The sequence below is a fragment of the Enterobacter cloacae complex sp. 2022EL-00981 genome, assembly GCF_028737495.1.
Classification (GTDB): Bacteria; Pseudomonadota; Gammaproteobacteria; order Enterobacterales; family Enterobacteriaceae; genus Enterobacter; species Enterobacter cloacae.
Genome location: NZ_JAQZRK010000002.1, coordinates 1 through 55,884, shown reverse-complemented (window position 1 = coordinate 55,884; position 55,884 = coordinate 1). Strand labels below are relative to the sequence as shown.

General features: G+C 55.8%; 56 protein-coding genes and 1 pseudogene (1 of these 57 only partly in view). 27 read left to right on the top strand and 30 right to left on the bottom strand.

Features of this window, described 5'->3' with window-relative positions; genetic code table 11:
* Positions 1–396: the 3' portion of an NAD(P)H-dependent oxidoreductase gene (locus PUZ33_RS02185; RefSeq protein WP_058680383.1), read on the top strand. It extends 201 nt beyond the left edge of the window; 396 of the gene's 597 nt are visible here — the last part of the coding sequence; its start codon lies off the left edge, out of view; the stop codon is at positions 394–396.
* A gap of 51 nt (positions 397–447) precedes the next feature.
* Here PUZ33_RS02185 and PUZ33_RS02180 read toward each other — a convergent pair whose 3' ends face one another.
* Positions 448–1,026, bottom strand: coding sequence for a TetR/AcrR family transcriptional regulator (locus tag PUZ33_RS02180; protein WP_058680384.1), 579 nt, complete (start codon positions 1,024–1,026; stop codon positions 448–450).
* Between the two features lie 102 nt (positions 1,027–1,128).
* Between PUZ33_RS02180 and PUZ33_RS02175 the strand changes: the two genes are divergently transcribed.
* The 6 genes from PUZ33_RS02175 to PUZ33_RS02150 all read left to right on the top strand — a co-directional run bounded on the left by PUZ33_RS02175 (position 1,129) and on the right by PUZ33_RS02150 (position 8,417).
* Entirely contained in the window at positions 1,129–1,596 is a 468-nt protein-coding gene (locus PUZ33_RS02175; RefSeq protein WP_058680385.1) for a nuclear transport factor 2 family protein, read from the top strand.
* A gap of 153 nt (positions 1,597–1,749) precedes the next feature.
* On the top strand, positions 1,750–2,364 hold the full coding sequence (locus PUZ33_RS02170) for a TetR/AcrR family transcriptional regulator (RefSeq protein WP_014831802.1): 615 nt from the start codon (positions 1,750–1,752) through the stop codon (positions 2,362–2,364).
* 74 nt (positions 2,365–2,438) lie between these two features.
* A complete protein-coding gene (locus PUZ33_RS02165) occupies positions 2,439–3,545 on the top strand; it encodes an efflux RND transporter periplasmic adaptor subunit (protein WP_058680386.1) in 1,107 nt (368 codons plus the stop codon).
* Positions 3,542–6,613 (top strand): efflux RND transporter permease subunit, encoded by a 3,072-nt coding sequence (locus tag PUZ33_RS02160; RefSeq protein ID WP_252107573.1) that lies wholly within the window; start codon positions 3,542–3,544, stop codon positions 6,611–6,613. The genes PUZ33_RS02165 and PUZ33_RS02160 overlap by 4 nt, the downstream gene beginning before the upstream one ends.
* A 243-nt stretch (positions 6,614–6,856) precedes the next feature.
* Positions 6,857–7,795 carry an omptin family outer membrane protease gene (locus tag PUZ33_RS02155; RefSeq protein ID WP_013096729.1) on the top strand — a complete coding sequence of 313 codons (939 nt, stop codon included), beginning with the start codon at positions 6,857–6,859 and terminating at the stop codon, positions 7,793–7,795.
* Positions 7,796–7,946: 151 nt separating this feature from the next.
* Entirely contained in the window at positions 7,947–8,417 is a 471-nt protein-coding gene (locus PUZ33_RS02150) for a hypothetical protein (RefSeq protein WP_058680388.1), read from the top strand.
* A 46-nt stretch (positions 8,418–8,463) separates the two neighbouring features.
* Here PUZ33_RS02150 and PUZ33_RS02145 read toward each other — a convergent pair whose 3' ends face one another.
* Together PUZ33_RS02145 and PUZ33_RS02140 are read right to left on the bottom strand one after the other, a co-directional pair.
* The gene (locus PUZ33_RS02145) at positions 8,464–9,387 is read right to left on the bottom strand and encodes a LysR substrate-binding domain-containing protein (protein ID WP_274205295.1); all 924 of its coding nucleotides are present in this window, start codon (positions 9,385–9,387) and stop codon (positions 8,464–8,466) included.
* A 70-nt stretch (positions 9,388–9,457) separates the two neighbouring features.
* The gene (locus PUZ33_RS02140) at positions 9,458–9,958 is read right to left on the bottom strand and encodes a DUF523 domain-containing protein (RefSeq protein ID WP_058680390.1); all 501 of its coding nucleotides are present in this window, start codon (positions 9,956–9,958) and stop codon (positions 9,458–9,460) included.
* Positions 9,959–10,151: 193 nt separating this feature from the next.
* Here PUZ33_RS02140 and PUZ33_RS02135 point away from each other — a divergent pair, with 193 nt between their 5' ends.
* Positions 10,152–10,469, top strand: coding sequence for a hypothetical protein (locus PUZ33_RS02135; protein WP_058680391.1), 318 nt, complete (start codon positions 10,152–10,154; stop codon positions 10,467–10,469).
* 52 nt (positions 10,470–10,521) lie between these two features.
* On the opposite strand, the gene PUZ33_RS02130 is transcribed toward PUZ33_RS02135, so the two are convergent.
* Positions 10,522–11,199 carry a DUF1963 domain-containing protein gene (locus PUZ33_RS02130; protein ID WP_058680392.1) on the bottom strand — a complete coding sequence of 226 codons (678 nt, stop codon included), beginning with the start codon at positions 11,197–11,199 and terminating at the stop codon, positions 10,522–10,524.
* Positions 11,200–11,304: 105 nt separating this feature from the next.
* Here PUZ33_RS02130 and PUZ33_RS02125 point away from each other — a divergent pair, with 105 nt between their 5' ends.
* Positions 11,305–11,715: an ASCH domain-containing protein gene (locus tag PUZ33_RS02125; RefSeq protein ID WP_058680393.1), complete on the top strand. Its 411-nt coding sequence runs from the start codon at positions 11,305–11,307 to the stop codon at positions 11,713–11,715.
* Positions 11,716–11,837: 122 nt separating this feature from the next.
* Here PUZ33_RS02125 and PUZ33_RS02120 read toward each other — a convergent pair whose 3' ends face one another.
* A complete protein-coding gene (locus PUZ33_RS02120; RefSeq protein ID WP_038419338.1) occupies positions 11,838–12,149 on the bottom strand; it encodes a YebG family protein in 312 nt (103 codons plus the stop codon).
* Positions 12,150–12,387: 238 nt separating this feature from the next.
* Between PUZ33_RS02120 and PUZ33_RS02115 the strand changes: the two genes are divergently transcribed.
* On the top strand, positions 12,388–13,218 hold the full coding sequence (locus tag PUZ33_RS02115) for an alpha/beta fold hydrolase (RefSeq protein ID WP_020688164.1): 831 nt from the start codon (positions 12,388–12,390) through the stop codon (positions 13,216–13,218).
* 48 nt (positions 13,219–13,266) lie between these two features.
* On the opposite strand, the gene PUZ33_RS02110 is transcribed toward PUZ33_RS02115, so the two are convergent.
* On the bottom strand, positions 13,267–13,629 hold the full coding sequence (locus PUZ33_RS02110) for a helix-turn-helix domain-containing protein (RefSeq protein WP_023620848.1): 363 nt from the start codon (positions 13,627–13,629) through the stop codon (positions 13,267–13,269).
* 334 nt (positions 13,630–13,963) lie between these two features.
* Between PUZ33_RS02110 and PUZ33_RS02105 the strand changes: the two genes are divergently transcribed.
* Positions 13,964–15,139: an efflux RND transporter periplasmic adaptor subunit gene (locus PUZ33_RS02105; RefSeq protein WP_013096739.1), complete on the top strand. Its 1,176-nt coding sequence runs from the start codon at positions 13,964–13,966 to the stop codon at positions 15,137–15,139.
* Positions 15,140–15,162: 23 nt separating this feature from the next.
* Positions 15,163–18,315 (top strand): multidrug efflux RND transporter permease subunit OqxB, encoded by a 3,153-nt coding sequence (gene oqxB, locus PUZ33_RS02100; protein WP_014831781.1) that lies wholly within the window; start codon positions 15,163–15,165, stop codon positions 18,313–18,315.
* A 58-nt stretch (positions 18,316–18,373) separates the two neighbouring features.
* On the opposite strand, the gene PUZ33_RS02095 is transcribed toward oqxB, so the two are convergent.
* Together PUZ33_RS02095 and PUZ33_RS02090 are read right to left on the bottom strand one after the other, a co-directional pair.
* Positions 18,374–18,853 (bottom strand): RrF2 family transcriptional regulator, encoded by a 480-nt coding sequence (locus PUZ33_RS02095; protein WP_013096741.1) that lies wholly within the window; start codon positions 18,851–18,853, stop codon positions 18,374–18,376.
* A gap of 171 nt (positions 18,854–19,024) precedes the next feature.
* Positions 19,025–19,993, bottom strand: a pseudogene (locus PUZ33_RS02090) (sensor histidine kinase); the annotation flags it as partial.
* Between the two features lie 113 nt (positions 19,994–20,106).
* Here PUZ33_RS02090 and PUZ33_RS02085 point away from each other — a divergent pair.
* Entirely contained in the window at positions 20,107–20,418 is a 312-nt protein-coding gene (locus PUZ33_RS02085) for a hypothetical protein (protein WP_040023203.1), read from the top strand.
* 38 nt (positions 20,419–20,456) lie between these two features.
* On the opposite strand, the gene PUZ33_RS02080 is transcribed toward PUZ33_RS02085, so the two are convergent.
* Positions 20,457–21,038, bottom strand: a complete 582-nt coding sequence (locus PUZ33_RS02080; protein WP_058680394.1) for a CGNR zinc finger domain-containing protein — start codon at positions 21,036–21,038, stop codon at positions 20,457–20,459.
* A 118-nt stretch (positions 21,039–21,156) separates the two neighbouring features.
* Between PUZ33_RS02080 and PUZ33_RS02075 the strand changes: the two genes are divergently transcribed.
* Positions 21,157–22,056 carry an alpha/beta fold hydrolase gene (locus PUZ33_RS02075; RefSeq protein WP_058680395.1) on the top strand — a complete coding sequence of 300 codons (900 nt, stop codon included), beginning with the start codon at positions 21,157–21,159 and terminating at the stop codon, positions 22,054–22,056.
* 25 nt (positions 22,057–22,081) lie between these two features.
* Here PUZ33_RS02075 and PUZ33_RS02070 read toward each other — a convergent pair whose 3' ends face one another.
* A complete protein-coding gene (locus PUZ33_RS02070) occupies positions 22,082–22,966 on the bottom strand; it encodes a LysR family transcriptional regulator (RefSeq protein WP_058680396.1) in 885 nt (294 codons plus the stop codon).
* A gap of 120 nt (positions 22,967–23,086) precedes the next feature.
* On the opposite strand from PUZ33_RS02070, the gene PUZ33_RS02065 reads away from it, so the two are divergent.
* The gene (locus PUZ33_RS02065; RefSeq protein ID WP_058680397.1) at positions 23,087–24,484 is read left to right on the top strand and encodes an amidohydrolase family protein; all 1,398 of its coding nucleotides are present in this window, start codon (positions 23,087–23,089) and stop codon (positions 24,482–24,484) included.
* Between the two features lie 14 nt (positions 24,485–24,498).
* Positions 24,499–24,966 carry a DMT family transporter gene (locus tag PUZ33_RS02060; RefSeq protein WP_205247002.1) on the top strand — a complete coding sequence of 156 codons (468 nt, stop codon included), beginning with the start codon at positions 24,499–24,501 and terminating at the stop codon, positions 24,964–24,966.
* Between the two features lie 179 nt (positions 24,967–25,145).
* Here the strand turns inward: PUZ33_RS02060 and PUZ33_RS02055 are convergent, their stop codons facing one another.
* Positions 25,146–26,039 (bottom strand): LysR family transcriptional regulator, encoded by an 894-nt coding sequence (locus PUZ33_RS02055; protein WP_260471374.1) that lies wholly within the window; start codon positions 26,037–26,039, stop codon positions 25,146–25,148.
* A 93-nt stretch (positions 26,040–26,132) separates the two neighbouring features.
* On the opposite strand from PUZ33_RS02055, the gene PUZ33_RS02050 reads away from it, so the two are divergent.
* The 3 genes from PUZ33_RS02050 (at position 26,133) to PUZ33_RS02040 (ending at position 28,149) form a co-directional block, all read left to right on the top strand.
* A complete protein-coding gene (locus tag PUZ33_RS02050) occupies positions 26,133–27,227 on the top strand; it encodes an oxidoreductase (RefSeq protein WP_058680400.1) in 1,095 nt (364 codons plus the stop codon).
* A 37-nt stretch (positions 27,228–27,264) separates the two neighbouring features.
* Positions 27,265–27,459 carry a hypothetical protein gene (locus PUZ33_RS02045; RefSeq protein WP_058680401.1) on the top strand — a complete coding sequence of 65 codons (195 nt, stop codon included), beginning with the start codon at positions 27,265–27,267 and terminating at the stop codon, positions 27,457–27,459.
* Positions 27,460–27,612: 153 nt separating this feature from the next.
* A complete protein-coding gene (locus tag PUZ33_RS02040; protein ID WP_058680427.1) occupies positions 27,613–28,149 on the top strand; it encodes a GNAT family N-acetyltransferase in 537 nt (178 codons plus the stop codon).
* A gap of 36 nt (positions 28,150–28,185) precedes the next feature.
* Here PUZ33_RS02040 and PUZ33_RS02035 read toward each other — a convergent pair whose 3' ends face one another.
* From PUZ33_RS02035 to paaA, 14 genes are all read right to left on the bottom strand, one after another.
* The gene (locus PUZ33_RS02035) at positions 28,186–28,689 is read right to left on the bottom strand and encodes a GNAT family N-acetyltransferase (protein ID WP_058680402.1); all 504 of its coding nucleotides are present in this window, start codon (positions 28,687–28,689) and stop codon (positions 28,186–28,188) included.
* A 15-nt stretch (positions 28,690–28,704) separates the two neighbouring features.
* Entirely contained in the window at positions 28,705–29,301 is a 597-nt protein-coding gene (gene paaY / locus PUZ33_RS02030) for a phenylacetic acid degradation protein PaaY (RefSeq protein ID WP_029883660.1), read from the bottom strand.
* A gap of 9 nt (positions 29,302–29,310) precedes the next feature.
* Complete coding sequence (gene paaX / locus PUZ33_RS02025) at positions 29,311–30,243, bottom strand: phenylacetic acid degradation operon negative regulatory protein PaaX (protein ID WP_029883661.1); 933 nt, start codon at positions 30,241–30,243, stop codon at positions 29,311–29,313.
* Positions 30,244–30,379: 136 nt separating this feature from the next.
* Complete coding sequence (paaK, locus tag PUZ33_RS02020; protein ID WP_020688186.1) at positions 30,380–31,696, bottom strand: phenylacetate--CoA ligase PaaK; 1,317 nt, start codon at positions 31,694–31,696, stop codon at positions 30,380–30,382.
* Positions 31,697–31,722: 26 nt separating this feature from the next.
* A complete protein-coding gene (gene pcaF / locus PUZ33_RS02015; RefSeq protein WP_058680404.1) occupies positions 31,723–32,928 on the bottom strand; it encodes a 3-oxoadipyl-CoA thiolase in 1,206 nt (401 codons plus the stop codon).
* Complete coding sequence (paaI, locus tag PUZ33_RS02010) at positions 32,928–33,350, bottom strand: hydroxyphenylacetyl-CoA thioesterase PaaI (RefSeq protein WP_013096754.1); 423 nt, start codon at positions 33,348–33,350, stop codon at positions 32,928–32,930. The genes pcaF and paaI overlap by 1 nt, the downstream gene beginning before the upstream one ends.
* Entirely contained in the window at positions 33,340–34,764 is a 1,425-nt protein-coding gene (gene paaH / locus PUZ33_RS02005) for a 3-hydroxyacyl-CoA dehydrogenase PaaH (RefSeq protein ID WP_058680405.1), read from the bottom strand. The genes paaI and paaH overlap by 11 nt, the downstream gene beginning before the upstream one ends.
* A 1-nt stretch (position 34,765) precedes the next feature.
* Positions 34,766–35,554, bottom strand: coding sequence for a 2-(1,2-epoxy-1,2-dihydrophenyl)acetyl-CoA isomerase PaaG (paaG, locus tag PUZ33_RS02000; protein WP_028028069.1), 789 nt, complete (start codon positions 35,552–35,554; stop codon positions 34,766–34,768).
* Positions 35,554–36,321 (bottom strand): 2,3-dehydroadipyl-CoA hydratase PaaF, encoded by a 768-nt coding sequence (gene paaF, locus PUZ33_RS01995; RefSeq protein ID WP_058680406.1) that lies wholly within the window; start codon positions 36,319–36,321, stop codon positions 35,554–35,556. The genes paaG and paaF overlap by 1 nt, the downstream gene beginning before the upstream one ends.
* Positions 36,318–37,388 carry a 1,2-phenylacetyl-CoA epoxidase subunit PaaE gene (gene paaE, locus PUZ33_RS01990; RefSeq protein ID WP_058680407.1) on the bottom strand — a complete coding sequence of 357 codons (1,071 nt, stop codon included), beginning with the start codon at positions 37,386–37,388 and terminating at the stop codon, positions 36,318–36,320. The genes paaF and paaE overlap by 4 nt, the downstream gene beginning before the upstream one ends.
* A 7-nt stretch (positions 37,389–37,395) precedes the next feature.
* The gene (paaD, locus tag PUZ33_RS01985; protein ID WP_013096759.1) at positions 37,396–37,893 is read right to left on the bottom strand and encodes a 1,2-phenylacetyl-CoA epoxidase subunit PaaD; all 498 of its coding nucleotides are present in this window, start codon (positions 37,891–37,893) and stop codon (positions 37,396–37,398) included.
* Positions 37,894–37,904: 11 nt separating this feature from the next.
* Positions 37,905–38,651: a 1,2-phenylacetyl-CoA epoxidase subunit PaaC gene (gene paaC, locus PUZ33_RS01980; protein ID WP_058680408.1), complete on the bottom strand. Its 747-nt coding sequence runs from the start codon at positions 38,649–38,651 to the stop codon at positions 37,905–37,907.
* An 8-nt stretch (positions 38,652–38,659) separates the two neighbouring features.
* Positions 38,660–38,947, bottom strand: a complete 288-nt coding sequence (gene paaB / locus PUZ33_RS01975) for a 1,2-phenylacetyl-CoA epoxidase subunit PaaB (RefSeq protein WP_003857353.1) — start codon at positions 38,945–38,947, stop codon at positions 38,660–38,662.
* A 12-nt stretch (positions 38,948–38,959) separates the two neighbouring features.
* The gene (paaA, locus tag PUZ33_RS01970) at positions 38,960–39,889 is read right to left on the bottom strand and encodes a 1,2-phenylacetyl-CoA epoxidase subunit PaaA (protein WP_058680409.1); all 930 of its coding nucleotides are present in this window, start codon (positions 39,887–39,889) and stop codon (positions 38,960–38,962) included.
* Positions 39,890–40,173: 284 nt separating this feature from the next.
* Between paaA and paaZ the strand changes: the two genes are divergently transcribed.
* The 6 genes from paaZ to PUZ33_RS01940 all read left to right on the top strand — a co-directional run bounded on the left by paaZ (position 40,174) and on the right by PUZ33_RS01940 (position 47,338).
* Complete coding sequence (paaZ, locus tag PUZ33_RS01965) at positions 40,174–42,213, top strand: phenylacetic acid degradation bifunctional protein PaaZ (RefSeq protein WP_274205294.1); 2,040 nt, start codon at positions 40,174–40,176, stop codon at positions 42,211–42,213.
* Positions 42,214–42,424: 211 nt separating this feature from the next.
* The gene (locus PUZ33_RS01960) at positions 42,425–42,907 is read left to right on the top strand and encodes an Hcp family type VI secretion system effector (protein WP_058680411.1); all 483 of its coding nucleotides are present in this window, start codon (positions 42,425–42,427) and stop codon (positions 42,905–42,907) included.
* 113 nt (positions 42,908–43,020) lie between these two features.
* Positions 43,021–43,314 carry a polymorphic toxin type 44 domain-containing protein gene (locus PUZ33_RS01955; RefSeq protein ID WP_228485937.1) on the top strand — a complete coding sequence of 98 codons (294 nt, stop codon included), beginning with the start codon at positions 43,021–43,023 and terminating at the stop codon, positions 43,312–43,314.
* Complete coding sequence (locus tag PUZ33_RS01950; RefSeq protein ID WP_058680412.1) at positions 43,292–43,684, top strand: hypothetical protein; 393 nt, start codon at positions 43,292–43,294, stop codon at positions 43,682–43,684. The genes PUZ33_RS01955 and PUZ33_RS01950 overlap by 23 nt, the downstream gene beginning before the upstream one ends.
* A gap of 159 nt (positions 43,685–43,843) precedes the next feature.
* Positions 43,844–46,120: a primary-amine oxidase gene (gene tynA / locus PUZ33_RS01945; protein ID WP_058680413.1), complete on the top strand. Its 2,277-nt coding sequence runs from the start codon at positions 43,844–43,846 to the stop codon at positions 46,118–46,120.
* Positions 46,121–46,237: 117 nt separating this feature from the next.
* Positions 46,238–47,338, top strand: a complete 1,101-nt coding sequence (locus PUZ33_RS01940) for a GGDEF domain-containing protein (RefSeq protein ID WP_058680414.1) — start codon at positions 46,238–46,240, stop codon at positions 47,336–47,338.
* 94 nt (positions 47,339–47,432) lie between these two features.
* Here the strand turns inward: PUZ33_RS01940 and PUZ33_RS01935 are convergent, their stop codons facing one another.
* On the bottom strand, positions 47,433–48,932 hold the full coding sequence (locus tag PUZ33_RS01935; RefSeq protein WP_045295927.1) for an aldehyde dehydrogenase family protein: 1,500 nt from the start codon (positions 48,930–48,932) through the stop codon (positions 47,433–47,435).
* A gap of 241 nt (positions 48,933–49,173) precedes the next feature.
* Between PUZ33_RS01935 and feaR the strand changes: the two genes are divergently transcribed.
* Positions 49,174–50,082 (top strand): transcriptional regulator FeaR, encoded by a 909-nt coding sequence (gene feaR, locus PUZ33_RS01930; RefSeq protein WP_058680415.1) that lies wholly within the window; start codon positions 49,174–49,176, stop codon positions 50,080–50,082.
* Here feaR and PUZ33_RS01925 read toward each other — a convergent pair whose 3' ends face one another.
* From PUZ33_RS01925 to PUZ33_RS01915, 3 genes are read right to left on the bottom strand one after another with little or no spacing between them, the layout of a single operon-like run.
* Positions 50,083–50,400: a YdbL family protein gene (locus PUZ33_RS01925; protein WP_028028066.1), complete on the bottom strand. Its 318-nt coding sequence runs from the start codon at positions 50,398–50,400 to the stop codon at positions 50,083–50,085.
* 7 nt (positions 50,401–50,407) lie between these two features.
* Complete coding sequence (locus PUZ33_RS01920) at positions 50,408–50,599, bottom strand: YnbE family lipoprotein (RefSeq protein WP_020688201.1); 192 nt, start codon at positions 50,597–50,599, stop codon at positions 50,408–50,410.
* Complete coding sequence (locus PUZ33_RS01915; RefSeq protein ID WP_058680416.1) at positions 50,596–53,235, bottom strand: YdbH family protein; 2,640 nt, start codon at positions 53,233–53,235, stop codon at positions 50,596–50,598. The genes PUZ33_RS01920 and PUZ33_RS01915 overlap by 4 nt, the downstream gene beginning before the upstream one ends.
* Positions 53,236–53,445: 210 nt before the next feature.
* Here PUZ33_RS01915 and PUZ33_RS01910 point away from each other — a divergent pair, with 210 nt between their 5' ends.
* Positions 53,446–54,435 (top strand): 2-hydroxyacid dehydrogenase, encoded by a 990-nt coding sequence (locus PUZ33_RS01910; RefSeq protein WP_013096773.1) that lies wholly within the window; start codon positions 53,446–53,448, stop codon positions 54,433–54,435.
* Positions 54,436–54,474: 39 nt separating this feature from the next.
* Here the strand turns inward: PUZ33_RS01910 and PUZ33_RS01905 are convergent, their stop codons facing one another.
* Entirely contained in the window at positions 54,475–55,683 is a 1,209-nt protein-coding gene (locus PUZ33_RS01905; protein ID WP_058680417.1) for an MFS transporter, read from the bottom strand.
* Between the last annotated feature and the right edge of the window lie 201 nt (positions 55,684–55,884).

The window sequence follows — 55,884 nt, the reverse complement described above, 5'->3', positions numbered from 1 at the left end:
AGTGCGCTGCCGGACGAGGTGCTGCGCGAGCAGCAGCGTGTCGAGCGCGCGGATATGCTGGTATTTGTCTTCCCGATATACTGGTGGTCCGTTCCCGCCCTTCTGAAAGGCTGGTTTGATCGGGTGCTGACCGTGAACTGGGCCTATAAAGTGGCTGAAGATGGTCGCATCGTGGGTAATTTACGTGATGTGCCCGTGCGCCTGGTCGCAACGGCGGGCAGCGATCTGGCCGGGTTCGATAAGCACGGTTATTCCGGAGCTATTCAGACCCAGATTGTTGAAGGGGTGTTTGGCTTCTGTGGCCTTAAAAACGTGACGCTCGATATCCTCTATCAGGCCGATTCAGCCACTCCTCAGCAGGTGGACGATTTCCTGCAAAGCCTCACTAAGATCTGAATCGTACGGCGCAGCCATTCCCGAGGTTTGGCTGCGCACGCAAAGCCGTAATTAGCGCGGTATCAGCGCTTCAAGTCCCCTTCGCAACTGACTGACCACCTCTTTGGTATCCATGCCCATTTGCGCATGTATGATGGCACCGTCTATCAGCATTAAAATTTGCGTGTTAATAGCCTCATCGGCAATACCGGTGAGGGTGGCAATTTTTTCCCGGGTTTCAGATTTATGGTTGCGGCAAATGGCTTTTATTTCACTTTCATTGTCTTCTGATTTTGCTTCTGCGCTGGCATTAATAAACGCACAGCCATGAAACAACGGGGAAATAAACCACCCGTTAAGCGTTGCAGCTAATGCGTCCGATGCAGCCCGCCCCTCTTCGAGATATTGTCGAAGCGTGGTTTCAAACCAGGTAATCCACAGCTCGTGCCGATAGTGCAGATAGGCAAGAATAAGCAAACTCTTACTCGGGAAATGGCGATAAAACGTCACTTTAGTCACTTTTGCCTGTTTGATAAGCGTATCAACGCCCGTGGCTCTGAACCCGGTGGAATAAAAGAGCTCATGCGCGGTAAGTAATATTTTATCCCTGACGCTGACTTTTTGATCGTTATTCGTGGTGAGCGTATTCACGTTTATCAGGCCTCAAACTGTGTGTTGACAGACGATTTTTACAGGCATAGATTAACGCAAGTAGACAGACCTGTCTACATACTATCAACCGAGGTAGCCGAGATGAATACACGCCCCCCTTTACCGCCATTCACCCGTGAAAGTGCCATTGAAAAAGTCAGGCTGGCAGAAGATGGCTGGAACAGCCGCGACCCGGCAAAAATCGCCCTGGCCTATTCGCTGGACACGCAGTGGCGCAACCGTGCGGAGTTCGCCACGAACCGCGCGGAGGCGCAGGCGTTCCTTGAGCGGAAATGGAAGAAAGAGCTGGATTATCGCCTGATAAAAGAGCTTTGGGCATTTACCGACAACCGCATCGCCGTGCGCTATGCCTATGAATGGCATGATGATTCAGGCACCTGGTTCCGCTCTTACGGCAATGAAAACTGGGAGTTCGAGCCGGACGGCCTCATGAAGCGGCGTTTTGCCTGTATCAACGATATGCCCATCAAGGAATCTGAACGGCTCTTTCACTGGCCGCTGGGCAGACGCCCGGACGATCACCCGTCCCTGAGCGATCTGGGGTTATAGGATTTTTCATCTCTCCGGGCTTGTGCAATAACTCCGGGTAAAGAGTGATACACTCAGGCTCACAGCACTGAAAGATGCATGATTAAAAAGAGTGACCAAATAATATAATGGTCACTCGTTGTCAACTGATGCCCGTCGCGCTAAGCTGAAATAATGACGAAAAATATGAACACCCCATCAACGCGTGGTCCCCTTGACCACTCTGTCCGCGAGCAAATCGTAGAAGCGGCTTTTGAGCACTTCGGCCATTACGGCTATGAAAAAACCACCGTGGCAGAACTGGCTAAATCCATCGGTTTTTCAAAAGCCTATATCTATAAATTTTTCGATTCCAAACAGGCAATTGGCGAGGTTATCTGCGCTAACCGCCTGGCACTGATCATGACGGCGGTGGAAACAGCCATCGCCGACGCGCCGTCGGCCAGTGAAAAAATGCGCCGTCTTTTCCGGGCGTTAACCGAGGCTGGCAGCGAACTCTTTTTCCACGATCGTAAACTTTATGATATCGCCGCCGTTGCCGCGCGGGATAAGTGGCCGTCTACCGAGCGGTATACCGAGAGCCTGATGAAACTGATTGAGAGCATCATTGTTGAAGGGCGCCAAAGCGGGGAGTTCGAAAGAAAAACGCCCCTGGATGAAGTGACCTACGCCATATACATGGTGATGTGCCCTTTCATCAACCCCGTGCAGTTGCAATATAACCTCGAAACCGCCCCGACCGCAGCACTCCTCCTCCCTTCCCTGATTTTACGAAGCCTGGCTCCCTGATCAGTGACCATTGACTTTATTGGTCACTGGTCTGAGAATGCGGAAACCGTCCTTTGATACGATAAGGTTTCCCCATGCTCAGGCTTCATTCCGCCCGTTTTGCCGTTTGTCTCCTCCCTTTCGCCCTGGTGGCGTGCGGTGATAACCCCGCCACCGACGATCCGCGCACCCAGCCACCGCTTGTCAGATCCGCCTCCGTTGAACCGGCGAACGATGCATCCCGTGCGTTTACGGGTGTGGTCGTTGCCAGAACGCAAAGCGATCTCGGTTTCCGTGTTCAGGGCAAAATCCTTGAACGCCTTGTTGATACGGGGCAGACCGTTAAGCAGGGCCAGCCGTTAATGCGTCTGGATCCGGTTGACCTGAAGTTACAGGCACAAGCACAGCAGCAGGCGGTGGATGCCGCCCAGGCCAGGACGAAAAAAGCCACCAGCGATGAGGCGCGCTATCGCGGCCTGGTGGCAACAGGTGCTGTCTCTGCCTCGGAGTATGACCAGATAAAAGCCGCGGCGGATGCCGCCAGAGCTGAACTCAGTGCCGCACGCGCTCAGGCCACCGTCGCGCAAAATGCGACCGGCTATGCCGTGCTGCTGGCCGATTCCGACGGCGTGGTCATGGAGACGCTTGCAGAACCCGGCCAGGTGGTCAGTGCAGGTCAGGCGGTGATCAGACTGGCCCGCTCAGGACAACGCGAGGCGCTCGTCCAGTTGCCAGAGACATTGCGCCCTGCCGTCGGTAGTGAAGCGCTGGCAACGCGCTATGGCAGCGAGGCACAGCCTGTTACCGCGACACTGCGCCTGCTCTCTGATGCAGCCGATACCACCACCCGCACTTATGAAGCACGCTATGTGCTGGAAGGCTCGCTGGCTAACGCGCCGCTGGGTGCGACCGTCACCCTGCATATCGAACAAAATGCTGAACGTCAGGTAATGCAGGTTCCGCTGGCATCTCTGTACGATGCAGGCAAAGGGCCCGGCGTGTGGCGGATCTCCGCGCAGCCCGCAAAAGTAATGTGGCAGCCCGTCAACGTGCTGAGCGTGAGCGACGATGCCGCGCAGGTGACGGGCGGCGTCAAGCCGGGCGAGAAAATTGTGGCGTTGGGTGCCCATCTTCTGCATGACGGTGAAGCTGTCCGTCTGGCTGAACAACGCGGTACGGCTCTGGTGGGGAGTCAGCCATGAGCGACGGACGCTTCAACCTGTCAGCGCTTGCCGTGCGCGAGCGTGCCATCACGCTGTTTCTGATTATTCTGGTGACGCTTGCCGGTATTTACGCCTTCTTTGGACTGGGACGGGCTGAAGATCCGCCCTTCACGGTAAAGCAAATGACGGTGATTACCGTCTGGCCCGGCGCAACCGCACAGGAAATGCAGGATCAGGTTGCTGAACCGCTGGAAAAACGGCTGCAGGAACTCAGGTGGTATGACCGTACCGAAACCTATACCCGCCCGGGCATGGCGTTTATCACCCTCTCCTTACAGGACATGACGCCCCCCTCCGAGGTGCAGGAAGAGTTCTATCAGGCGCGCAAAAAGCTTGGCGATGAGAGCAAAAATCTCCCGGCAGGTGTGATGGGCCCGATGATCAATGACGAGTTTGCGGATGTCACCTTTGCCCTCTTTGCGCTAAAGGCAAAGGGTGAACCGCAGCGTCTGCTGGTGCGTGATGCTGAAAGCCTGCGCCAGCAACTCCTGCATGTGCCTGGCGTCAAAAAAGTGAACATCATCGGCGAACAGGCCGAGCGGATTTATATCGCCCTCTCTCATGACCGTCTGGCAACGATGGGGCTGGCACCGCAGGATATTTTCAACGCGCTGAACAGTCAGAACGTTCTCACGCCAGCAGGCTCCATAGAAACACAGGGTGCACAGATCTTTATTCGCCTTGATGGTGCTTTTGATACGTTGCAGAAGATCCGCGATACGCCGCTGGTCGCTCAGGGTAAAACGCTCAGGCTGTCTGATGTGGCAACGGTTGAACGCGGTTATGAAGATCCTCCCACGCTGCAGATCCGTAACCAGCGTGAACCGGCGCTGCTGTTAGGTATTGTGATGCGGGAGGGCTGGAACGGTCTGGCGCTGGGGAAAGCGCTGGATGCCGAAACGGCTAAGATCAACGAGAACCTGCCGCTGGGAATGACCCTGACCAAAGTCACCGATCAGTCCGTGAATATCCGCTCGTCGGTGGATGAATTTATGATCAAATTCTTCGTCGCCCTGCTTGTGGTGATGGTGGTGTGCTTTGTCAGCATGGGCTGGCGCGTGGGTGTGGTCGTCGCGGCGGCGGTTCCCCTGACGCTGGCGGTCGTCTTCGTGGTGATGGAGGCGGCGGGGATAAACTTTGACCGCGTAACGCTAGGCTCGCTGATCCTTGCTCTGGGTTTACTGGTTGATGATGCCATTATCGCCATTGAGATGATGGTGGTGAAAATGGAGGAAGGCTACGACCGAATCAAAGCCTCCGCTTACGCCTGGAGCCATACCGCCGCCCCCATGCTGGCCGGTACCCTCGTGACGGCGATTGGCTTTATGCCAAACGGGTTCGCCCAGTCGACCGCCGGGGAATACACCAGCAATATGTTCTGGATTGTCGGCATCGCCCTTATTGCCTCCTGGCTGGTTGCGGTGGTGTTCACGCCCTATCTTGGCGTTAAGATCCTGCCAGATATCGCCAAAGTCGAAGGGGGCCATGCCGCCATCTATAACACCCCGCGCTATAACCGCTTTCGCCAACTGCTGACCCGGGTGATTGCCAGAAAGTGGATCGTGGCCGGTTCCGTGGTCTTCATTTTTACCCTGGCCGTAGTGGGTATGGGACTGGTAAAAAAACAGTTTTTCCCTACGTCCGACCGTCCGGAAGTGCTGGTGGAAGTGCAGATGCCTTATGGCACCTCAATTGAGCAGACCAGCGCCGCAACGGCGAAAATCGAAGCGTGGTTAAAACAGCAGCCGGAAGCCAGCATCGTGACCGCCTACGTCGGGCAGGGTTCACCACGTTTTTACCTGGCCATGGCACCTGAATTACCCGATCCCTCTTTTGCGAAAATCGTGGTGATGACGGACAGCCAGACGTCACGCGAGGCGCTCAAGTTCCGGCTCCGGGAAGCGGTCGCCGGTGGACTTGCGCCGGAAGCGCGCGTGCGTGTCACACAACTGGTGTTTGGCCCCTACTCCCCCTTCCCGGTTGCCTGGCGTGTGATGGGGCCCGATGTCGATACGCTTCGCGACATCGCCGACAAGGTTAAAGGCGTTCTGCAGGCCAGCCCGATGATGAGAACCGTCAACACCGACTGGGGTTCACGGGTGCCCACACTCCATTTCACCCTCGATCAGAACCGTCTGCAGGCTACCGGCTTGACCTCAAATAGCGTGGCCCAGCAGCTCCAGTTCCTGTTATCGGGTGTACCAATTACTGCCGTGCGTGAAGATATTCGCGCTGTACAAGTTACAGGACGCGCTGCGGGCGATATTCGTCTTGATCCGGCGAAGATCGACGGGTTTACCCTGGTTGGCAGTGCGGGACAGCGGGTGCCGCTGTCGCAAATCGGTCAGATTGAGGTCAAAATGGAAGACCCGCTCCTGCGTCGTCGCGACCGCACGCCCACCATTACCGTGCGCGGAGATATCGCCGACAATCTTCAGCCACCGGATATGTCGGTGGCGATCATGAAACAGCTAAAACCGATCATTGATACGCTCCCGCCCGGATACCGCATTGAGATGGCAGGCTCAATTGAGGAATCAGGTAAAGCCACACAGGCCATGGTGCCGTTGTTCCCGATAATGATTGCCCTGACGTTACTGATCATCATTGTGCAGGTGCGATCTCTCTCCGCGATGGTGATGGTCTTTCTGACTGCCCCGCTGGGTCTGGTCGGCGTGGTTCCCACGCTGCTGCTGTTCAATCAACCTTTTGGGATCAATGCGCTCGTCGGGTTGATTGCGCTTTCGGGCATTCTTATGCGAAATACATTGATCCTTATCGGGCAGATTACGCATAACCAGAAGGAAGGTCTCGCCCCGTTCGATGCGGTGGTCGAAGCGACCGTCCAGCGGGCACGGCCGGTGTTACTGACAGCCCTGGCCGCCGTGCTGGCATTCATACCGCTGACCCATTCCGTATTCTGGGGGACGCTGGCTTATACGCTGATTGGCGGGACGCTCGGGGGAACGATTATCACCCTTGTCTTCCTGCCGGCGATGTATGCGATCTGGTTCAGGATCCGTCCTGCGAGTAGCGTTTCAAATTAACGGGGAGAATGCGTTAAGTTTATTACATCCGGGAGTGCATTTTTAATTACCGACAGCTATTTTGCACCAACTGAATGTTTATTCATCCCACCTTTCGCCGCCTCACTGAGGCGGCCCAAAGTTAAATATCGCTCCCTGGGTCAAATAATAAAAAAATACCAAAACTGGCAGTTGATTCTTATTTGTATGACTTTTAAGATTTGTCTGCAAGGCATTGATTAAATTTGATTTAGGGAAATTAAAATGACAAAAAATATTGTTGCCGGAATGATGATGGCCGCGTTTTCAGGGGCAGTATATGCAGGATCCGCACAAGCCATACCGGATTTTTCACCGGAAAGTTTATCGGTTTCAGCCTCTGCCGGGATGCTGAGCGGAAAATCCCATGAAATGGTGTACGACGAAGTCACAGGAAGAAAAATCAGCCAGCTCGACTGGAAAATCAAAAATGTCGCCATTCTGAAAGGCGATATTTCCTGGGATGCTTATTCATTTTTGACACTGAACGCCCGCGGCTGGACGTCTCTGGCATCAGGCTCGGGTCATATGGATGACTACGACTGGATGAATGCAAAACAATCCTCCTGGACAGACCATTCATCCCATCCTGCGACCAACGTCAATTACGCCAATGAATACGATCTCAACGTTAAAGGCTGGATCTTCCAGGGCGATAACTATAAAGCTGGCGTAACCGCAGGTTATCAGGAAACGCGCTTCAGCTGGACGGCGACCGGTGGCTCTTATAATTATGATAACGGCACCAATACGGGCAACTTCCCGGCAGGTGAACGCGGTATTGGTTATAGCCAGCGCTTCTCCATGCCGTACATTGGTCTGGCGGGTCAGTACCGTTTCAATGATTTTGAATTCAATGCCCTGTTTAAATTCAGTGACTGGGTGCGCGCGCACGACAACGACGAGCACTATATGCGCGATCTGACCTTCCGTGAGAAGACCTCGGATTCCCGCTATTACGGTGCGTCGGTTGACGCAGGTTATTACGTCACGCCGAACGCCAAAGTGTTCGCAGAATTTACCTATAGCAGTTACGAAGAAGGTAAAGGCGGTACTCAGATTATTGATACCAATACTGGCGAATCGGGCTCTATTGGCGGAGACGCTGCCGGTATTTCAAACCGCAACTATACCATTACTGCGGGTCTGCAATACCGCTTCTGATCCCGTTGTGGTTAATCAAGATCGGGCCCCTGACGGGGCCTTTTTGTGATGTTGAGTTAAACTCACATTGATTCTCACTATTTGTCGTTTTTCAAACGCGACGTCCCTGAAATATCATCCTTCAAAATTGATAAATGTTCAGGGAGCAAACATGACGCTTGACGTTATATTTCATTTAATGAAGCTGGTCTCACTAGATGAATATTCATCCGGCGCCAATTTATCGGCACTGCTGGAATCGCTGTCAGCAGAAAAAGAGAACGATGTTACCCTTGCGGCCTTTGTGCATCGCCTTCACATTCTGTGTGCCGCTCACAGCGACCCCATGCAAGCTGAGGCGCTGCTCGCCGCTAATCTGCCAAAAGAAGGGGAACCCCTTCCCGTGCTGGATTTTTCAGGATGGCCGCTGGTGCGTTACGCCCTTTCAGGTGAATTACAAACACCCGAGTCCGAGGCGTACTTTCAGAACGTCACGTCGGCTGCCACGATATTGCGTGCAGCGATAGTAGATTCAGAGCGCGCAAACAATACGCCTGCGATCGCTATTCTCGATAAACTTCTCAACCTGAACGGTGCATTGCCGGAAAGGTATAAAAAAATGGCAAATATTCCATACGCCTGAAGTCTATAGAGCAGGATACGCCCGCGGCATATCCTGCTTTTGATAACTACAGCCGATGCTCGTCGTATTCCAGACAGATGATATCAAGAGAAGGAATGACCGGGGCATGCAGGTCAAGCCAGTCCAGCAGACATTCAATACTCTTTTTCCTGAGTGAATTTTTCGGCCAGACAATGTAATAACCGTCTCCGGTGGCGATGGCTTCTTTGAAAGGCAGCGCAAGCAGGCCGCTATTCAGCGCGTCAAGCGAAAGCAGCAGGTCGGCAATCGCGACGCCATGGCCGTTCATGGCGGCACTACTCCCCTGTTCAAGGGTGTCGAAAACCGCTCCGCGACTCATATCAAGCCCGGGGAATAACCCCGTCCTTCTCAGCCACCGCCGCCAGTCGCGTCTGTCCGGGGAAGGATGGATCAGATCGCACTGCGAAAGTTGCTCTCGGGCAGATTCCAGTAAAGCGGGGTTACAGACCGGAATAAACCATTCACTGAAAAGCAATCGGCTCTCCGTTGACTCGCCAAAATGCCCGTTGCCCAGCAGGATCGCGCAATCATAGGGCTCTCGCGTGAAATCAACGGTATCGATGTCCATCCAGACGCTGGCGATTTCAACGTCGGGTTTTTCATGATGTTCACGAAACGATCGCAGGACGTTAAGCAACCATCTCATGGTGAGCGTACTCGGTGCCTTCAGCCGCAACAGGTGGTTTTCACTCCTGAAAGCCCGACAGGCCCACTCGATGCTCCTGAACCCTTCGTGAAGCTGCCCGGCCAGAACACGCCCCGCCTCACTGATCTCCACTCTCGGCCCCTGCCGTTTGAACAGCTCACAGTCGAACCACATTTCCAGGGTGCGGACATGTCTGCTGACCGCGCCCGGCGTAATATTGAGCACTTCAGCGGCTTTACTGAAGGAGTTTACTCGCGCAGCGACTTCAAAGGCGCGCAGGGCATAGAGTGGTGGTAACGACATCGTTTCCCTTAACAAGGCGGCGGTTAAACCCGTAATACACCGGGCTTACGTTAAATGACGATCGGGTCGGTTAATTGACCCTTTCACTTTCTTCTATCCAGCGTATCAGCGCCGGAAGCTGCGTTTCTGAGAATACCGCGATCCCATGTTCAGCGAGTAATGCTGCCGCGACACCCATCCCCGTGTTGCGCACGCCGGTAAAAGAACCATCATAGATATGCTGGCTCCCGCAGGTTGGGCTGCCATCCGTGAGCAGCGCCGCGCGGCAACCATGCTCCTGTGCGGTACGTAGCGCCAGCCAGGCGGCAAGCTGATAGTGCTCTGTGACATCCTGGCCCGTATTCTCAATGATTCTGGCCTGCCCGCGCATGACATCCCGACCGTCGGCCGACAAAATCTCTGCTGGTGGTCGGGGCACCGGCAACCCGGCAGCCAGTTCAGGGCAGTGGATCACTAACCGCTGCTCCGCTTGCCAGCGGCAGAGTTGCGCCATCGCCTTCGCTTTTTCGCTGCCGTTGTAACGCACCCTGAACCCCATCAGGCACGCACTGACCAGAATTTTATTTATCATCGCTTCCCTGTCGTGTAGATGATGAAAGTGAGGAAGTGTAACACGCTGCGGGTACTGGCGTGGATGGTGAGGGTTGGCTGTGTGTGAGAAATATAGTTGAGGAAAATAAGCACCTGTTTAATCGTCTGGCTGTTCAGTATTATTATTCAGCATCGTAAATTGTCTGAATTCGATACGTTGATGAGGGATTAGGATGGAAAAGAATTTCACACCTGAACAAATTGAAATGATAAACCGTGTTGTTTTTGCGCAAATCAACGTAATGAATGAGAAAATTGCTCAAATCATTGAAGATACAGAATCTACGGCACACCATCAGTTGAAGGATAACGGCATCGACATGACAGATTTTTATCCCGCTAATAAGCATTTCCTTATGATGTCGCTTATACAACATCTGATAGATAAAGTGCACGGTGGCGATATGGCGCTAGCCCAAAAGATGCTGATTATGGAAGCTAAGAGGCTGAACATCAGCGTAAATGTTGAGGCGGATAAGTCGAGAGATTGAGTCGCAGAAATGGCCGGGCATGGGTCATTCATAGCATTGTAATGACGTATGCTCAGTAAAACTGACACGAAAACGTCCAAAGTCCCTCCGGTGATTTATGAAAATAGCCGATACCATTATCCGCCCACATCCAGTTGACCTTTTCCTCTGATCCCACCTGAAAGACAAAGTCTTCTATCCCCACGCCATGTTGTATCTCCATCGGATATCCTCCGACCTTGGTTCCCCTGTAGCGTTTGAAATCATCATGGAAGCGGTCACTTGCCTCCTGATCATCGTTTACGTCAGAAAGGTCAATAATATCCCAGGCATCCTCCCATCCCGGCGCATCATCATTGACGCCCAACCATCGAACCGGAAATGCGCGATAAGGCGTGTCTGTTGCAGGCAATAACTCAAGCCCTTCAAGGGTGGCATATTCGCGTATGAGCCAACCTTCACCATGAGGTTTATCAAATGGATGGCTTTCAATATTGTGAAAGAGCACCAGGAGTGCGACGTCCTTCAGTTGCTCAGGGATAACGGGAAGTTCATCTATACGAATCTGAAGAAGCGGAAACATCGGCTGCTCCTTCCAGAGTGGTAATCCTTCACCGGGAAGAGCGACACCGTTTAAAAACCAGGATGTAAGGGGGTCTGCCGGGGGACGAAAACCGCCCACTTGTGCCACCGATGCAGGACGTAATTTGGATCTGAGCTCGTCTAAAACTAACGCACTCCTGGATTTCATATTTGCCGCCTTACGTATGGAGAGACTCTGTACAGTCTGAAATAAAGACGTTTTTATTATATCGTAATCATTATTCATCAGACCTGCATATAAAAAGGGCTTGTCATGTTTGTGGTTGAGAAATTAAAAGTGAAGTACCCAGGCGCTGGTGCCTGGCAAATGGGCGACAGCCCGGAACTGGCCAGCGAGCTTGCAGACCTGATTAAAAAAGGGATCAAAACCGCTTCCTGCGGATCTTTTGCCTCTTATCAGCAGGAAGACCCGGCCCCGAAGATTGGGAGCTATAACATTATTCTTGATGGTCAGAATGTTCCGGTCTGTGTGACCCGGCTGGTTTCAATGCGACTGGTGCGTTTTTGTGATGTGACTGAGGCGTTTGCCCGCAAAGAGGGTGAAGGCGATTTAAGCCTTGAATACTGGCAGAAAGAGCATCAGCGATTTTTCACCCGAGAAGGTTATTTTTCTGAAGATATGGAGTTGATTGCAGAAGAATTTGAAGTGGTTGAGGTGCTGTGAAAGGAGAGAAAATTAATCGCCCGAGCCAGGACGTAGCAGTGAGGGTGTGAAAGGCGCCACCGGCGCCCTGGTGTAAGACGTATTGCAGTACCTCGACTGTTTTTCCACCGTAAATGTCCCTGTCAGGCAGCTTTCACGGCTCGGATTTTTTTACTGCCAGCCTCATCAGATTCTGTTTTGTCGGTTACAGCGTTGAGATCGGGCAGTTTGCTGGTACGCAGAATATGCTGCACGGCCTCTTTCTGCTCGGCGAGATACAGCCCCAGATCTTCAGCCTGCGTTTCGTCCATCTGCAGTCCGCTTTGCAGCAGCCAGTCGGTGAACGCGTCTGCCATGTCGAGCAGTTTGTCGTGCGCGTCAGCCTCTTTCTTACTGGCAAATGTCATTTTCTCTTCACCTTTTCTTACAACAACATATTTTGTTTCAACCGCCATGATGCGCCCCTTTAACTGTATTTATATACAGTATAACCCTTCACGGTGTAGGTTGCAGCTAAAATTTATTTTCTGTCCGTCCCCCTTACCGCTGCCCCACTCTGCCCGCCTGTGGGTGAGCCTTAACCCAGACGGCCAGCGTATGAACTACACTTCTTAATTCGCGGCGGAGTCGGGCCGTATACCGCATTTCATTTCTGCCTTTCATGCAATCTGTCTATCTGAGTGGAGAATAATCATGGGTTATGTAACAACTCGCGATGGCGTCAATATCTACTACAAGGACTGGGGTCCAAAAGACGGGAAAGTGATCTTTTTCCATCACGGCTGGCCGCTAAGCAGTGATGACTGGGACGCCCAGATGCTGTTCTTCGTCAATAAAGGATTTCGCGTTGTGGCCCATGACCGTCGCGGTCATGGTCGTTCAGATCAGGTGTGGGACGGCCATGATATGGATCACTACGCTGACGATGTGGCCGCCGTTGTAGAACATCTTGGCGTACAGGGTGCGATGCATGTCGGGCATTCAACCGGCGGCGGTGAGGTGGTGCGTTATATCGCCCGGCACGGTGAAGACAAAGTTTCCAAAGCCGTACTGATCAGTGCTGTACCGCCCCTGATGGTTAAGACGGAGAGTAATCCTCAGGGTACGCCAAAGTCAGTGTTTGATGATTTTCAGGCCCAGCTGGCGGCGAATCGTCCTCAGTTTTATTATGACGTGCCCGCGGGACCGTTCTATGGATTTAATCGCCCGGGGGCGAAGCCTTCCGAAGCGGTCATCTATAACTGGTACCGTCAGGGGATGATGGGAAGCGCCAAGGCGCATTACGATGGGATTGTGGCCTTCTCGCAGACTGACTTCACGGAAGACCTCAAAGGGATATCCATCCCTGTTCTGGTCATCCATGGGGATGACGATCAGGTGGTGCCGTATGCAGATTCCGGCGCGATGTCAGTCAAGCTGGTCCAGAACGGAACCCTGCATACCTATAAAGGCGCGCCTCACGGTATCCCAACGACACATGCCGATCAGGTCAATGCCGATCTTCTCGCCTTTATAAACAGTTAACCCCGCACATTACCCCCTCAGGCGGGAGCAAAACGGTTCCCGCCCAGGCTAGGGGGATGTTCGGCATAGATGCTGCGTTTTCGGGCTGACAATGCTGCGACGCCATGCCCCCGGCGCCTGACCATACTGACGCTTAAAGCTGCGATTGAAAGACTGCTGGGAGTCAAAGCCCAACGCAATCGCCACGTTCAGGATCGGCTCATCGCTATGGGTTAACCGCTCCATCGATTTTTGAAGTTTCTGTGCACGGATATACTCGGCAATAGGATAACCCGTGTGTTCTTTGAAGATCCGCTGAAGATGCCATTTTGAATAGCCTGCACGCTTTGATACGGTCTCAATGTCCAGACGACTATCCAGGTTGTTATCGATCCAGTCGAGCAGATCATGAATAAATGCGCCAGTGTCCATCTTCTCCCCCACACGCCACGTAGTAAAAAGCACCTTTGTTTGTTGCATTTAAAGATGGCCCGTTTTGATGTTAAATGCAAGTTTTATTGTTGCATTTAAATCCCTGCCGAAAACGCGCCTTTTTCCCCGGCCACAAATAGCACATAAAGTGCAACAATTATTCTTGCACTAAATTTAGCGCCTACCTACAATCGCCGCGATAGTGTATTCACAATTGTTACAGTTTTGTGGCGATGAACGGCACAAATGGCCTTAAGCCAGCCCGGACAAAGGAAGTGGCGCGGCGTCCCCCGTTGCGTCTTGCCCGGCGGCTACAACTACCGGAATAAAAATAATGAGCCTGCAAAAAACCTGGGGTAATTTTCATCTGAACGCGTTGGGCGCGGTGTTACTCTCCGCCCTGCTCGTCGGGTGCGACGAGGGTGTCGCGCAAAATGCCGCGCCACAAGCGCCCACCGTCAGCGCCGCTGATGTGGTCGTCAAATCCATTAGCCAGTGGGATAGCTTTAATGGCCGGATCGAAGCGGTGGAAAGCGTACAGCTCCGCCCTCGCGTCTCCGGCTACATTGATAAAGTGAATTACACCGACGGTCAGGAGGTCAAAAAAGGCCAGGTATTGTTCACGATCGATGACAGAACCTATCGCGCCACGCTGGAACAGGCGCAGGCAGCGCTGGCAAGAGCCAAAACGCAGGCCAGTCTGGCGCAAAGCGAGGCAAACCGTACCGATAAACTGGTCAATACCCATCTGGTCTCACGTGAAGAGTGGGAGCAGCGCCGCGCTGCTGCCGTCCAGGCCCAGGCCGACATTCGCGCCGCACAGGCGGCGGTGGATGCCGCGCAGCTGAACCTGGATTTCACTAAAGTGACCGCCCCTATCGACGGGCGCGCCAGCCGCGCGTTGATCACCAGCGGGAACCTCGTTACCGCCGGTGACAGCGCCAGCGTGCTCACCACGCTGGTCTCGCAGAAGACGGTTTACGTCTACTTTGACGTGGATGAGTCAACCTACCTTCACTATCAAAAACTCGCCCTCAGCGGGCAAGGTGCCGCCAGCACTCACCAGGCGCTACCGGTTGAGATTGGGCTGGTGGGCGAGGATGGCTATCCCCATCAGGGCAAAGTCGATTTTCTTGATAATCAGTTAACGCCAAGTACCGGCACCATTCGCATGCGCGCGCTGCTGGATAACACACAGCGTCAGTTCACGCCGGGACTGTTTGCCCGCGTCCGCCTGCCGGGCAGCGCGGAGTTCCAGGCCACGCTTATCGACGACAAAGCGGTGCTGACCGATCAGGATCGTAAGTATGTCTATGTCGTTGATAAAGAGAGTAAAGCGCAGCGTCGTGATATTACGCCAGGGCGTCTGGCCGACGGTTTACGTATCGTCCAGCAGGGGCTGAAGCCAGGCGATAAAGTCATCGTCGACGGTTTACAAAAAGTGTTTATGCCGGGCATGCCGGTTAACGCGAAAACCGTTGCCATGACCACCCGCGCCGCCCTTAACTGATCCCTTATCTGAGAATCCGACCCATGGACTTTTCCCGCTTTTTTATCGACAGGCCAATCTTTGCCGCGGTGCTGTCGATACTGATTTTTATCACAGGCTTAATCGCCATCCCGCTGTTGCCGGTGAGCGAATACCCTGACGTTGTGCCGCCAAGCGTGCAGGTGCGTGCGGAGTATCCCGGCGCCAACCCGAAGGTGATTGCAGAGACCGTGGCGACGCCGCTGGAAGAAGCAATCAACGGCGTTGAAAACATGATGTACATGAAGTCCGTCGCGGGCTCCGACGGCGTTCTGGTGACCACCGTCACGTTCCGCCCAGGAACCGACCCGGATCAGGCCCAGGTTCAGGTACAAAACCGCGTGTCACAGGCCGAAGCGCGCCTGCCGGAAGACGTGCGCCGTCTGGGTATCACCACCCAGAAACAGTCCCCGACGCTGACGCTGGTGGTGCATCTGTTTTCGCCCGGCGGTAAGTACGATTCACTCTATATGCGTAACTACGCCACGCTGAAAGTGAAGGATGAACTGGCGCGTCTGCCCGGCGTCGGCCAAATCCAGATTTTTGGCTCGGGCGAATACGCGATGCGCGTCTGGCTGGATCCAAATAAGGTGGCGGCACGCGGCCTGACCGCCTCGGACGTGGTAACGGCAATGCAGGAGCAAAACGTGCAGGTGTCCGCCGGACAGTTGGGCGCCGAGCCGCTGCCGAAAGAGAGCGATTTCCTGATCTCCATTAACGCGCAGGGTCGTCTGCATACCGAAGAAGAGTTTGGCAATATTATCCTGAAAACGGCGCAGGACGGCTCGCTGGTGCGCCTGCGCGATGTGGCGCGTATTGAAATGGGCTCCGGCAGCTATGCGCTGCGTTCCCAGCTCAACAATAAAGACGCGGTCGGGATTGGTATCTTCCAGTCGCCGGGGGCCAACGCCATCGATCTGTCGAACGCGGTGCGCGCTAAAATGGCAGAACTGTCTACCCGTTTCCCGGAAGACATGAAATGGGCGGCGCCTTACGATCCGACGGTGTTCGTGCGTGACTCCATTCGCGCGGTCGTGCAGACACTGCTGGAAGCGGTGGTGCTGGTTGTACTGGTGGTCATTCTGTTCCTGCAAACCTGGCGTGCGTCGATCATTCCGCTGATCGCGGTGCCGGTCTCGGTGGTGGGCACGTTCAGCATTCTTTACCTGCTGGGCTTTTCGCTTAACACCCTGAGTTTGTTCGGGCTGGTGCTGGCGATCGGTATCGTCGTGGACGATGCCATTGTGGTGGTGGAAAACGTCGAGCGAAACATCGAAGAGGGGCTTGCGCCGCTGGCGGCAGCGCATCAGGCGATGCGTGAAGTCTCCGGGCCGATTATCGCGATTGCGCTGGTGCTGTGCGCGGTGTTCGTGCCGATGGCGTTTCTTTCTGGGGTTACGGGTCAGTTCTACAAGCAGTTTGCGGTGACGATTGCGATATCAACGGTGATCTCCGCCATTAACTCGCTGACGCTTTCGCCCGCGCTGGCCGCCCTGCTCCTGAAGCCGCACGGCGCGCCGAAGGACCTCCCTACCCGGCTTATCGATCGCCTGTTCGGCTGGATTTTCCGTCCGTTTAACCGCTTCTTCCACCGTAGCTCGAACGGTTATCAGGGGCTGGTGGGCAAAACGCTCGGACGACGCGGTGCGGTGTTTGTGGTCTATGTGCTGCTGCTCTGTGCTGCAGGCGTAATGTTTAAAGCCGTACCCGGCGGGTTTATTCCCACTCAGGATAAGCTGTACCTGATTGGCGGCGTGAAAATGCCGGAAGGCTCATCGCTGGCACGTACCGATGCAGTGATCCGCAAAATGAGCGAAATCGGTATGAACACCGAGGGCGTGGATTATGCGGTCGCCTTCCCGGGGCTGAATGCGCTGCAGTTCACCAATACGCCGAATACCGGGACGGTCTTCTTTGGCCTGAAACCGTTTGACCAGCGTAAACACACGGCGGCGGAAATTAACGCCGAGATCAACGCCAAAATCGCGCAAATCCAGCAGGGCTTTGGCTTCTCCATTCTGCCGCCGCCTATTCTGGGGCTGGGTCAGGGGTCGGGTTACTCGCTGTACATCCAGGATCGGGCCGGTCTGGGCTACGGTGCGTTGCAAAACGCGGTGAACACCATGTCGGGTGCAATTATGCAGACGCCGGGAATGCACTTCCCTATCTCCACCTACCAGGCGAACGTTCCGCAGCTGGATGTGCAGGTCGACAGGGATAAGGCCAAAGCCCAGGGCGTGTCGCTGACCGATCTGTTCGGGACGCTGCAAACCTATCTGGGATCGTCCTATGTGAATGACTTTAACCAGTTCGGCCGCACCTGGCGCGTCATGGCGCAGGCCGACGGGCCGTACCGCGACAGCGTGGAAGATATTGCGAATCTGCGCACCCGTAATAACCAGGGTGAGATGGTGCCGATTGGCAGTATGGTCAATATCAGTACCACTTACGGGCCCGATCCGGTGATTCGCTACAACGGCTATCCGGCGGCGGACCTGATTGGCGATGCCGATCCGCGCGTCCTCTCCTCTACCGAGGCGATGACGCAACTGGAGGGGATGTCTAAGCAGATCCTGCCGAACGGGATGAATATCGAGTGGACGGATCTGAGCTTCCAGCAGGCCACTCAGGGGAACACGGCGTTAATCGTCTTCCCGGTCGCGGTTCTGCTGGCGTTCCTGGTCCTGGCGGCACTGTACGAAAGCTGGACGCTGCCGCTGGCGGTGATCCTTATCGTGCCGATGACGATGCTCTCTGCCCTGTTTGGCGTCTGGCTGACCGGCGGTGATAACAACGTGTTTGTGCAGGTGGGTCTGGTGGTATTGATGGGGCTGGCGTGTAAAAACGCGATTCTTATCGTGGAGTTTGCCCGCGAGCTGGAAATCCAGGGCAAAGGTATAATGGAAGCGGCGCTCGAAGCGTGCCGCCTGCGTTTACGCCCGATTGTGATGACCTCCATCGCCTTTATCGCCGGGACCATCCCGCTCATCCTCGGCCACGGTGCGGGTGCAGAAGTGCGCGGCGTCACCGGGATCACGGTATTCTCCGGTATGCTGGGCGTAACGCTGTTTGGCCTGTTCCTGACGCCGGTGTTTTACGTGACGCTGCGTAAATTTGTCACGCGCGGCAAAGTGGAAAGAGAGGTCTTGCCCGCGTAATACGCTGCAGATAACAAAAAACCGCCTTCACGATGAAGGCGGTTTTTTTATGCAGCCATTAATGCGCTTTCTTGTACTGGGCAATCAGTTCGGGCACCGGATCGCACCCGCTGGTATCCGCTTTCTTGAGCTCTTCCAGCGCGCTTGCCACGGTATGACCGGCTAAGACCGCGAGTGACGCCTGCTCGGCCTCTTCAGCGATGGATTTAAAGTACCAGCACGTATTCGCGCTCACCACGCAGCGCGCCGGTACGTCGGGGCGCGACGCCCACAGCTTTTTATCTTCTATGACAGAAAGGTAGATATCACGCAGGGTGATCTGTTCCGGCGGGCGGCCAAGGTGAATCGAGCCGTTGCGACCAAGCGTGGAGACGATAATACCGTCACGCGTGAGGGGAACCATCAGTTTGCGGATGAAGCTCGGATTCGCTTCCAGGCCATAGGCCAGAATCGCACTCGTCGAACGTTCACCCAATTGCTCCGCCATCGCTACGCTGAGAACCATCTGCAAAGCTGTCGGGAAGCGGTAATCTAACATTTACGTATCCTGGGTTGCGGTGAATCTTATTCTTTTTGGCACCGCAGAGGTGAATAATCAATAAGCAACAATATAACAAATACCGTAATTATTTTGAAGCTATCTACTTTGACCCGCCCCGTAAAAAAGAGTTTCCATCGCGCACGAAATGGGATCACCCTCCCGTTTTCTTCAGGCAAACGCCGGGTTGGGGAAATCCACCGTCACCCTGAGCCCACCGTCAGCAGAGGTACTCAGGCTCACGCTGCTGTTGTGCTGCTGCGCCACCGCTTTAACGATGGCCAGACCCAGCCCGCTCCCGTTCTGCACCTGATTCGGATCGCGGAAAAACCGGTCAAACACCCGTTCCCTCAACGCAACCGGAATACCCGGCCCGGCATCGGAGACGCTGAATTGAGTGCACGTCTCCGCCGAAAAGAGATCGACCGCCACCCGCCCGCCTTGCGGGCTGTATTTGATGGCATTTTCAATCACATTATCGATAAGCGACATCAGACGTTCTCTGACACCGCTCACCCAGCTTTCTTCCTGAGCGTAGAATTCAAGCTCAATATTGCGTTCCGCGGCGAGCGGTGCCAGCACCGCCATGCGCTCCTGGATGAGCGTCGTAAGCGGCACCGGCTCCATCGCCGTATCCACGCTTGCTTCGCTGTGCATCATCAGCAAAAGCTGATTAACCAGACGCGCCGCCCGGCTATTGCTGCGAATAATCCCTGCAAGCAGCGCCTGTTGGTTATCACTGCTGACGTAGGCCTGCAACGCCTCCACATTGATTCGCATCGCCGCCAGCGGCGTGCGCAGCTCGTGAGCGGCATCGGCAATAAATACCCGCTCCCTTTCCGTGCTTTCTCGCACCCTGGCAAGGAACTGATTAATCGCATTCACCATCTGGCTAAGCTCCCGGTGCGTTGGCACAGCCTTTAACGGAGAGAGATCTTCTGGCGCGCGCGAGGCAATTTCATTCACGACGTTGTTCCACGGGCGCATAGCGATGCGGATGGACAGCCATGCGGGAAACAGCAGAAAAGGAATACACACCAGCAGCGGCATGATGTAGTAGCCACGCGAGTTGAGGTAGATAAAGAAATTCCACCCCGCTGCAGGCGTCACCAGCGTCACCTCCACGTCGGAATTCGCGGATATTTGTTTGGATGGACCGCCAAATCCGCCCCGTGATATATGACGGGGCGGAGCCTGCCAGGGATAAGGAACTATGGTATGGTTCTCTTTTTGCCACTAAAGAGAAAAAGCTAATGATTGTAAGAACCTGGCACGGATGTGTCCCGCTTAAACATGCAGAAGGATTTGCCAAACACCTTGAAAAAACCGGTGTGGAGCACTCAAGGAGCATACCGGGAAACAAAGGCGCATTCGTGCGCAGGGAAAGTCAGGGTAACTGGGAGCATTTCTTTCTGGCTACCTACTGGCAGGACCTGGATGCAGTGAAGGCATTTGCCGGAGAAAACTATCACGTGGCAGTCACCTACCCGGACGACGATGCGTTCGAGTTGCTTTCTGATCCTTACGTTTTCCAACATGTCGTGGATGACGTTTCACCGCTTTAGCCTCCTTTGCGGCATCATAAGCGCTGTTATCTACCTCACTAAGGTTTCTTTCTGGAACGGAATGCAGCGACTTTCATACGGTTGCCGCAGGTTGCCATGCTGCACCAGCGTCGGCGATGCGATTTACTCAGATCGTGGAACAGCAAAATGCAGTCATGAGCCTCACACTGACGAACGTATTCAAACTTATCGCTGCTAACCAGATTGACCAGGGCATCGGCAATCGGCCAGAGCAGGCCTGATGGGCTTCCAGTGCTTTTATAAACCGCAACCCGGTATTGTTGCATGTTGCCATCCCATACAAGCTTGCTGATTGGGCGACCAACTTCCAGTACCCGGTTGATTACAGCCAGATCGACCGGAACGCTGTTCATGGCTGCGTTCACAACATTCCTTGCAGTATCGCGAAATTCACGAGCCTCAATAAGCAGTCCATCAGGGATCTGCTGATCCTTAATGTCAGGCAATAACCCGACTCTTATCAGCCAGCCAGCAACACTTTGATCATCGATAAAACAGTCATGACGTTTTCCATCCACGACATACTCAGTGTTGATGAAATCGAGGGCCAGGTTATCACCCAGTAACGGGGCAGCAGAATTTGTGTTTTCAGAACTCATGATTATATGTAACCCCTAAATTTTATTTGTCAGGTTACCAAAATATCATGTAACCTTCAAATTCAAATTATAACGGTTACACGAGGTTTTCATGACTACTTCTCAATCAATCTCCAACATGGCACTTGCCGACTCTGCGTATGATGGCACTGTCGCCAGTCCGGTTTATTACCGCCATGAACAGGTGGATAACGTCAAAATTTTCTACCGCGAGGCGGGACATCCAGAGGCGCCGACGATCTTGCTGCTTCACGGTTTTGCAGCCTCATCATTCATGTTCCGCGACCTGATACCTGCCCTTGCCGGGAGCTACCACGTCATTGCGCCCGATCTGCCAGCGTTCGGTTTTACTGAAGCACCAGCAAGAGGTGAGTATTCCTATTCTTTCAATCAGCTGGCGAAAACCATTGAGCAGTTCACCGAACATCTCAAGCTCAGCACTTATGCGCTTATGGTGCACGACTACGGTGCCCCGGTAGGCTGGCGTCTCGCTGTCTCGCATCCGGAGCGTGTGACCGCAATTATTTCCCAGAACGGTAACGCTTATGAGGAAGGTCTGGGGGAAGGCTGGGCGCCTATTCAACGATACTGGCACGAACCCACAGAGCAGAATCGGCTTGCCCTGCATGACTTCCCGACACCAGATTCAATTAAATGGCAATACCTTGAAGGCGTTGCCGACACGAGTTCAGTTTCACCCGATGGGTACACCCTGGAAGGGCTACACATCTCGCGGCCGGGCAATGCGGATATTCAACTCGATTTGGTGCTGGATTACGCCTCAAATGTGGCCATGTATCCTGTGTTCCAGGAATACTTCCGTGAGTATCAGCCACCTCTGCTGGCGGTTTGGGGTAAGAACGATCCGTTTTTCCTTCCAGCAGGCGCGCTGGCATGGAAACGCGACCTTCCTGATGCGGACATTCGCTTCTATGACACTGGCCACTTCGCGCTGGAAACCCATGGCAGGGAAATCGTTCCTGTTATCCGTGAGTTTCTGAAAAAAAATATTGTGTAAAGAGGACGTTCACCACACGACTCTCTCAGATGAGTTCATCTATCCAGTCAGCAAAGGCGCGTACGGCGGGAGAAAGAAAGCGCTGGTGAGGATACAGTAACGTGACCGGGACTGGCGGTGGCTGCCAGTCGGCCATGATCTCCACCAGCGTGCCCTGCGCAAGGTGCTCAGCTATAACATTCTCAGCAAGCTGCGCCAGCCCGTAACCCTCAAGGCACATTTTGATATAGAGCCCCGTTTCGTTAACGGCCGTCTGGCCGTTAACAGAGACATACCGCAACGCAGAACCCTGCTGGAAACGCAGTTCGTCTGCACGCCGGGTTTGACCCGAAAAATAGTGGATCGCCCGATGCCGGGATAACTCGTCTGGTGACTGTGGCACACCATACTCCCTGAGATAGTCCGGAGAGGCACAGGTGATCCAACGAAACCTGCCCAGCGGACGCGCAACCAGCGTGGAATTGGTCAACTCCCCTGTCCTGATCACGCAATCGACACCCTCCTGAACGAGGTCAACCTGCCGGTCGCTTACGCCAGTCATCAGATAGATATCCGGGTAACGCCGATAAAAGTCTTGCAGATTGGGCATGACGATGAAGTGGGCAATCCCGGCAGGCATATCTACCCGCAACCGGCCCTGTGGCCGTCTCACGGAATCCGTCAGGCTGGATTCCGCATGCTCGATCAACGACAGTATGTCCCGGCACTGCGCAAGATACTGCACCCCTTCAGGGGTGAGACTCACCCGTCTGGTCGTGCGGTTAAGCAGGCGCACCTGCAGATACTTTTCAAGGTTTTTAATGGTGCTGGTTACCGTGGATGAAGGCAATGAAAGCGTTTCTGCCGCGCGCACAAAGCTCCCGGCTTCCGCCACCCGCGTAAAAATCTGCATTGCCTGAAGACGATCCATACCCTTTTCCTCTCACCCGATTATTCGCAGATTATGAATAATAAAAACAGTTTGAGCATCTTTTTCGCGTTAATAGAGTGACGTACTTTTTTCCTGTTTATCAGGAAAGAGATATCGAATATGACCGATTACATGAGAAATATTGTTAGTAATGCAACGTTCACACCGCCAGCAACACTGATCCGTGGTGCAACAATCCTCAGCATGGACGAGACCGTGGGGAATATTGAACACGGGGACATTCTTATTACAGATTCAACCATTACCGCTGTAGGGAAGAACCTGGACGCACGGGGCGCCCGTATCATAGATGCCACAAACATGATTGCGATACCGGGGATGGTGGATTCTCACCGTCACGCGTGGGAAGGACAGCTGCGTCGCATCAACCCTAATGCCACTTGTCTGGACGACTACAGCAACGCCACACACTTCTCTTTTGCCAGATATTATCGCCCTTCAGATATCTACACAGGTAACCTGTTGACAGCCCTGGGCGCGATTGACGCGGGCATCACGACAATTATTGATAACTCGCATAACAGCCGCACCGCTGCGCATTCCGACGCCGCCGTTGAGGCGCTGCTTGATTCAGGTATTCGTGCCATCCATGCCTCCGGTGCGCCAGTATCAGGCGACTGGGACAGAGCCCACTGGCCGGGTAACTGGCAGCGCCTGCAGGAGAAGTATTTTAAGAACAACCCTGACAGCCTCGTTTCTCTGGGTGTGATGGCCCAACTGGAGCCCGCCTTGTGGGCCGAAGCCCGCAGGCTGGGACTGCCTATCGTCACGGAATTCTTTGGTGCAGAGATGGCCTCACAGCTTGCATCGCTGCATCAACAGGGCCTGCTTGGCCCGGACAATATTTTTAATCACTGCACGGCGCTGCCTGACGAGGGATGGAAGATCCTGCGTGAAGCCGGTGTGCGGGTGAACGTCTGCCCACGCTCTGATGCGCACTATGGTATCGAAGACGGGATGTTTGCCATCCAGTCAGCCCTGCGCCATGGTATCAACCCTGGCCTTAGCGTTGATAACGAAACGTCCTACAGTACGGACATGTTTATGGAAATGCGTGTGGCCTTTTACCTGCAACGGGTGATAGGGATGCATCAGCAGCAGTGCTGCGATACCCCTCATTCGCTGACAACGCTCCCGGCAGCGCAACTCCTTAAAGCGGCGACGGTCGATGGTGCAGCCTGCGCAGGGTTGCAGGACAAAATTGGCAGCCTGACGCCTGGCAAACAGGCCGACCTGATCCTGATTAACACCAGCGACATCAATCTCTACCCATCCGGGAATGCCTTTGGCACGGTGGTACATGCGACAGAGCGCAGCAATATCGATACCGTCATGATCGGTGGGCGTATCGTCAAGCAGAACGGCAAAGTCCTGGGCGTAGACAGCGCGCGCCTGCGTGCAGTGGTTGATGAATCGCGAGAGCACCTGTTTGCCGCCGCCGGATATGAGCCTGACATGTTTGCCGAAATCTTTCTGCCGCTGGTGCAGGCACACTGACAGGGATGAAACAGATGATCTATTACCTCATCGCGTTTGCCGCCGGTCTTGGGATCACCCTGCAAACGACGCTGAATAGCCAGCTCGCACGAGGACTCGGCGGTGATCCGGTGACGGCCGCGCTGTTTTCTTTTGCTGCCGGTGCATTCAGTCTTGGAATTTACTCGCTGCTGCGCGGGGGATTATTCACCACACTTGCGGCCATTCCGTCTCAACCACGGTGGAGTCTGACGGGCGGCCTGATTGGGGCATGTGCCCTCTTCAGCTACGTATTGCTTGCACCGAAGATCGGCTTTTCAGCCCTGCTCGGGCTGGCGATTGTCGGGCAATTACTCTCATCGCAGGTGATTGACCATTTTGGTCTGCTGGGCGCAATGAGGCGGCCAGTCTCGATACTGAAGCTAAGCGGAATGCTGGTTATGCTGATCGGGCTGGCCATTATGCTGTTCGGGGATCGGCTTTCGGAGCGGTTTATGCACTGAAAAGGTGTATTGAATTGTTTTACGGAAGTCTGCGATGGTGTGATATCCGTGAAATAACAGTTTTCACTCTGCTTATTCGAGACCATTTCAGAGAATCTACGCTGTCGGTGGGTGTCCGCTTGAGCGAGGAGCGGACATCACAAATCCTTCGCCTGCTGCAAAAAGGAAAAACTTTTTGTTCATAACATCAGGTTTTTCAGGGATGACTTTAAAGCATCAAGGAAGACAGTAACACGGCATGGCAGGTAGCGCTTTGTCGGAAACAGCGCCCATATTGCCAGCATGTGGCATTCCGCATCACTAAGTGTTATTTCGACGAGTTCTCCGGTTGCCAGTTCAGAGTGAATATCTGCTTTTGTTAGTTGTGCCAGGCCCGCTCCTGCCTTACACATACTTCGGACACCTTCTACATTGTTACAAATGAACCGTGGCTCAAATAAATGACTGAGTAGGTTCCCATCTTTCATAAATGTCCACTGAGACACCATTGCCGTTCTCAAACACTGATGATTGGTCAGTTCTGCCAGAGTGGTGGGAATCCCGTGCTGGGACAGATAAGCAGGTGAGGCACAGAGGACCCGGGGGTTGCTGCTGAGTCTGTGGGCAATCAGGTTCGAATCCCTGAGCGGGGCAACCCTGATGGCCACATCGTATCCCTGACCCACGATATCCACCACGTCATCGCTGAGGTTGAGGTCGATTTTCATCTTCGGATTCCGTTCCATGAGTTCAGGCAGCAGGGGAAGTATGTAACGGCGACCGATGCCGGAGGGTGCCGTGATCCTCAAGAGACCTGTTGCCCCGCCAGCTTCCTCGCTGAACATAATCCGCGCGCCCTGCTCTGCTTCCATCATGGTTCTGGCATAGGGAAGAAACTCTTCGCCCTCACTTGTCAGCGACACCGCGCGTGTCGTGCGTTGAAACAGACGCGCACCTAAATCCTTTTCCAACTGGGCGAGATGTCGCGACACGCTCATCGCGCTCATGCCAAGTCTGCGTGCGGCCTGAGAAAGATTGCAGGTTTCTGCAAGAACGGTGAACAGTTCGACGTCCCGAAGATTCATTATATCCATTTCCGTTATACAGTGATGCATTTCTTACCAGTATAACGTTCAGGATAACGGCATTATAATTATTTTTATTATAATTGTTACCGAGGAGTCGCCATGCGCCACGCATCATTATTCGAAGCCACATTTATTAACCGCACTCTGTTCCGCAATCGCATCATGGTTGCTCCTATGACGCGTATCTCTGCGTCTGAAACCGGCGTACCAGGTGAAAAGATGCAGGATTATTACTCCCGCTTTGCCCGGGGAGGTTTCGGCGCCATCATCACCGAGGGGATCTACATTGATCAGGCGTGGTCACAGACCTATGCGTTTCAGCCAGGCATCGTGAATGAAGAACAGATCTGCGGCTGGAAAAATATTGTCGAAAAAGCGCATCAGAGTGGTGCTCGGGTCATAGCCCAGCTCATTCATGCCGGCGCATTGTCTCAGAAAAATATCTACCGTCTGGGCTCTGCCGGTCCTTCCGCCGTACAACCTAAAGGGCAGCAACTTGAGTTCTACTATGGTTCCGGAGAATACCGCACTCCCCGGGCACTCAGTGAAGAGCAGATCCGCGACATCATCTCCAGTTTTGCCGACAGCGCGGAGCGTGCCGTCAGTGATGCAAAATTTGACGGGGTTGAGATCCATGCTGCGAACGGATATCTGCTTGACCAGTTCCTGACAGACTATACCAACCAGCGAACTGATGGATGGGGTGGTTCCCTGGAAAACCGGCTGGCCATTACGCTGGAAGTTATCCGTGCCGTACGCGGCAAAATTGGCGCAGAAAAGACGCTGGGCGTCAGGATTTCGCAGGGAAAAGTAAACGATTTTCATCATAAATGGAAAGAAGGTGAGCCCGGTGCCAGGAAAATCTTCGGTCTGCTCGCCGATGCCGGCGTGGACTATATCCATGTGACCGAATACAAATCCTGGCTACCTGCATTCGAGAACAGCGACAAGAGCCTTGTTGAGCTTGCCCGTGAAGCCGCTCCGGAGACCATAATAATTGCTAACGGTGGGCTGGATGACGGTGAAACGGCAGAAAAGCTTCTGGGTATGGGGGCAGACTTTGTTTCCATTGGCAAGGCTGCGCTTGCCAATCCTGACTGGCCACGAAAAGTCGGCAGCGGTCTGCCACTCCACGAACTGCCTGGCGAAATTCTTTCGCCGGTTGCGGACATTAAGGAAAAAGAGCGTTTTTAATTGTTATTACCAGCTGTGCTGAAACCAGGGAGTTAACATGACTGACAAGTCGAAAAAAACCATCAGGATCTTATTTCCACAGTGGCAGGGTGGCAACCAGGAGCTCTACGGGTTTGGTGCCCGGTTGCTGCACTGGCTCTCTCCGGAGTCATGCTCCTCTCTGCATACTATCAGCGTGCCGGAATTTAACCCGGACACGCATGAGCCTGAAGAGGGTCTGCTTTATCGCTGACAGTTACTCAGCCAGCATGATGAAGCCTGGGCAGTGCTGGAAAAAGAAGAACCGGATCATATCGTGGTGTTCGACGGTGACTGCCTTGTAGACCAAGCTCCGTTTGCCTGGATGAACACCAAATACCTGATCTCGCTCATCAGGAGGACAACGATGAAAGTTGAAACGAAACGTTTATATCTTCGCCCTGTAAGAGAGTCAGATGTCGTTGCACTTTTCAAAATTTATGGCGATCCAGCGACTAATACCTTTAACCCTGCTGGTCCCTACCCGGACATTGACTACGCGCAATCGGTCCTGAATCGCTGGATCGGTCACTGGAATAACCATGGTTTTGGAAACTGGGCTATCTCACTTCACAATAATATAGATAGCATCATCGGTTTTGGCGGGCTGGGAATTCGTGACTTTGCAGATAGCCGTCTTAATAATCTGGGTTATCGATTTTGCACTGATGCATGGGGAAAAGGTTTCGCGACAGAATTTGCAACCTCTGCGATCAAATACGGTTTTGAAGTAATCGACTTAACGGAAATATCAGCGGTCGTGAGAAGGAACCATCACGCATCGCAAAACGTTCTTGAAAAAGCGGGATTAAAATATATCAAAGAGATTCTGGATGTTGAGAATGCCCCGCCGAGTCTACTCTATTCGCTGACCAAAAATGAGTGGCTACGAAAAACAGAGTAGCCCCCAAAAGTCTTTCAATCATCTGCATGCAGTATGTTAAAGGTTGAGTTCATACACCACACAAGGCACATCATAATGCTCTTCTATCGCCTTGAACGTCATACCTAACCGTTGCATCACACGCTGCGAGGGGACATTGTCCGGATCGGCAACCGCAACCAGATAAGTGGCACCCACCCGTTCTGCCGCGAATGCAATAATCGCTTTAGCGGCTTCTGTTGCGTAACCTTTGCCATTGTGTTCCGGAATAAGTCGCCAGCCAATCTCCAGCGGGGCGCCCTCCACGTTAGCCAGATGCTGGAGACATGCTGCGCCAACGACCTCGCCAGACGCCTTCTCTTTAATCGCCCACCACGAAAAGCCGTATTTTGCCCAACGGGCCTGAACGCGTCGGATCCCTTCCCGGGTCTCTTCCGGCGTTTTAGCGATCCCCTGGTTGATATACCGCATCACGCCGGGATCGCCATCCATCACCCGCAAGCCTTCATAATGATCGTCATGATAGGGTTCAAGCTTTAAACGCGCTGTTTCTAAGTCCAACTTAATTCCCCCCGCTCACACCGCCGATTTCGGCCGTAAATTCTCATCAAACGTCAGTCGTTTGCGTCCCGGCTCTTCTTCGCGCAGCGGCTCCACCTGATGCATCGTCAGCTTACAGCGCTCCACCAGCACCTGATACTCGCGCGTGCCCTGCTGCTTCCAGGCCAGTTCCTGTTCGCTCAGCTCACGAATCGCTTTCGCCGGACTGCCGATAATCAAATGGTTAGCGGGCATCTCGGCTTTCGCCTTCACGAACGCCGCCGCGCCGACGATGCTGTTTTCGCCAATCACCGCGCCATCCATCACCACCGCGTTCATCCCTACCAGGGCGTTGCGGCGGATAATACAGCCATGCAGAATGGCGCTGTGGCCGATATGGCCGTCCTCTTCCACCACCGTATCCTGCTCCGGGAAGCCATGCATTACGCAGTTATCCTGAATGTTCGCACCATCTTTCACCACGATACGGCCAAAATCACCGCGCAGGCTGGCATTGGGGCCGACATACACACCTTTGCCCAGGATCACATCGCCAATGAGCACCGCTGTCGGGTGGACATAGCTCTCGTCTGGCACCACCGGCGTCAGACCGTCAATTTGATACACAGGCATCCTCACTCCTTATGCGGTCGCAAGACCACCAAAGCGTTGATAATAAAGCGTGCCGGGCACGGGCAGTTCACCCACCGAGGTTTCGCCTTTCTCGCTGACAAACGCCAGCGCTCCCGGTGCCACACGCTGATAGATGTTGATGCAAAGCTGTCGTGCGCTTTGTCCCGCCCAGTGTGCAGGCAGTAACTCCTCTGGTAGCAGCGGGTCTTTCAGCACCACGCGACGATAAAAGTGGATCAGTAACAGCTGGATGTGGAAGCAACGCTCTGGCGTAAGCTCTTCCGGCGTCGCCTCTTTCAGCAGCGGCAGCAGCGGACGGAACGACTGAATAAACGTCTCGTACATCGCGTTCTGTTCGGTCAGCTGCCAGCACTCCTCAACGCGGGAACGCAGCGCCGCGCGGGAAAGTGCCAGCGGTGAATGGGCTTCGAAGAAGATGACATTTTCCGCCACGCCCGCGTCATGAAGCAGCGACTGCACATCCGCCAGATGCTGCGAGGGCGAAGCCATCAGGCTGGGCGCCAGCGTGCCAAACCCTTGCCAGATAAGCTGTTTTTTCACATCGGCAAGCGTTGTTTTATCGAGGCCTTCGGAGAGCAGCAGCAGCCATTTACCATCCCAGGCGGGCAACTCCGCGCGGTAGATCTTATTCTCCGCCCGGCGGGTTAAACGCAGCCCTTTGTCGCTCAGGCGGTAATAGCTGCGACGCCCGATGCGGGAGACATCCAGCCAGCCCTCTTTATTGAGCCGAAACAGCGCGGTTCGCACGAAGCGCTCGCCAAAGCCCATCCCTTCGAGCAACGCGGCCAGGCTGCCAAGCCAGATCTCGCCGCCGCGATGGGAAAGCGCGTCACCGTATAATGAAGAGATTAGCGACGTCCCGCTGATGGGAACCGAACTGACCGCATGCTGAATAAAGGCGTCGAGTTTCATGTGATTCATTCTGTTGGTGTTTTTGTCCTGGATGAATCATAGCATACGAATCCTGGATAGACCCTCACCCTAACCCTCTCCCACAGGGAGAGGGAACTCAATACACCCTCTCCCTGTGGGAGAGGGAACGTAGAATGAGGATAATTCAACCGTTGGCCGCCACTTTACGCAGGTCAAACACCCGGCAGGCTTTCCCCTCCGAGCGCGGGATGCTGCCGCAGTTGACGATCATGACGTCCGTGGAAATCCCGACCATCGATTTAATGCGATGACGCAGCTGATGGCAGACCTGACAGCGCTGTTCGTGGGTCAGCGAAAGACTGCTCTCTTTCAGCTCCACTTTTACAGAAAGTGAATCAAGATGCCCCCGACGGTTCACCTCCAGCTGGTAATGCGGAGAGAGATGCTCAAACTTCACAATCTCCTCTTCCAGCTGCGACGGGAAGACGTTCACTCCGCGGATAATGAGCATGTCATCGCTGCGACCGCTGATCCTGTCCATGCGGCGCATGGTGCGGGCGGTACCCGGCAGCAGACGGGTCAGGTCACGGGTGCGATAGCGGATCACCGGCAGCGCCTCTTTGGTCAGCGTGGTGAACAGCAGTTCGCCCTGCTCGCCGTCATTAAGCGGGGTGCCGTCGTTCGGGTTGACGATCTCCGGGTAGAAGTGATCTTCCCAGATGGTCGGGCCGTCGGCGGTTTCGATACACTCCATCGCCACGCCCGGCCCCATCACTTCCGAAAGGCCGTAGATATCCAGCGCCGTAATGCCTAACCGTTTTTCGATCTCATGACGCATCGCCTGGGTCCACGGCTCGGCACCGAACACGCCCACGCGCAGGGAGCAGGCGCTGGCATCGCCGCCCATCTGGCGCTCCAGCTCTTCAATCAGGTTGAGGCAGTAGGAAGGCGTCACCATGATCATATCCGGCTTAAAATCGCGGATCAGCTGCGCCTGCTTCTCGGTCTGGCCGCCGGACATTGGAATCACCGTGGCCCCTAAACGCTCGGCACCGTAGTGAGCGCCCAGCCCGCCGGTAAACAGACCATAACCATAGGCCACATGGATTTTGTCCTTCGCGCTGCCCCCGGCGGCACGCAGGGAGCGGGCCACCAGATTGGCCCAGTTGTCAATGTCGCCCTGGGTATAGCCCACGACGGTCGGTTTCCCGGTTGTGCCGGAGGAGGCGTGAATACGCACCACCTGCTCCATCGGTACGGCGAAGGTATCGAACGGATAGTTATCGCGCAGATCCTGCTTGGTGGTGCACGGGAACTTGCGAATATCGGCCAGTTCGCGGAAATCGTCAGGGTGAACGCCCGCGGCATCAAACTTACGTTTGTACATCGGCACGTTGTTATAGGCGTGGTTCAGCGTCCATTTCAGACGTTGGGTCTGCAACGCCTGTAATTCGTCAATGGACGCGGTTTCGATCGGATCAAGCTTTGTTGTATTTATCATCGCAGGGTACTCACATTATTGTTCGCTCAAACACGCTCAAGGATCATGGCAATGCCCTGACCCACACCGATGCACATCGTACACAGCGCGTAGCGCCCGTGGCGTCGATGCAATTCATTGCTCGCGGCCAGCACCAGCCTGGCACCGCTCATTCCCAGCGGATGGCCTAACGCAATGGCCCCTCCGTTCGGATTGACGTGTGCGGCATCGTCCGGCAAACCCAGCTGACGCAGCACGCCCAGCGCCTGCGAGGCGAAGGCTTCGTTCAGCTCAATCACATCCATCTCGTTAATACTGAGCCCCGCTCGCTCCAGCACTTTACGGGTGGCGGGCACCGGCCCTAGCCCCATCAGACGTGGCTCCACGCCTGCGGTGGCCATGGCCACAATTCGCGTGCGCGGCTCAAGCCCCTGTGCGAGCGCCATCTGCTCGCTGGCGATAATCAGTGCAGCGGCGCCATCGTTCACCCCAGAGGCGTTACCTGCGGTAACGACGCCATTTTTGCGAAACGGCGCTTTCAGGGCGGCAAGTTGCGCCAGCGTGGTGTCGGCGCGCGGGTGCTCATCAACAGAGACCTCCGTGACGGTCCCTTTTTTCCCCGGCACCAGCACCGGCACGATCTCCTGCGCCAGAACGCCATTTTGCTGCGCCCGGGCGGTACGCTGCTGGCTGCGCAGCGCGAACGCATCCTGATCGGCACGGCTGATATTTAACAATTCAGCTACATTCTCTGCCGTTTCCGGCATGCTGTCAGTTCCGAACGTCTGATGCATGAGCGGATTCACAAATCGCCAGCCAAGGGTGGTATCGAAGATCTCCGCCTGGCGCTGAAACGCCGCAGTGGCTTTCGCCATCACAAACGGCGCGCGGGACATTGACTCCACGCCACCGGCAATCAGCAGATCGCCATCACCGGATTTTATGGCGCGTGCAGCAAAGCCAACCGCATCCAGCCCCGAGCCGCACAGGCGGTTGATCGTCGTGCCAGAGACGGTCTGCGGCAGCCCGGCCAGCAGCGACGCCATACGCGCCACGTTGCGGTTGTCTTCCCCCGCCTGGTTGGCGCAGCCGAAGATCACATCATCAATCCGCTCCGGGTCGAGCTGCGAATAGCGCTCCAGCAAGGCACGCAGCGGTATGGCGCCCAGATCGTCCGCGCGTACCGCGGATAACGCCCCGCCGTACCGCCCCACCGGGGTTCGCACCCCATCACAAATAAATGCGTCACGCATCAGGCTTCTCCTGTCACATTGCCGCCGATGCGGTGGGATTTTCCGCGAAAGAGAGCGACGGTTTTCTGTTGTTGGTTCTGAATTTCGATGTCATATACGCCGGTCAGTTTGCCCTGATGCTTAACCCGCGCGGTGGCGGTCAGCTTGTCTCCGACAAAGCCCGGTCGAAGGAAATCGATTGTGCAGCCAGAGGCCACCGCCGCCAGCCCCTGGCTGTTGCAGGCGTAGGCAAACGCGGTGTCGGCCAGCGAGAAGAGCTGTCCGCCGTGGCAGGTTTTATGGCCGTTAAGCATCTGCGGGGTGATGGTCATGGTCACCACTGCGTAACCTTCGTCCATGTCGATAATGTCCATCCCCATTGCCTGCGCGCAGGCATCCTGTTCGTACATGGTGCGGGCGTTATGCCAGGCGTTATGACTCATAGCTACTCTCCAGAAGCGCACGCTGGCGCAGCAGTGAACAGGGGCGATAACGTTCTTCGCCGTAATGACGCTGCAGGTTTTCCAGCAGCGTTAACAGACGTTGCCAGCCCAGCCGCTCGCCCCAGGCAATCGGCCCGGACGGGTAGTTCACGCCCAGACGCATGGCGGTATCGATATCTTTTTCGCTGGCGACCCCTTTTTGCAGCGCATCCAGCGCTTCGTTGGCAATCATCGCCACCGTGCGCCAGACCAGCAGGCCAGGGTAATCGGCAATCTGCACCACTCGCTTACCCTGCTGTTGCAGGTAGCGGATGACTTTTTGCGTCGCGGTATGCGGGTTGCTGGCCGCCGACGCAATCACCGCCACGTCGCGCTCAATGCGATCAACCACCACCACCGGGCAGTTGAGGCGCAGCGCCAGCGCCTGAGCGGTTTCGCCCTGCGTTTCAATCAGCAACACATCATCGATTTCCGTGACACCGTCACGTTTTCGTTCAACCCGCATTGGGCTAAAGCTGTCGTTGACCGCGTCGAGCCATGGCACCGGTGGCGATTTGCCGCGCCAGTCGTAAACGCCCTTCCCGCTTTTTTTGCCCAGTCGCCCCGCCAGCACCAGCTCCTGCTGCACCAGCGAAGGGAGAAAACGCCGCTCCTGCCAGAATGCGTTAAACACCGAACAGGTCACGGCGAAGTTAACGTCCTGCCCAATCAGATCGGTCAGTTCCAGCGGCCCCATCGGGAAACCGCCGCCTTCGCGCAGGGCAGCATCAATGACTTCAGGAGCTGCAACCTGTTCCTCCAGCGCGCGCCAGGCTTCGGAATAGAACGGGCGCGCCACGCGGTTCACGATGAAGCCCGGCGTTGACTGGCAGCGCACCGGCTGTTTCCCCCAGTTCAGCGCCAGCTCATACAGCGCGTCGGCCACTTCCGGCGAGGTCGCCAGCCCGCTGACCACCTCCACCAGCTTCATCACCGGGGCCGGGTTAAAGAAATGCAGGCCTGCCACTCGCTCTGGATGACGGATATCCGCCGCAATCGCCGTGATCGAGATAGAAGATGTGTTGCTGGTAAGCAGGGTCTGCGGCGGGCAGATCTCCGCCAGTTCGGCAAACAGCGCTTTTTTCACCTCAAGGCGCTCGGAGGCGGCTTCTATCACCAGGTCCGCCGCGGTTAGCGCACTGATATCCGTGACCGGAGTCAGCCGGGCGAGGATCTGCCCACAGGCCTCCTCAGTGAGTTTGCCCCGCGTCACCCGGGTGGCCAGGCGCTGGCGAATGCCGTCAATGGCGCGGGAAATGGCGTCTGAGGCAATGTCGTACATCATCACCTGATGCCCATGGCTTGCCGCGACTTCGGCTATTCCGGCGCCCATTGTCCCGCTTCCAATAACGGCGACAGTACGAATGTTCAGCATCTTACTTCCCCGTAAAATTCGGCGCGCGCTTCGCCAGAAAGGCGCTCACGCCCTCACGGTAATCGTCGCTGCGTCCGGCCAGCCGTTGATAATCGCGCTCCAGGTCAAGCTGTGCGTCCAGGGTGTTGGTTTCCGCGGCATTGATCGCCTGCTTGATCAGCCCCAGCCCAAAGGTGGGCTGCGAGGCAAAGTGCAGCGCCAGCTGCTGCGCCGTGCTGGAGAGCTGGTCGTCATCCACCACCTGCCAGATCATTCCCCAGGCGTGCGCCTGTTCGGCGCTCAGTTTGTCGCCAAGCAGCGCCAGCCCCATGGCGCGGGCACGTCCGGCCACGCGCGGCAGGAACCAGGTTCCGCCGCAGTCCGGGACTAACCCCAGCTTGCTGAAGGCCATTACAAAGGTGGCGGAGCGCGCGGCAATCACCATGTCGCACCCCAGCGCCAGCGTGGCCCCTGCTCCTGCCGCCACGCCGTTGACCGCGCAAATCACCGGTTTTGGCAGCGCAGCCAGACGACGCACCAGCGGGTTATAAAAGGTCTCGACGGACATCCCCAGATCCGGCGCAGGACCGTTCGGGTCGACGTTACGGTCGTTCAGATCCTGCCCGGCACAGAAGCCGCGCCCTGCACCGGTGATCAGCAGACAGCGGATCGTCTCATCGCGCTCGGCCTGCTTCAGGCATTCTGCAAGCTGCTGGTGCATCACATCGTTAAAGCTGTTCAGACGCTCCGGACGGTTCAGCATCAGGGTCATTACGCCTTGCTCTACATGACTGAGAATAAATTCCACAATTAGCGTCCTTTAAAGTCGGGAGTACGTTTCTGTAAGAAGGCGTCGATGCCTTCTCGCCTGTCTTCCGTGGCCGAGAGCAGCGTGAACAGTTGACGCTCCTGGGCCAGACCCGCCTGCAGCGGCACCTCCTGCGACTGGCGCAGCGCCTGTTTAGCCGCCTGTAGCGCCAGCGGCGAGTGGCGCGCCATCAGTGCCGCCTGTTTCAGGGCGTATTCCAGCGTCAGCGAGGCCGGGAAAACGTCGCTGACCAGACCGGCACGCTGGGCCTGCTGCGCCGTAATGCTTTCCCCGGTCAGTACCATTCTGCTGGCGAGCGATTTGCCCACGCAGCGGATCAGGCGCTGCGTGCCGCCCGCACCGGGCATGATCCCAAGCGTGATTTCCGGCAGACCGAAGCGGGCGTTGTCACCGGCAATCACCACGTCGCACAACAGGGCCAGCTCGCAGCCAGCCCCGAGTGCAAAACCGTTCACGGCGGCAATCAGCGGTTTATTGAAGGCGTCTATCCGCTTCCACAGATGAGGACGACTATCGTTCAGGGTGGCGGGCAGATCTTTTTCTGCCATTTCGTTGAGATCGGCCCCGGCCGCAAAGCAGCGCTCGCTGCCGTAAATCACGCAGGCAGAGAGGGTGTTGTCGCAGGCTGCGGCCTCCAGTTGTTCAGCAAGCTGTGTCAACAGCGCATTGTTAAGGGCGTTGCGTGCCGCCGGACGGTTGAGCGTCAACTGCAGCACACGGCCATGACGGGTAACGAGGAGTTCGCTCATGCCATCCCCTTTGCGTCGAAGTCGACCACCACGTCGGCGGTTAGCGGCAGCGCCTGACAGCTCAGCACATACCCGGCAGCCAGTTCGTCCGGCTCGAGGCTGTAGTTGGTCGCCATGTCCACCTGGCCGCGCAGCACTTTGCATTTACAGGTGGCGCAGACGCCCCCCTTGCAGGCATACGGCAGATCCGCCCCCTGACGCAGGGCGGCATCCAGAATGCTGTCGTCATCCGCTGTCAGGACGATCTCGCGGTCACGTCCGTCCTGACGCACGATCACCTTCTGGCCTTCCGCCTGCACGCTCACCGCGCGTTTAACGGCCGTGCCCGGCGTATTGAACCGCTCAAGGTGAAGGGATTTTTCGGCCATCCCCAGCGCTTTTAAGGTCGCTTCAGCCTCGTCCATCATCGCGGCCGGGCCGCAGATAAAGGCCTCGTCGTACTGGCGGAAGTTGATCAGCGTTTTTGCCAGCGCATGCAGCTTTTCACCGTCGATACGGCCGTAAAGCAGGTCGCTGTCCAGCCGCTCCTGGCTGAAGATGGCAACCAGCTGCAACCGCTGCGGGTATTTATCCTTCAGGTCTGCCAGCGCCTGACGGAACATCATGCTCTGGCTGCTGCGGTTGCCGTAGATCAGGGTGAAGTGGCTGTTCGGTTCGGCGGCCAGCGTGGCGGATAAAATCGCCAGCATCGGGGTGATGCCGGAGCCCGCGGCAATCGCCAGATAGTGACCTTCCCGTTCAGGCTGCGGCTGATAGCCAAAATGCCCCTGGGGAACCATCACCTCCAGCGTCATGCCCGGTTTGATCTCATCCCGGGCGTAACGGGAGAAACGCCCGCCTTCAATAGCTTTAACCGCGACGCTGATCTCCCCCGGCGCGCTACTCCGGCAGATGGAGTAACAGCGGCGCAGTTCGTCTGCACCCAGTCTGGTTTTCAGGGTCAGGTGTTGGCCGGGACGAAAGCGGTAAGCCTCCTGCAACGCCTGCGGAACCGCGAAGGTGATGGTCACCGCATCGCGGGTTTCGGGTTCTACTTTTGCCACTGTTAATGAATGAAACGTTGTCATGACAACCTCAAATACATTTGAAATAGTCGAAGGGTTCGCGGCAGGTATTACAGCGATACAGCGCCTTACAGGCCGTAGAACCAAACTCACTGATAAGCGAGGTGTCGGTGCTGGCGCAGCGCGGGCAGCTCACCTCAGCGGGAACGTGGGCATGACAGCTGTGCCCCACGGGTGGGCTGATGCCATACGCGCGCAGACGTTCACGCGCATCGGCGGTCATCCAGTCGGTCGTCCAGGCGGGTTCCAGCTGCAGCACAATGTGCACCGGCGTATAACCGTGCGCCGTCAGGGTGTCGCGGATGGCGCCAAGCAGGTGTTCCGTCGCCGGGCAGCCTGAATAGGTTGGCGTAAAGCCAATCACCCAGCCTTCGCCCTGCGCGGTGACGCTGCGCACCATGCCTAAATCGGTGATGGTGAGCACCGGTACTTCCGGGTCCGGGATCTGGCTTAACAGGGACCAGATGTGCGGAACCTGTGGGGGGGCGATGTCGACAAGACGTTGCATGGCGTTCTCCTTTACCACTGCTGACCGGGATACGCGCGCTGGAGATACTGCATCTCTGCCAGCATCGGGCCCAGATGCTCGGTATGCAGCCCGCGTTTTCCGCCGGTGCGATAGGCCGTCTCATCGGGTACGCGCAGGGTGGCTTCCTGCAGTCCGGCAAACACTTCGTTTTCCCACGGCTGGCGCAGGGTGCGCGGATCAACCGCAACGCCGGACTCAATCAGCTCAAGTTCAACGTCATCCGCCTCGAACAACTCGGCCGTAAAGCGCCACAGGTTGTCGATGGCCTGCTGCATTTTTTGCGACGAGATTTCGGTGCCGTCTCCCAGGCGCACCAGCCAGCCGCGGCTAAAGCGCAGGTGATAACGCGCCTCTTTAATCGCCTTGGCGGCGATAGCGGCAAGCTGACTGTCGCTGCTGTGGATCAGCCGTTCGTAGAGGGCAACATTCCACGCGTCCATCAGGTACTGGCGGGCGATCGTGTCGGCGAAGTTGCCGTTCGGCTGTTCTGCCAACAGTAAATTATGAAACTGACGCTCATCGCGGCCGAAGGCCAGGGTGTCTTCATCGCCCTGACCTTCCCGCTCTGCCGCGCAGGCGAGGAAGTTGCGCGCCTGCCCCAGCAGATCGAGACCGATGTTGGCGAGCGCAAGGTCGATTTCCAGCTCCGGCGCGTGTCCGCACCAGGCTCCGAGGCGCTGCGAGAGCACCAGACCGTTGTCGCCCAGACGCAGGGCGTATGCAGATACTGTTTTCATCCCTGACCTCACATATGCTCGATGCCATCAGGGATGGTGTAAAACGTCGGGTGGCGATAGACCTTGCTTTCCGCCGGGTCGAAGAACTCGCCGCTCTCTTCCGGCTGAGAGGCAACGATCTCGCTCGCCTTCACCACCCAGATCGAGCAGCCTTCGCTGCGGCGAGTATAGGCGTCCCGCGCGTTTTCCAGCGCCATGCGATCGTCAGCGGCATGCAGACTGCCAACATGGCGGTGGGATAACCCTTGTTTGCTGCGTACGAACACTTCGTACAGCGGCCAGTAGACATTGCTCATCGTGATTTCCTCTTATGCGGCCTGACGGGCGCGTTGTTTTTCTGCATGCGCCAGTGCGGCTTCACGCACCCACGCCCCCTCTTCCCAGGCTTTGCGCTTGGCGGCCAGGCGTTCGTGGTTGCAAATCCCGCGTCCGTTGATCACCTCGTCAAACTCCTGCCAGTCAATCTCACCGAAGCGGTAGTGGCCGGTTTCCTCGTCAAAGCGCAGGTCGGGATCGGGTACCGTCATCCCCAGCATCTCCACCTGCGGGATGGTGTTGTCGACGAAGCGCTGACGCAGTTCGTCATTGCCAAAGCGTTTAATTTTCCAGGCGAGACTGCGGGCGCTGTTCGGCGAGTTGTCGTCGTTTGGTCCGAACATCATCAGGGCGGGCCACCAGAAACGGTTGATGGCATCCTGCAGCATCTGCCGCTGGGCGTCGCTCCCCTGCGCCAGCGCCATGCAGGCTTCAAACCCCTGACGCTGGTGGAAGCTCTCTTCTTTACAGATTTTCACCATCGCGCGGGCGTACGGCCCGTAAGAGGTCCGGCACAGCGCCACCTGATTGACGATAGCGGCACCGTCCACCAGCCAGCCGATTACACCGATATCGGCCCAACTCAGCGTCGGATAGTTAAAGATGGAGGAGTATTTCATCTTGCCGTCGAGCATTTTCTGGTAGATGTCTTCCCGCGCGCAGCCCAGCGTTTCAGCCGCGCTGTAGAGATAGAGCCCGTGTCCGGCTTCGTCCTGCACTTTCGCCAGCAGGATCGCTTTGCGGCGTAGCGTCGGGGCGCGGGTGATCCAGTTCCCTTCCGGCAGCATGCCGACAATTTCAGAGTGGGCGTGCTGACCAATCTGGCGGATCAACGTCTTGCGATAGGCTTCCGGCATCCAGTCCTGAGGCTCAATCGCCTTCTCCTGCGCTATTCGCTGCTCAAAGCGTTGTTCTTGCGTCACGTCATCACCTTTATGATTCGTTAGTTTGCAACTTAAAGCGTAATTGTGAATCACTTTGTTTTTTAAAAGTTACACAAAGGTTAAATATACCCCCAAGAAATGTTTCCTGATTTTGTGATGTCGCTCGCAGGGCTTTTGCGCAAAGGCCGCCACATCAGGGCTACAACCACCGCACACCTTCCCTTGAGATCACATTGTTAACAATTCATTAAAACTCAGCTTGATTTTTATGATTCATGATCAAACTATTGATAGTGAAATAACGAAACATGTGGAGATAAGAGATGCAGCAATTAGCCAGTTTCTTGTCCGGTGTCTGGCAGTCTGGCCGGGGCCGCGAACGTACTATTCATCACGCCATCAGCGGTGAAGCGCTCTGGAGCGTGACCAGCGAAGGGCTGGACATGGCGGCGGCACGTCGCTATGCCATTACGCATGGCGGTGAAGCGCTCCACGCCATGACCTTTATCGAACGCGCGGCGATGCTGAAAGCGGTGGCGAAGCACCTGCTCAGCCTGAAAGAGACGTTTTATGCTCTCTCAGCCCAGACCGGCGCGACAAAGGCCGACAGCTGGGTAGATATTGAAGGCGGGATTGGCACGCTGTTCACCTATGCCAGTCTGGGGAGCCGTGAATTACCGGATGACACGTTGTGGCCCGAGGATGAACTGATCCCACTGTCGAAAGAAGGCGGCTTTGCGGCACGCCATGTGCTGACATCGAAATCGGGCGTGGCGGTACATATTAACGCCTTCAACTTCCCCTGCTGGGGCATGCTGGAGAAACTCGCCCCCACATGGCTTGCCGGGATGCCGGCGATCATCAAACCCGCTACCGCCACCGCGCAGGTGACGCAGGCGATGGTGAAAGCGATCGTGGAGAGCGGTCTGGTGCCGGACTGCGCCATCAGCCTGATCTGCGGCGGCGCGGGCGATCTGCTGGACCATCTCGACAGCCAGGATGTGGTGACGTTTACCGGCTCCGCCGGCACCGGCCAGACCCTGCGTGTTCACCCGAATATTGTGGCAAACGCGATCCCGTTCACCATGGAAGCCGACTCCCTGAACTGCTGCGTGCTGGGAGAAGACGTGACGCCGGAACAGCCCGAGTTCGCCCTGTTCATTCGCGAGGTTGTACGTGAGATGACCGCCAAGGCCGGACAGAAATGTACCGCCATCCGCCGCATTATCGTGCCGCAACACCAGATTGACGCGGTAAGTCAGGCGCTGATCGCCCGGCTGGAAAAGGTGGTGGTGGGCGACCCGGCGCAGGAAGGCGTGAAAATGGGTTCCTTGGTCAATAGCGAACAGCGTGCGGACGTGCAGGAGAAGGTGGATCAGCTTGTGGCCGCAGGCTGCCAGGTTCGCCTGGGCGGAAAAGCCGACCTGCAGGCCGCCGGAGCGTTTTACCCGCCAACCCTGCTCTTTTGCCCGCAGCCGGATGAGACCCCGGCGGTGCACGCCACCGAAGCGTTCGGGCCGGTGGCGACTCTCATGCCATATCGCCACGCAGACCATGCGATGCAGCTTGCCCGCGCGGGCGGCGGTAGCCTGGCCGGGACGCTGGTCACGGCGGATCCCGCGCTCGCCCGCCAGTTTATTTCTGGCGCAGCGCGGGCACACGGTCGCATTCAGATCCTCAACGAAGAGTCAGCAAAAGAGTCTACCGGCCACGGTTCTCCGCTTCCGCAGCTTGTGCACGGCGGTCCCGGACGTGCAGGCGGCGGCGAGGAGCTGGGTGGCCTGCGTGCGGTCAAACACTATATGCAGCGCACCGCCATACAGGGCAGCCCGACCATGCTGGCCGCCATCGGCAAACAGTGGGTACGCGGCGCGACGGTGCAGGAAGATCGCGTCCATCCGTTCCGCAAATATTTCGAGGAATTGCAGCCGGGCGACAGCCTGCTGACGCCGCGCCGAACCCTGACGGAAGCCGATATCGTTAACTTTGCCTGCCTGAGCGGGGATCATTTCTATGCTCACATGGACAAAATTGGCGCAGCGGAGTCGATCTTTGGCGAGCGGGTGGTACACGGTTACTTCCTGATTTCCGCTGCCGCCGGGCTGTTTGTTGATGCAGGTGTGGGGCCAGTAATTGCCAACTACGGCATGGAAAACCTGCGCTTTATCGAGCCGGTGAAACCGGGCGATACCATTCAGGTGCGGCTGACCTGCAAACGTAAAACCCTGAAGAAACAGCGTACGGCGGATGAAAAACCCACCGGCGTGGTCGAATGGGCGGTTGAGATTTTCAATCAGCACCAGCAGGCAGTGGCGCTGTACTCCATTCTGACGCTAGTGGCTCGCCAGCAGGGTGATTTTTAAGGCTGTCACCCGTGCGGGTTTAATCAGTTAATCACACTAAAAAAGAGGGGAAAACACGGACTGGATGGCTTTGGGTAACACATCATCCAGTCCGCATAGCCTGGCTAATTTACATCCAGAAACATTAAGAAAATTGACCACATATTTAGCATGGTTATTATCCCTTGCGGGAATTTTCCCCCAACTAAATTACATGGATGATGAGTAGACTATGGCAATTCCTGTATATCTTTTCTTAACTGACGACGGCGGTGCAAAAATCACCGGCTCGGTAGATGTTCATGATCGTGAAGGGAGCATAGAAGTTACTGGCTTTACGCATGACCTCCGGCTGCCAACAGATGCTTTAACGGGAAAAATCACTGGTAAACGTAACCATGCCCCCATCGTTTTTCAAAAGGAGATTGATTCCTCTTCCCCTTATCTGATGAAAGCTGTTGCGACTGGGCAAACACTAAAAACGGCGGAATTCAAATGGTATCGCATAAACGATGCCGGACAGGAAGTGGAATATTACAATATGCATCTCGATAATATTCGCGTCGTTTCCGTTACGCCCTTAATGCATGACACGAAGGATCAAACGAAAGAAAAACACAATCATCTTGAAGTTGTGGAGCTGCGCTACGACAAGATTACCTGGACGTATTGCGACGGTAATTTGCGTTTCGCAGATAGCTGGGCAGAGCGTTAATTATGCGTACTCCTTTATATTCCACGCCGTACGATATCTCTTCTTTTTCACCACCAGGGGTTGATGTTGTAAGCCATATGGTAATAGCCCGATTTCATGGCGGGGCCTCATTGATGACTTACGTATGGTTTTATCAAATGGTGAGAAACCATGGTCCATGGGATTTTAAGCAAGGCCGTGCCCAGTATGCCAACTTTGGAAATTTCCATTTCGGTGCCGTGGGCGCGGCAGCGGGCATCCCTGATGGTGTGTTACTTCGGGGTGCAGGTGCTGCGCAGATCCTTGCTGGAACAAGCGATCCGGTAGAATTTGCCAAATACCAGGATGCCTTTGCATATGGTGATGACCCGGTTGACCAATTATGGATAAGAGCAGGAATAGATTATGCGCGACGGTCGGGTTTTTAACTGGCGAGTCGGGGTGATGGTTGTCATTCTCCTGGGCTTCATCTTGTACCCTTTTCGCGATCTTTTCACCGTGTATGAAAACCTGCAGGGAAAAATGAGGGTTAATGAGCAATTAAATTTGTATATCACGCGGGTAGAGGCAAGTTCATTATCCAAAGATACGTTTCACTTTTATCTCTATGATGCGAGAAAAAGCCCCGAAGCGTTTATGTCTCATATTAAGGACATTAAGCCTGTTATGGTCACCAATGATGATAAAGCCACCGCGACCGTAAAAGACGGTGAAATTTATCTCCACGTTCGTGGCAATGTTTACTCGTTCAACACGGTTGGGTACGACGTACATATACATCTCGATAGATCACCTTAGTGATCATCAACGCTATTTACCGGGGATGTGATTTATCCCCGCACTTTTCTAACCTGGCAAGACTGACAAATAACCTGGCAGATGCAGGCAAACGCTTTTTTCACACGCCTGTCAGGATAAGACTCACAACACAATAAACACAACAAGATGAGGTCTACGATGAGAAGCAATTCTTCATTTTCTGCCCGTAGAACGGCACTGGCTCTGGCCGTTGCGCTCTGCTGTGCCTGGCAATCTCCCGTTTTCGCTCACGGCAGTGAGGCGCATATGGTCCCAATGGACAAAACGCTGGCAGATTTTGGCGCAGAGGTACAATGGGATGATTACGCACAGATGTTCACCATTGCGAAAGACGGTGCGTTCGTAAAGGTTAAGCCAGGCGCTAACACGGCCATCGTTAATGGCAAACCCCTCGCGCTATCGGTGCCAGTGGTGATGAAAGACAATAAAGCCTTTATCTCGGACACCTTTATCAACGACGTCTTCCAGTCCGGCCTCGACCAGACGTTCCAGGTTGAGAAACGCCCCCATCCGCTAAATGCGTTAACGGCGGATGAGATTAAGCAAGCCGTGGCGATCGTCAAAGCCTCAAAGGATTTTAAACCGAACACCCGCTTCACCCAGATTGCCCTGGCCGAGCCCGCGAAAGCCAAAGTGTGGGACTTTGTGCTGAACGGCACGGCGGTGGAGGCCCCGCGTCAGGCGAATATCACCATGCTGGATGGCAAACATGTCATCGAAAGTCGTGTAGACCTGAAGGATAAGAAAATCCTGCGCTGGGAGGCCGTGAAGGATGCGCACGGCATGGTGCTGCTGGATGATTTCAACACCGTGCAGCAAATCATCAACGAGAGCCCGGAATTTGCTGAAGTGCTGAAAAAACGCGGCATCAGCGATACGAAGAACGTGATCACGACCCCGCTGACCGTCGGCTATTTTGACGGCAAAGACGGCCTGAAGCAGGAAGACCGTCTGCTGAAGGTGGTGAGCTATCTGGATGTGGGCGACGGTAACTACTGGGCACACCCGATTGAGAATCTGGTGGCGGTGGTTGATCTCGAACAGAAGAAGATCCAGAAAATTGAAGAAGGCGCGGTTGTTCCGGTGCCCATGACTCCGCGTCCGTATGATGGCCGTGACCGCATCGAAACGCCGAAAAAACCGCTTGAGATCATCGAACCGGAAGGCAAGAACTACACCATTACCGGCGACATGGTGCACTGGCAGAACTGGGATTTCCACCTGAGCCTGGACTCCCGCGTGGGGCCGATGATCTCGACCGTCACGTACAACGACAACGGTAAGAAACGCCAGGTCATGTATCAGGGTTCCCTGGGCGGGATGATCGTCCCTTACGGCGATCCGGATGTGGGCTGGTACTTTAAAGCCTATCTCGATTCGGGCGACTATGGCATGGGCACCCTGACCTCCCCGCTGGTGCGCGGCAAAGATGTGCCGTCCAACGCCGTGATGCTCAATGAAACCATCCCGGATTACACCGGTACGCCGATGGAGATCCCACGTGCCATCGCCATTTTCGAGCGCTACGCCGGGCCTGAATATAAGCATCAGGAGATGGGCAAGCCAAACGTCAGCACCGAACGCCGTGAGCTGGTGGTGCGCTGGGTAAGCACCGTTGGCAACTACGATTACATCTTCGACTGGGTATTCCACGAAAACGGCACCATCGGCATTGATGCCGGAGCCACCGGGATTGAAGCCGTGAAAGGCGTGCAGGCCAAAACGATGCATGACGCCACTGCCAAAGACGACACCCGATACGGCACCTTAATCGATCACAACATCGTCGGTACCACCCACCAGCACATCTATAACTTCCGTCTCGATATGGATGTGGATGGCATCAACAACAAACTGGTGGCGATGGATCCGCAGGTGAAACCGAACACGGCTGGCGGCCCGCGAACCAGTACCATGCAGGTCAATCAGTACGATATCGATACCGAACAGCAGGCGGCGCAGAAATTCGATCCGGGTACCATTCGCCTGCTGAGCAACACCCGCAAAGAGAACCGTATGGGGAACCCGGTCTCGTACCAGATCATCCCTTACGCAGGCGGCACGCACCCGGTAGCCACGGGCGCGAAGTTTGCACCGGACGAGTGGATCTACCATCGCCTGAGCTTTATGGATAAACAGCTGTGGGTGACGCGTTACCATCCTGACGAAATGTACCCGGAAGGGAAATTCCCGAACCGCTCCACGCACGATACGGGGCTGGGTCAGTACAGCAAAGACAATGAGTCACTCACTAATCAGGACGATGTGGTCTGGATGACCACCGGAACCACGCACGTTGCCCGCGCGGAAGAGTGGCCCATCATGCCAACGGAATGGGTGCATACATTGCTTAAGCCGTGGAACTTCTTTGACGAAACGCCAACGCTTGGCAGAAAAAAAGACGAACAGAAATAATCACCGACCGGGCGTAATGCCCGGTTTTTTTTCGACTTTCATTTTGATGATTCATCCGGCCTGCTTATAGTTAGTAATATCTCCTCCTTCACGCCCCTGGACGGGAAAACAATCTTGATGGAAAAAAGAAAAAACCTCCCCCCCGAACGAGCCACCTGGCCTACACGTCAGGCCATGGTGCATCACGGGCTGGCGATGAACCTGCCCTGGCTGGCCTTTGTAAACGTCAGCTTTGCCCTGATGATCCTGCTGCGCCACATCCTGCTGGAAAACAGCGCGGTGCTGTACCCCGGTTCACAACACCTGACCCGGATTGTCGATGCCTCAATGCTGGGCATTATTATACTGTCCGCTGCATTAATCCTGATGGCCTGCATCGCCGGGATAAGCGTAGTGCTGTTTGTCTGCAGTGCCTTCTGGTCGATGTGCAGTTACTGGTTCATTACCGCCCTGCACCTTCCCCACGTCTGGCCGCTGTGCGTGATTTTATTGCTCTCCGGTTTGACGGCGCTCTATTTTTACCCGGAGGGATTACTCTCGTTTGTGCTCCCGCTCTGGCTCACCCTGCCGGTCGCCAGCTGGGTGCTGAATGATGGCCTTAATCTTCGCTTTGTCACCATCTGGAGCGTATTCACGCTGATTATGCTTTGCGGGCGGTTTATCCTGCTAAGCTGGTTTGACGAGGCCTGGCGGCGGAATCAGCAAAACCAGCTGTTAATCTCCAGGCTCGATGCGCTGGCACACCAGGATCCCCTCACCAAAACCGCCAATCGCCGGATGATGGAAGTGGTGCTGGAGAATGCCGTTGAGCAGAATAAAGCCTTCTCGCTGATCATGCTGGATATCGATTATTTCAAGCTTTACAACGATACCTATGGACATCAGGCCGGTGACGACTGTCTGACACGCGTGGCGCAGGTGCTGAAGCAGGCCGTGCGCACCCCGGACGATGTGGTGTCACGCTACGGCGGAGAAGAATTTGTGGTGATCCTGTTTAATTGCCCGGAGAACGTTGCACAGCAGGTTGCCCGCCGCATTCAGGACGGCCTGCGCGCGGCGGCGATACCGCACGGTGCGTCCAAAGTGAGTGAGCATGTGACCGTCAGCATGGGGATTGCAGGAATTGCGCCGGGCCTGGCGGGCCCGGAACTGATCGCCCGCGCCGATGCGGCGCTGTACCGCGCGAAAGAGGCCGGGCGGGATCGGTGGTCGCTGTAAATGTCGGGTGGCGGCTACGCCTTACCCGACCTACAAAACCGACCTGTTCCTCGATCCCGTAGGCCGGGTAAGCGCAGCGCCACCCGGCTTGTTTTTAATAGCGCACGCACACCGATTTGGTTTCACACCAGCCGTCCAGCCAGTCCGGGCCGAAGTCGCGTCCGGTGCCGGACTGCTTCATGCCGCCGAACGGCAGGTTGGCGTCAATCAGCGTATGGCTGTTCACCCAGACGGTACCCGCCTGCAATCTGTCGGTATACTCCAGCGCCTTACTGATATTCTGCGTCCAGACGCTGGCGGTCAGGCCATATTCGGTATCGTTGGCAAGGGTTAACGCCTCTTCGCCGTCGGCTACGCGTACCAGGTTGACCACCGGGCCGAACACCTCTTCGCGGGTCAGCCGGAGTCCAGGATCCGGGTTGACCACCAGCGTCGGCGAGATGTAATACCCATTGCCGTCCGGGCCACGGTTACCGGTGATCAGCTCTGCATTGCGCGATTTTGCTTCATCCAGGAAGGTCTGCACCTTGTCGCAGTGAGCGCGGGACACCAGCGGGTTGATAAACGCCTCCGGCGACATGCCCGGCCCCACGCTCAGGGATTTCACCGCCTGCTCAAACCCGCTGACCAGCGTGTCAAAAAGCGGCGCTTCTATATAGATACGCGAGCTCGCGGCGCAGACCTGGCCCTGATTAAGGAAGCTGCCGGTCATCAACCCCTCAATCACCCACGCCGGATCGGCGTCTTTCAGCACGATGGCCGGGTTTTTGCCGCCCAGCTCCAGCGTCACGCCGGTCAGCGTGTCCGCCGCCGCGCGGGCAATCTGTTTCCCCGTCGCCGTGGAGCCGGTAAAGCTCACTTTGGCAATATGCGGATGCGAGGTCAGCGCGGCACCGCACACCGCGCCGCTTCCGGTCACCACGTTAAACACACCGTCAGGGATACCGGCTTCGCTCGCCAGTTCCGCCACCCGCAGCATGGTCAACGGCGTGGTTTCTGACGGTTTAATGACAATAGAGCAACCCGCTGCCAGCGCAGGCATCACCTTCCACATGCCGATCATCAGCGGGAAGTTCCACGGCACAATCCCGGCCACCACGCCCACCGGCTCTTTACGCGTCCACGCCTGATAGCGTGCGCCTTGCGGCAAGGGAATGGAGAGATCGAGCGTTTTGCCGGTTATTTTGGTGGTCAGCCCGGCGGTATAGCGCATCCAGTTCAGGGTGCAACCCACTTCAAAGAGACGGGAAATATTGATGGATTTCCCCTGCTCCAGCGTTTCAAGCTGGGCCAGCTCCTCGCTGTGCTGCTCCACCAGGTCGGCAAAACGCAGCAGGATGCGCTCCCGCTCTGCCGGTAATTTCCCGGCCCAGGTGCGGGCGACAAAGGCTCGCCAGCCGGACATCACCGCGCGGTCGACATCATCGACGCTGGCATCTGCCGTAGAGGCGATAACCTCCCCGGTGGCCGGGTTATAAATATTCAACCGTTTTTCACTCTCCGACGCGGCCTGCCGCCCCTCAATCCACAGCCCGTGATGTCGGTCCAGAAACTGCTGTACGCCTGGCTGGATGGCGACCTGTGATTCAGACATAGGGTACTCCTTCGTTATTATTCGCAGGGTGTTACTGCAGTCTAAGAGGCCTTTCGCATTCCCGCTTTTGTCTGTGTGACATTCGCTTTGCCACCTGTGACAGGTGCCGCAATTCGTGATAATTCCGCCTTATAACGCTGTTACCGGTGAGTGTTCTTTCCTATAGTCAGCCTCATGACTCTGACAAAACGCAACACAAATGCAACAATGCGAAAACATTGATGGCGCAGCGAGATAAACGATGGCATGTGTAAGCGAACAGGAACGGTATCAGCAGTGGCTGGCGCAAATTAACCATGTCTGCGGGCGCTTTAACGCGCGTCCTTTAGAGGGGGAATTCTTCGGCCAGCTGGAAACCAGCTACGCCCGAAGCCTGAAGTTAAGCACCGTCACCGCAGGCGGGGTTAACCTGTTCCGCTCCCGTCAGGAGATCGCTCAGAGCAATGATGCCTGGTTTTATACCGTGTTCCAGCTTGAAGGCAACGCGCAGATTGAGCAGGACGATCGCCGCGCGGTGCTGAACGCCGGCGACATTACGCTTCTTGATGCCGCTCGTCCCTGCTCCATCAACTGGCAGCAAAAATCCCGTCAGATTTCCCTGCTGGTTCCCCGTCAGATTATTGAGCAACAGTGTCGTTTTCAGGAGGTAAGCTGCGCCCTCGCGCTCTCCCGCTCGTTGCCAACCGTACAGCTAAGTCATCGCCTGCTGCTGGAGAGCATGGGAAATGCCAACCTGAGTGACCGGGAGAGCGAAGCCGCGCTGGAAGCGATGATCTGCCTGCTCCGCCCGGCGTTTCAGCAGCGCGACGCGGTGCAGCCGCGTAAGGAGCGCCAGTTCAGGAACGTTCTGTCACTGATTGATGACCATATTCAGTCGGAATCCCTGCGTCCGGAATGGATTGCCGCAGAGAGCGGCATGTCGGTGCGCAGCCTGTACCGCATGTTTGCCGATAAGGGGCTGGTGGTGGCGCAGTACATCAAAAATCGTCGGCTGGATCTGTGTGCGCAGGTGTTGCGCTCCGCCAGCGACGAGGAAAAGCTGGCGGGAATTGGCTACAGCTGGGGGTTTGCCGACCATAGCCATTTTTCAACGGCGTTTAAGCAGCGTTTTGGCGTCTCACCGGGCGAGTACCGCAAGCGTTTTCGCTGATTACTTCTTCAGCCATTTTCCGTTAATGCCCTTCACGTATTCTCCCGGCTGCGCGCGGGCCACCAGCTTTTGCCCGGCCATCTTCGCCACTTCATCAACCGGCAGGTTATTGCTGTCCGCCAGCTTCTGGTAGCTTTCCGTACGCGCCGCGTTGATGCGGCTCACCAGCGCCAGCGTTTCGGGGTCTTGTTTCACCGGGGCAAGATACCCGCTCAGGGTTTCCCCGACCCGCCCCTGCGCCCGGGCCTCGTTTAAGGTCAGGGTTGCCGCCTGCACGTTCATGCCCAGCGCCAGTAACATCAGAGCTAATCGTTTCATGGCGTCCTCAGAACAGATCGCTGCGCGATTTCAGCAGGGTTTCAACGTCTTTATCGACTTTAATATGGATCTCATGTTCGATTTTGACGTTCATATTGATGGTGATCGGCTCCTTCGGCGCAGCGACTTCAATGCGCGGCGTACAGCCGGTCAAGAGCGCGGCAACGGCGACGGTGAGTACACCAGCCCTCATTTTCATTGTTGTTCCTCACTTTCCTTGCCAGTCGAATTGCGGATACCAGGTAGCGCCGCGTGTTGCTCAAACCAGGTTTGTAGATTGTCTCCAAAGCGCAGGCTACGCCAGAGAGTAAAAACGTTCTCGTCATGGGTGTAGTTAAGATTTACGGAACTGCTTTTGCCATCAACCCGGCTGGTGCCTTTGAGGGTCGCCTGCATGGTTAATTCACCCAGATTATCTAAATTGAGTCTTGTCCACGATTGTGAAATTTCCATATAGCGGAGCCAGTTAATCGCCGCTCCTGCAACCATATTATCGTTGACGATGGCATCAGCGGTGTCTTTATCAATACGCAGCGTCATCGGCCCCGGGTTGGTTAGCCAGCCATCTTTAATGATCCATTTTTCATTGTCCAGCCAGAACGGTAGCGCCCCGCTTACCGGGCCAGACAGGGCAAACTGCTTCGGATTAATGGCGCTGATCAGCTCGCTGGAGGAGATATTGTACACACGCAGCAGCGCCGGGTCATGCTGCGGCATTCTGAGCTGCTGCATGGTGATTTTCCCGCCGAGGGTCTCCACCTTGACGTTGGTCAGCAGCAGCGGGTTTTCCTCGCTCCACGGGTAGTCACCCTGCAGGTCTGCGGTGATGTTGCGCGCGGTCACCAGGTTTTCCACTTCACCAATGCGCAGCGTAACGGGGCCGCGCGTGCCCAACGACCAGGTACCCTCGCTAAAACGGAACGGCAGCACAAAATCCACACCGTTGATCTGGTTGTCTGGCATCCAGGCGCTACCGGATTTCAGTACACCGTGGCCGCCAGCCTCAAAGCCCTGATCGGCAGCGGCAGAGAAGGCCACCTGCGCATAGAGCTCACCGTCGCGCAGCGTCATTTTCCAGTCTGGCGGGATCAGTGGCTGGAACACGGTAAGGGATTGTTTTGGCCACCAGGCCTGACCGCGAAGGCGTTCCCCGTCCCAGCGACCGTTGACCTGCACCGGGCCGATGGCCTCGGCATGCAGATCGCCTTTGAACTGGAATATCGTCGGGTCTGTTCCGTCAACGCTGAAGGTCAGCACCGACGGGGGCAACACGCTGCCGCCCGCAAAACGGGTCTCTCCGGCATTGAGCGACAGCGCACCGCTAAATGTTGGCGTGACAGGGTCACGAACCCAGCGTACCGGTTTATCCAGCACCAGACGCGGTTTACTGACTTCCATGGTGCCGTACTGCAGCTTGTCAAAGCCGGTTGAGAGCGCGGTCAGCTCGATGAGTTTGTCGCGCCATTCGCCTTTTCCGGCCACATCCCAGCGCGCGTTCATTGGCGTAAAGCCACCTTTGCCCCAGTAACGCCACTGCCAGAGGCCGTTATCGGGTAAAAAGTCGTTGGCCTGGCCGTCCAGGTGGAGTTCAAAATCCCCCATCTCGTTCTCATGGGCGCGCAGAATCGCCTGCAGACGACCATCCACGCCCTTTTGCGTGAGCTTCACGCCCGCCAGCGGCCAGCGAATTTCGTCGATATCCAGCGAATCAATAATGCGCCCGCGCGAACGCAGCAGCGCACCCGGCTCAAAGGCAAGCTGCGGATCGTTCAGGCTGCCGGTCAGTCTGGCCGGGAGTCTGGCGTAAAGCACCAGATCGTCCTGTTTGGCCTCGCCGCTCAGGTGAAGCGGCATGTCGCTGTTTTCCAGGCTGAGCCTGCCCGGCCCGAGATTCAGCACAGCGTTACCCTTCCCGGCATCGCCCTGAGTCAGAACATTGAGGCGTCCGGTAAAGGTGGCTTTTTCCAGCCCCTGCTGCCAGTTATCCACCCGGAGACCCACGCGGCCGCTCATCGGCATGCCGGACAGGTTCCAGTTCCAGCGTCCGTCGCTGATATTCAGCTGTTGTGCCGTGATCTGCCACGGTAAATCGAGCAGCGGATCGGGGTTATCCCGCGCCATCACCAGCAGTTGCCCCTGATTCTCCTCCCAGTCCAGATCGGCATCGACCAGCGAGGTGAGCTGTGGCACGTTAAAAGTCGCGACCGCATGGCCTTTCACTGGCACGCCATCCGGCACCAGCGGCAGGGTGAACTCACCCACCAGTTTTACGGGCGGCACCTGGCCGGGGAGTTGTACATCAAGCTGACTGACCGAGAGAGTCTGGCCGCGTAGCTGCCCTTGGAAACTGACCTGCTCGCCGTTGTAGGTCACCGCCTGTACCGCAGGCGTCAGTGAGGCATGCAGTTCCCCTTCCCACTGTTGCCAGGGAGACAGGGTAAGACGGCGGATAGTGAGCCAGGTATTAGGCAGCACCGACTGCCATTGTGCCAGGGTTTTTGGCGCAACGGTTGAGGGGGCAGACTGGGGAATTTTACTGAGGCACACCGTGTTAAGTTCAAGCGCACCAATATCCAGATTCCAGCGGCTGGGGTGCGACAGCGTGGCGTTTTCAACCCTGGCAATCTCGCAATCCTCAACCAGATAGCGCAGATTGGGGATCACCAGCGCGTGACGGGTCAGTTTGGGGCTTTCCTCAAAGGCGATACGTGTACCGACAGGCAACCAGATACCGGCGAGGGTCGGTACCCACTGGGCGAGCGTCATCAGCAGCGTCAGCGGCAATAAAATCAACAGCAATAAGAGCGCAATCGCGGCTTTGTATTTACCCTTCATGGGCAGTTAATATCCTGATTTAGCGAGAGAATTAAGCCGACAGTGCCGATCATTGTCGCATGTTTAGTCAATCAGTTGAAGTAAATGCCAGTTTTAAGAATAGATGCTCTAAAATAATTGATAGAACTTATTGATTTAAATAATATTTTAGAAATTGTAAGATTATTTTAATCATGCTAACGTGGATGTAAAATCACTGGAGAAAGTCTTATGAAACTCGCGGTATATAGCACAAAGCAGTACGACAAAAAGTATCTGCAACATGTTAACGAGGCTTACGGGTTCGATCTTGAATTTTTCGACTTTCTGCTGACCGAAAAAACCGCTAAAACGGCGCACGGCTGTGAAGGCGTCTGCATCTTCGTGAACGATGACGGTAGTCGTCCGGTACTGGAAGAGCTGAAAAAGCACGGCGTAAAGTATATCGCCCTGCGCTGCGCGGGCTTCAATAACGTCGATCTTGATGCGGCGAAAGAGCTGGGGCTGAAGGTGGTTCGCGTTCCGGCCTACTCCCCGGAAGCGGTCGCGGAACATGCTGTGGGTATGATGATGTCCCTGAACCGTCGTATTCACCGCGCTTATCAGCGTACCCGAGATGCGAACTTCTCGCTGGAAGGACTGACCGGCTTTACCATGTACGGTAAAACCGCAGGCGTGATCGGTACCGGTAAAATCGGCGTGGCCGCCCTGCGTATTCTGAAAGGCTTTGGTATGCGCCTGCTGGCGTTTGACCCGTATCCAAGCGCCGCCGCGCTGGAGCTGGGCGTGGAATATGTCGATCTCCCGACCCTGTTCTCCCAGTCGGATGTGATCTCCCTGCACTGCCCGCTCACACCGGAAAACTACCACCTGTTGAATCAGACCGCGTTTGAGCAGATGAAAGACGGCGTGATGATCATCAACACCAGCCGCGGCGGCTTGATTGACTCTCAGGCGGCGATTGAAGCACTGAAAACCCAGAAAATTGGCGCGCTGGGGATGGACGTGTATGAGAACGAACGCGATCTGTTCTTTGAAGACAAGTCTAACGACGTCATTCAGGACGACGTGTTCCGTCGCCTGTCCGCCTGCCATAACGTGCTCTTTACCGGGCACCAGGCGTTCCTGACCGCTGAGGCGCTGATCAGCATTTCCGAAACCACGCTGGGGAATTTACAGCAGCTGGAAAACGGCGAAGCGTGTCCTAACGAGATAGTCTAAGCCTGACATGCCGGGTGGCGGTTGCGCCCGGCACATACGCTACGCCCCGTCCGGGGCGTTATCGGTCTGCCAGGTCCGGTTCGGGAAACGCCACCAGAGCAGGACAGCAGCCAGGGCAATGGCGCTCAGCACACTGAAGGCCGTCGCAAAAGAGTAGTGTCCGGCGATCGTCCCGGTTAAGGCAGGGCTCATCGATGCGCCAACCCCCTGCATCAGCATGACCACGCTCTGCCCGGCATTAACGTGCCCGCTCCCACGCAAAAGCACCACGATAAATGACGGCACCACCACACCCAGGATCCCGGCGGCAAGACCATCAAGAATTTGTACCGGGATCATCATAAACGGTGCATCGGTAGACGCAGCCAGCGCCGCGCGTACCGGCATGATTAACAGCGCCAGCATAATTAAACGCCAGTACCCATAGCGTTCGATTCGCCTGGAGGCCAGGATAGCCACCGGGATCATCACCGCCTGCGAAATAATCACCGTCGCCGCAGCAAACACGCCGGGATTAACGCTGGCCGGTGCGGCAGCGACCCGCATGCTGAGCATCGGCAACAGGGCCGCATTCGCCAGATGGAACAGCAGCAGCGTCAGCCCGGTCACGAACAGGGCTCTGTTTTTCATCAGTACGGCGAAACCCGGCACCGGCTGATGTTCTGACGCGTTCAGGCCGCGCGCCGCCTCGTTGTCGATATCCTTATTGCGTATCGCCAGCAGCGAACAGAGCGTTAACAGCGTTGTAGAGGTCATCAGCAGGAATATGCCCCCCATGCCCCAGTACCACGCAATGCCCCCGGCGATCAGTGCCGTGAGGAAATTTCCACCGTGATTGAACGCCTCATTTTTGCCCATCTGCGCGCTAAACCCGCTCTGCCCCGTCAGTCCCAGAGTGATCCCGGTGATAAGCGGCCCCACGAACGCCGCGCAGATCCCGGTGACAATTTGCGAGAGCGCGACAACGCCACTCTGCTGGCTAAACCAGAGCAGCAGCGTACTCAGGGTGATCAGCAAACAGAGCAGCGCCAGAACGGAACGTTTGTTTTTGGTGGTGTCGGTGATGAACCCCGCCGGCAGCGTGGCCAGAAGTCCTGCCAGACCTCCGGCGGTCATCAGCAAGCCGATGTCATCCGGCGTCCAGTGCCGCTGCGTCAGGAAGATACCGAGAAAAGGACCGAGACCGTCACGGACGTCAGCGATAAAAAAACTCGTCAGGCACAACGCCCGCAGTGAACGAAGAGACATACTTCCTGCCTTTTGTCGGGATGGCTGGCTCGGTTAGCGGCGGCCTGAATCTCAAGTTCGCCCGGAAATCAAAATTGAATCGCCACGGGTTTAACAGACACCTCAGAGTCATTTAAGATGGCTTAAAGAGAGGTGCCCATGAGCGGTAAGCGTTATCCCGAAGAGTTTAAAACTGAAGCAGTCAAACAGGTTGTTGATCGC

What these genes read in the sequence shown, in the direction of transcription:
- PUZ33_RS02175 (WP_058680385.1), top strand. Translation starts at nt 1,129, where the DNA reads ATGAATACACGCCCCCCTTTACCGCCATTCACCCGTGAAAGTGCCATT.
- PUZ33_RS02170 (WP_014831802.1), top strand. Translation starts at nt 1,750, where the DNA reads ATGACGAAAAATATGAACACCCCATCAACGCGTGGTCCCCTTGACCAC.
- PUZ33_RS02165 (WP_058680386.1), top strand. Translation starts at nt 2,439, where the DNA reads ATGCTCAGGCTTCATTCCGCCCGTTTTGCCGTTTGTCTCCTCCCTTTC.
- PUZ33_RS02160 (WP_252107573.1), top strand. Translation starts at nt 3,542, where the DNA reads ATGAGCGACGGACGCTTCAACCTGTCAGCGCTTGCCGTGCGCGAGCGT.
- PUZ33_RS02155 (WP_013096729.1), top strand. Translation starts at nt 6,857, where the DNA reads ATGACAAAAAATATTGTTGCCGGAATGATGATGGCCGCGTTTTCAGGG.
- PUZ33_RS02150 (WP_058680388.1), top strand. Translation starts at nt 7,947, where the DNA reads ATGACGCTTGACGTTATATTTCATTTAATGAAGCTGGTCTCACTAGAT.
- PUZ33_RS02145 (WP_274205295.1), bottom strand. Translation starts at nt 9,387, where the DNA reads ATGTCGTTACCACCACTCTATGCCCTGCGCGCCTTTGAAGTCGCTGCG.
- PUZ33_RS02140 (WP_058680390.1), bottom strand. Translation starts at nt 9,958, where the DNA reads ATGATAAATAAAATTCTGGTCAGTGCGTGCCTGATGGGGTTCAGGGTG.
- PUZ33_RS02135 (WP_058680391.1), top strand. Translation starts at nt 10,152, where the DNA reads ATGGAAAAGAATTTCACACCTGAACAAATTGAAATGATAAACCGTGTT.
- PUZ33_RS02130 (WP_058680392.1), bottom strand. Translation starts at nt 11,199, where the DNA reads ATGAAATCCAGGAGTGCGTTAGTTTTAGACGAGCTCAGATCCAAATTA.
- PUZ33_RS02125 (WP_058680393.1), top strand. Translation starts at nt 11,305, where the DNA reads ATGTTTGTGGTTGAGAAATTAAAAGTGAAGTACCCAGGCGCTGGTGCC.
- PUZ33_RS02120 (WP_038419338.1), bottom strand. Translation starts at nt 12,149, where the DNA reads ATGGCGGTTGAAACAAAATATGTTGTTGTAAGAAAAGGTGAAGAGAAA.
- PUZ33_RS02115 (WP_020688164.1), top strand. Translation starts at nt 12,388, where the DNA reads ATGGGTTATGTAACAACTCGCGATGGCGTCAATATCTACTACAAGGAC.
- PUZ33_RS02110 (WP_023620848.1), bottom strand. Translation starts at nt 13,629, where the DNA reads ATGGACACTGGCGCATTTATTCATGATCTGCTCGACTGGATCGATAAC.
- PUZ33_RS02105 (WP_013096739.1), top strand. Translation starts at nt 13,964, where the DNA reads ATGAGCCTGCAAAAAACCTGGGGTAATTTTCATCTGAACGCGTTGGGC.
- oqxB (WP_014831781.1), top strand. Translation starts at nt 15,163, where the DNA reads ATGGACTTTTCCCGCTTTTTTATCGACAGGCCAATCTTTGCCGCGGTG.
- PUZ33_RS02095 (WP_013096741.1), bottom strand. Translation starts at nt 18,853, where the DNA reads ATGTTAGATTACCGCTTCCCGACAGCTTTGCAGATGGTTCTCAGCGTA.
- PUZ33_RS02085 (WP_040023203.1), top strand. Translation starts at nt 20,107, where the DNA reads ATGATTGTAAGAACCTGGCACGGATGTGTCCCGCTTAAACATGCAGAA.
- PUZ33_RS02080 (WP_058680394.1), bottom strand. Translation starts at nt 21,038, where the DNA reads ATGAGTTCTGAAAACACAAATTCTGCTGCCCCGTTACTGGGTGATAAC.
- PUZ33_RS02075 (WP_058680395.1), top strand. Translation starts at nt 21,157, where the DNA reads ATGGCACTTGCCGACTCTGCGTATGATGGCACTGTCGCCAGTCCGGTT.
- PUZ33_RS02070 (WP_058680396.1), bottom strand. Translation starts at nt 22,966, where the DNA reads ATGGATCGTCTTCAGGCAATGCAGATTTTTACGCGGGTGGCGGAAGCC.
- PUZ33_RS02065 (WP_058680397.1), top strand. Translation starts at nt 23,087, where the DNA reads ATGACCGATTACATGAGAAATATTGTTAGTAATGCAACGTTCACACCG.
- PUZ33_RS02060 (WP_205247002.1), top strand. Translation starts at nt 24,499, where the DNA reads ATGATCTATTACCTCATCGCGTTTGCCGCCGGTCTTGGGATCACCCTG.
- PUZ33_RS02055 (WP_260471374.1), bottom strand. Translation starts at nt 26,039, where the DNA reads ATGGATATAATGAATCTTCGGGACGTCGAACTGTTCACCGTTCTTGCA.
- PUZ33_RS02050 (WP_058680400.1), top strand. Translation starts at nt 26,133, where the DNA reads ATGCGCCACGCATCATTATTCGAAGCCACATTTATTAACCGCACTCTG.
- PUZ33_RS02045 (WP_058680401.1), top strand. Translation starts at nt 27,265, where the DNA reads ATGACTGACAAGTCGAAAAAAACCATCAGGATCTTATTTCCACAGTGG.
- PUZ33_RS02040 (WP_058680427.1), top strand. Translation starts at nt 27,613, where the DNA reads ATGAAAGTTGAAACGAAACGTTTATATCTTCGCCCTGTAAGAGAGTCA.
- paaY (WP_029883660.1), bottom strand. Translation starts at nt 29,301, where the DNA reads ATGCCTGTGTATCAAATTGACGGTCTGACGCCGGTGGTGCCAGACGAG.
- paaX (WP_029883661.1), bottom strand. Translation starts at nt 30,243, where the DNA reads ATGAATCACATGAAACTCGACGCCTTTATTCAGCATGCGGTCAGTTCG.
- paaK (WP_020688186.1), bottom strand. Translation starts at nt 31,696, where the DNA reads ATGATAAATACAACAAAGCTTGATCCGATCGAAACCGCGTCCATTGAC.
- pcaF (WP_058680404.1), bottom strand. Translation starts at nt 32,928, where the DNA reads ATGCGTGACGCATTTATTTGTGATGGGGTGCGAACCCCGGTGGGGCGG.
- paaI (WP_013096754.1), bottom strand. Translation starts at nt 33,350, where the DNA reads ATGAGTCATAACGCCTGGCATAACGCCCGCACCATGTACGAACAGGAT.
- paaH (WP_058680405.1), bottom strand. Translation starts at nt 34,764, where the DNA reads ATGCTGAACATTCGTACTGTCGCCGTTATTGGAAGCGGGACAATGGGC.
- paaF (WP_058680406.1), bottom strand. Translation starts at nt 36,321, where the DNA reads ATGAGCGAACTCCTCGTTACCCGTCATGGCCGTGTGCTGCAGTTGACG.
- paaE (WP_058680407.1), bottom strand. Translation starts at nt 37,388, where the DNA reads ATGACAACGTTTCATTCATTAACAGTGGCAAAAGTAGAACCCGAAACC.
- paaD (WP_013096759.1), bottom strand. Translation starts at nt 37,893, where the DNA reads ATGCAACGTCTTGTCGACATCGCCCCCCCACAGGTTCCGCACATCTGG.
- paaC (WP_058680408.1), bottom strand. Translation starts at nt 38,651, where the DNA reads ATGAAAACAGTATCTGCATACGCCCTGCGTCTGGGCGACAACGGTCTG.
- paaB (WP_003857353.1), bottom strand. Translation starts at nt 38,947, where the DNA reads ATGAGCAATGTCTACTGGCCGCTGTACGAAGTGTTCGTACGCAGCAAA.
- paaZ (WP_274205294.1), top strand. Translation starts at nt 40,174, where the DNA reads ATGCAGCAATTAGCCAGTTTCTTGTCCGGTGTCTGGCAGTCTGGCCGG.
- PUZ33_RS01960 (WP_058680411.1), top strand. Translation starts at nt 42,425, where the DNA reads ATGGCAATTCCTGTATATCTTTTCTTAACTGACGACGGCGGTGCAAAA.
- PUZ33_RS01955 (WP_228485937.1), top strand. Translation starts at nt 43,021, where the DNA reads ATGACTTACGTATGGTTTTATCAAATGGTGAGAAACCATGGTCCATGG.
- PUZ33_RS01950 (WP_058680412.1), top strand. Translation starts at nt 43,292, where the DNA reads ATGCGCGACGGTCGGGTTTTTAACTGGCGAGTCGGGGTGATGGTTGTC.
- tynA (WP_058680413.1), top strand. Translation starts at nt 43,844, where the DNA reads ATGAGAAGCAATTCTTCATTTTCTGCCCGTAGAACGGCACTGGCTCTG.
- PUZ33_RS01940 (WP_058680414.1), top strand. Translation starts at nt 46,238, where the DNA reads ATGGAAAAAAGAAAAAACCTCCCCCCCGAACGAGCCACCTGGCCTACA.
- PUZ33_RS01935 (WP_045295927.1), bottom strand. Translation starts at nt 48,932, where the DNA reads ATGTCTGAATCACAGGTCGCCATCCAGCCAGGCGTACAGCAGTTTCTG.
- feaR (WP_058680415.1), top strand. Translation starts at nt 49,174, where the DNA reads ATGGCATGTGTAAGCGAACAGGAACGGTATCAGCAGTGGCTGGCGCAA.
- PUZ33_RS01925 (WP_028028066.1), bottom strand. Translation starts at nt 50,400, where the DNA reads ATGAAACGATTAGCTCTGATGTTACTGGCGCTGGGCATGAACGTGCAG.
- PUZ33_RS01920 (WP_020688201.1), bottom strand. Translation starts at nt 50,599, where the DNA reads ATGAAAATGAGGGCTGGTGTACTCACCGTCGCCGTTGCCGCGCTCTTG.
- PUZ33_RS01915 (WP_058680416.1), bottom strand. Translation starts at nt 53,235, where the DNA reads ATGAAGGGTAAATACAAAGCCGCGATTGCGCTCTTATTGCTGTTGATT.
- PUZ33_RS01910 (WP_013096773.1), top strand. Translation starts at nt 53,446, where the DNA reads ATGAAACTCGCGGTATATAGCACAAAGCAGTACGACAAAAAGTATCTG.
- PUZ33_RS01905 (WP_058680417.1), bottom strand. Translation starts at nt 55,683, where the DNA reads ATGTCTCTTCGTTCACTGCGGGCGTTGTGCCTGACGAGTTTTTTTATC.